We start from the raw sequence: 57,024 nt of genomic DNA, 5'->3' as shown, positions 1-57,024 counted from the left end.
GGCCCAGAGCTCCACCAGCCCCGTCGAACGCCAGCCCGAGGCCGCCCGTCGCCTCGCGGACCTGGTCCTGCCAGCCGGGAAGCGAGTAGTCGACGGCGAGTTCCGCGCCCAGTTCGCGGACCAGCGCGAGCTTCCGCTCGCCCCGCACCGCGCCGATGACCCGTGCGCCGGCGTTGCGCAGGAGTTGCACCAGCAGCGTTCCGGCGCCGCCCGCCGCGGCTGCCACGAGAACCCACGAGTCCTTCTCCACCTGCACGCGACGCGCCAGCAACAGCGCGGTCACGCCGTCGTGCACCATCGCGGCGGCCTCGGCCGAGCCCAGGTCGTCCGGCACCGCGACGAGCCCCTCGACCGGGAAGACGGCCTGCTCGGCGTAGGCGCCCGTGGCGGCACTGCGGGACGCGACGCGCCTGCCCAGCCACGACGGGTCGACGCCGGTGCCGATGGAGATCACCCGGCCCGCGCCGCCCTGGCCGGGCACGTAGGGCAGCGTCAGCGGGAAGTACTCGCCGCCCCAGCCGCCGCGCAGCAGTGCGTGCAGGAGGATCACGTCCACGACCTCCAGGCCCACCACGACCTCGCCTGGGCCCGCCGCCGGAGCGGGAACCTCCTGCACGCGGAGCACCGAAGGTCCGCCGAACTCGTGCACGCGGACAGCACGCATCGCAGTCACATCCCCACCTCGATCAACCTGGTGGTCCGGACCGTAGGAGCTCCAGCAAAGTGGAGGTCAAGCTCAGCAGGCGGCGAAGTCGTCCAGCAGGCCCGAGGCCACCTCCACGTCCGGGCTCAGCTGCCGGTCGGACATCTCCGGGTTGAGCTTCGCCTCGGCGGCCTCGAAGGCCGCCCGCAGCGACGGGGTCACGGGCGTGATGCCGCGCAGTCGCAGTGCGCGGACGGCGGCCACCACCTCGCACGCGAGCACCAGGCGGAACGCGCCGAGCGAGCGGAGGGCCTGGGACGCGGACTGGAACGCGAAGCTCGAGTTCTCCTCCTGGCCGCGCGACACCACGGCGTTGCCGATGCTCGCGGGCTCGGCGAGGGTGCGGACCTCCGCCAGTGCCGAGTTGGCGCTGTACTCGAGGATCATCACGCCCGAGCTGCCGGGCACGCCCTCCGCGAGGAACGGGCGCAGGCCGGTGAAGTTCGGTTCGACCAGTGTCGCGAGGCGGGCGGTCGAGATGTGGCCGGTGTGCAGCATCGCGAGCCGCAGCCGGTCCAGGGCCTGGCCGAGGTACGCGCTGTGGAAGGCGCCGTGGTGGTACGCGGCGTCGTCCTCCGGTCCGAAGTGGTCGGCGACGATCAGCGGGTTCTCGGCGGCCGCGTTGAACTCGACGTCGAGCACGCGGGCGAGGTCCGTGGCCGCGTCGACGGCCGGGCCGTGGATCTGGGGGAAGCAGCGGTAGCCGAACGGGTCCTGGATGCGGGCGGCCGCCCTCGGCGGGTCGCCGATCAGGCGGCGCATCTCGGCGGCGACCGCCAGCTGGCCGGGGTGCGGGCGGCCGAGGTGGACGCGTTCGTCGTAGGCCTCGACGGCCCCGTCCACGGCGAGGAACGACAGCGCGGCCACGACGTGGGTGGCCTTCAGGAGCTGGTGCGCGTCCTTCCAGGCCAGGCCCGCCATGCCGATGGTCAGGGCGTTGCTGCTGATCAACGCCAGCGCGTCGCCCGAGTCGAGCTCGATCGGGTCCGGTGTCTGCGTGGAGCCGAGCCAGTAGCGCTCGCCGAGCAGGGTCAGGCCCGTCTCGGCCAGCGCGGTGAGGTCGCCCGTGCCGATGGCGCCGTACTCGTGCACGCCGGGGTAGCAGCTGCTGTTCAGGGCGGCGAGCAGCGCGTCGGCCACGGCTCTGCGCACGCCGGCTCCGCCCGCGAGGAGCTGGTTGAGGCGCACGGCCATCATGGCCCGCACCTGTTCCTCGGGGAGCATGCCGCCCAGTCCGCCCGCGTGGCTGCGCAGCAGGCGCAGGCCGTGCTGGGCCCACCCCTCGGTGCTGATGATCTGGTCGCGGTTCGCGCCGACGCCGGTCGTGCGGCCGTACACCTGTCGTCGCACCACAAGTCGCTGACTGGCGCCCCACGACGCTTCGAGCCGTGCGAGGCCGTCAGCGTGAAGGGCCACCGGCGCGTGATACCGCGCGACGCGCACCACGTCGTCGGCGCTGAGGGACTGACCGTCCAGCACGACAGGGGAGTCTTCGACCATGGCACCAATGTGAGCACATAGGGTTCAAAGGTGCTCGTACTGCATGGCCTCTGCACGACCGACGGCGTTCTCGCGCTGTGGGCCGAGGACTCCGTGCTGCCCGCACGCAGCGAGAGCGCCCGTCGGGACGCACCGCATCCGTTCGCGGCGTCGGCCGAGTCGCTGGCCGCCGCACTCGGGCAGGAACCGCTCAAAACGACCACGCGGGCGTTGCTGCTGCCGTCGTTCGCGTCGGGTCCGATGGCGTCTCCCGAACTGGTGCGCGACCCGCTGACGGCGGGGCGGGCGCCGCGCGGCAAGGTGCAGCTGCGGCAGTGGGGCGTGCCCACGATCCGGTTCACGAGCAGGCCGGAGCTCGACGCCGAGGTGCGGTTGAGCGACTCCGCGCGGTTCGTGTTCGACGTGGCGGGGTTCGCGGCCGACCTGGTCGACCGCGGCCGCGTGCTGCCCTCGGTCGCGCCGGAGCGGGCCGTCGCGCGGTGGGCGCCGGTGCTGTCGGGCACGGACTCGGCGCGGTTCGCGGCGCTGCAGACCGCGATGCCGCCCGCCTGCCGGTGCGAGGAGATCGTCAGCGACCCGGCGGAACTGGTGCGCGCGGCACTCACGAACGCCGTCGACGAGCAGGTGCGCGGCCGGTTGAGCGGCACGGCTCTCGCCCCGAGGCGACGCGGCCGCGAGACGACGGCCGAGGCGTGGCTCGCCGCGCTCACCGGCGAGCCCGCGTTCGACGCGGACCCGGTCGAGCTCTACGAACTGCGCGAGCGACTGGACCGCTGGCGTGACAGCGCGGGCGACGAGAGCCCGGTGCGCACGTGCTTCCGGCTGCGTTCGCCCGAGCAGCGCGACGCGGAGGAGTGGGCCGTCGAGTTCCTGCTGCAGGCCGTCGACGAGCCGAGCGTCCTCGTGCCCGCGCACCAGGTCTGGTTCGCCGACGACGGTGTGCTGAGGCGCTGGATCCCCGCGCCGCAGGAACACCTGCTGGCCGACCTCGGCCGTGCCAGCAAGCTGCACCCCGACCTCGACGAGGCGTTGCGCGGCTCGCACCCGGCCGAGATGGAGGTCGGCGCGGAGGGCGCGTACCGGTTCCTGCAGGCGGCTCCCGTGCTGGCGCAGGCGGGATTCGGTGTGCTGCTCCCGTCGTGGTGGCAGCAGACGACGAAGCTGGGTCTGAAGCTCACCACGAAGAGCCGTGGCACGGCCGGAACCGTCGCCAAGGAGAGCGAGATCGGCCTGAAGTCCATTGTGGACTACAAGTGGGAGCTCGCCCTCGGCGAGGACTCGCTCACCGACGCCGAGCTCGCCGAACTGGCCAAGGCGAAGGTGCCGCTGGTCAAGGTGCGTGGCCAGTGGGTCCAGGTGGACCAGAAGCGACTCGCGGCCGGCCTCGCGTTCCTCAAGCGCGGTGGCGGGCAGATGACTGCCGCCGAGGTGATGCTCCACAGTGGACTCACGGAGGAGGACGAGAGCCTGCCGCTCCCGCTGATGGCGGTCGAGGCCGACGGCTGGCTCGGCGACCTGCTGTCCGGCAGGGCCGACGAACAGCTCGAACCCGTTGAGCCACCGCCGAACTTCGGCGCGCAGCTGCGTCCGTACCAGCAGGGTGGCCTGGCCTGGCTCGCGTTTCTCGACAAGATCGGCCTGGGCGCCTGCCTCGCCGACGACATGGGCCTCGGCAAGACCGTTCAGCTGCTGGCACTGGAGGCGCTGAACCGCGCTCACGGCAAGCGCCCGCCCACGTTGCTGATCTGCCCGATGTCGGTCGTCGGCAACTGGCAGCGCGAAGCGGCGCGGTTCACCCCGGAGCTGAAGGTGCACGTGCACCACGGTGCCGACCGCCTGGACGGCGACGCGTTGCGCGAAGCCGTGGAGAGCAACGACCTGATCCTCACCACCTACGCGCTGGCCTCCCGCGACGCCGACGCGTTGAGCGACCTCACCTTCGACCGCGTGGTGCTCGACGAGGCGCAGAACATCAAGAACAGCGCCACCCGCCAGTCCCAGGCCGTGCGCCAGCTCAAGGCGCGTCACCGAGTCGCGCTGACCGGCACGCCCGTCGAGAACCGCCTCGCCGAACTCTGGTCGATCATGGACTTCGCCAACCCCGGCGTGCTCGGCACGGTCAACACGTTCCGCGCGCGCTTCGCCGTCCCGGTGGAGCGCCACAACGACCAGGACGCGGCCGCCCGCCTGCGCAAGATCACGAACCCGTTCGTGCTGCGCCGCGTGAAGACCGATCCGCGCATCATCAGCGACCTGCCGGACAAGGTCGAGATGCGTCAGCTGTGCAACCTGACGACCGAGCAGGCCTCGCTCTACCAGGCCGTCGTCAACGACATGCTGGAGAAGATCGAGGACGCGGAAGGCATCGGCCGCAAGGGACTCGTGCTCGCGACCATGTCGAAGCTCAAGCAGGTCTGCAACCACCCGGCCCACTTCCTCGGTGACGGCTCCCGCGTGGCGGGCCGCTCCGGCAAGCTCGCGCGCCTGGAGGAGGTGCTGGAGGAAGTGCTCGCCGAGGGCGACAAGGCGTTGTGCTTCACGCAGTTCACCGAGTTCGGCAGCATGCTCGTGCCCTACCTGGCCGCGCGCTTCGACACCGAGGTGATGTTCCTGCACGGCGGCACGAACAAGGCCACTCGCGACCGCATGGTCGAGCGGTTCCAGGACAGGAAGGGCCCGTCGCTCTTCCTGTTGTCGCTCAAGGCAGGCGGCACCGGGCTCAACCTCACCGCCGCGAACCACGTGATCCACCTGGACCGGTGGTGGAACCCCGCCGTCGAGGACCAGGCGACCGACCGCGCGTTCCGCATCGGCCAGCAGCGCAACGTGCAGGTGCGCAAGTTCGTCTGCATCGGCACGCTGGAGGAGCGCATCGACGCCATGATCGAGGAGAAGCGCGCCCTGGCCCAGCTCGTGGTCGGCGCCGGCGAGAACTGGCTCACCGACCTGTCCACCGAGCAGCTGCGGGACCTGCTGACGCTGTCCGGGGAGGCCGTCGGTGAGTGAGCACTGGTCCGGCGAACGCCCTCGCTACGGCAAGACCATCAAGGTGGACAACGGGATCAAGGCGGTGAGCAAGCGCGGCGACATCGGCGCCACCTGGTGGTCGCGGCGGTTCATCGAGGTGCTGGAGTCGTTCGGCATGGGCGGCCGGCTGACCCGCGGCCGCAACTACGCGCGGCAGGGCCAGGTTCTGTCGTTGTCGCTGTCGACGAGCATGGTCATCGCCCTGGTGCAGGGCTCGCGGCCCACGCCGTACAAGACGCGGATCGCGATCAAGTCGTTCACCGGCCAGGAGTGGCAGCGCATCGAGCACGCACTGGCCGGCAAGGCCCTGTACGCGGCGAAACTGCTGGCCGGCGAGATGCCGTCCGACATCGAGAGCCTGTTCGCGTCGCTCGGTCTGCAGCTCTTCCCCGCGACGCAGCGCGAACTGACGATGGACTGCACGTGCCCGGACTGGGAGGTGCCGTGCAAGCACCTCGCCGCCACCTGCTACCTGCTGGCCGAGTCGTTCGACAACGACCCGTTCGAGATCCTCGCCTGGCGCGGACGCGGACGGGAGGACCTGCTCGAACGCCTCCGCGCCCTGCGTGGCACGGCGCGCAACGCCGTGGCCCGCGAGGAGGCGCCGCCGCTGACGAGGTGCCTGGACACGTTCTGGCAGAAGCAGAGCGCGACGAGCCTGAGCCTCGGCGACCCGACCGCGGTGGTGCGCGCGGACGCGGTGCTGGACCAGCTCGACGCCGTGCCGATCACGGTGGGCCGGGCGTCGCTGGTGGAGCTGCTGCGCCCGGCCTACCTCTCCCTGCCGCCGGGTGACCGGCCCGTGTGATCAGATCCGGCCGAGGCGCAGGAACACCGACTCGCCGGGAGCGTCCTCCAGCCCGTCGTTGTCCACCACGCCGACCAGCCGCCGGAACGGGCCGCTGCCGACCACGGCGAGGCCTTCCGGCTTGTCGTGCGTGGTGGCGCCGTCCGCCTTCAGCGCGGGAACGAGGTCCTGCGCCAGTTTCTTGGTGACCACCGGCTTCTCGGCGCCCGCCGCGACCGGCCTGAGGTCGCTGATGTCGACGCGGTAGACCTTCTTGGTCTTGGCGAGGTCACCGCGCTGGTTGTCGCGTTCGAGGACCAGCAGCGTGCGGTCGTTCAGCGCCGTGATCTCGGACAGCCCGATCCACGCACCGGCCTGCGGGGCGTCGAGCGGGTACGCCGCGAACGCCCATTCGCCCGTCGCCGGGGTGAAGCGGGCGAGCGTGGCCTGGCCGGGCTTGTCGGCCTTCCACTCGCGTTGGACGGCGAGCCACACCTGCTCCGACTTGCCACTGCCGGTCACGGTGACGCCCTCGAACCCGTTGCTGGTGGCGGTCTTCGCGACCGCCTCGGGCAGTGGGACCTCCCTGACGACGGCGCCGTTCGCGGCGACCTCCACGAGCAGGTTCGGCTTCTGCTTGCCGTCGCCCTCCACCGCGATCCAGTAACCGCTCCTGCGCGCGGCGATGCCCTCGCCGTCGTACCCGACGGGCTTGCCGTCCTTGGTCAGCGTCAGCTCCTTGCGGATGCGCGCAGGTGCCGCCGCGGTGTCGATCGTCAGGATCCGCGTCGGGTCGTAGGCGGCGTCCGTGACGGCGACGACGTTGCGGTGGTCACCCGGAACGCCGGATAGCCCTGACAGCGCACCGAACCCGATGCCGTCCGACACGATCGACGGCGTGCCCTGGTTGTGCGCCAGCGACAACGCCAGCGGCGTGCGGGTCAGCCGGTACCCGCTCAGCGACGAGCGGATGCCGTCCTCGGCCGAGTCCTCCTCCGCCGCGACGACGAGCGTGCCGGTCGCGGGGATCGGCAGCAGACCCTCCGGCGCGACACCGGTGGGCAAGGCCTGCAGGAAACGCGGCCTGCGCGGGTTGTTCACGTCGTACACCGCGACGAGGTTGGCGCGCTCCAGCCCGACGAACGCGTACCTGTCCCGCCCGAACGTCGCGACCGCCAGACCCTCCGGCTCGACACCCTTGTTGTCCGACCGGCCGTCCGGGTACTGACCCTGCTCGACCGCGATCCGCTGGAGCTCGTCGCCCGAGGAGAACACGACCCTGCCGGAGTCGGCGTCGAAGACGGTCCACGTGCGCGAGCCACCGAGGTAGTCGCCCTCGTCGGCGGTGCCGAGCGTGTGGTCGTCCAGCCACGCGACGGCGTCGGGTTCACGTGCCGCGGTGATGGTCTCGGTGGGCTCGTACCTCCCGTCGTCCTTCGTGTCGGTGTTCTTGACCGTGGCCGTGCCCGCGGAGAAGTGCTTGACCACGGTGCCGGACCTGAGGTCCACGATCGCGATGTGGTTGTTCTCCTGCAGCGTCACGGCCACCTGGTTGCGGCCGTTGATGCTGACGTACTCCGGTTCGGGATCGGTCGGCGCGACCTCCGCGATCCCGGTCAGCTCGACCTTGCGCAGCTTCCACTGCGCCGGCTTCTGCCCGGCCAGGTCGACGATGGTCAGGAACCCCGCCGGCGCCTGCGGGATCGCGCCCTCGTTGACGTCCTCGTCGCGCTCGTTCTCGATCGCGATGGCCGCGTACCGGCCGTCCTTCGAGATGTCGATCGAGTCGGGCTGCCCGCCCAGCTCGTGGCTCGCGACGATCGCGCGCCTGCCGAGGTCGACCACCACCAGCACACCCGACGGCTCGGTGTACGACTTCGAGGTGTTGACCGCGACCAGCGCCAACCCGCCGACGATGTCGACCGACGTCGGCTCACCGGGCATGGCCAGCACACCGTCCGGCGTGAGCGTCCGCCCCGGCTTGGCGAACCCGATCCGGCGCGCGGGTGAGTCGGTGTAGACGACGAGCCTGCCGTCCGCGGTGGCGGCCGCGATCTCCGCGGCCGTGTGCTGGCCGGCGTCGCTGTTGCGGAACACCGGCATCGTGTCGAACCGCTGGAACCGCGACGGGCTCGACGCCTGGGCCGGGGCGGCCGACACGAGCAACACCAAGGCCACCAGGCCTGTGCACAACCGGACCACTGGTCCTCCTCAACAGCATCGGAGGCGCGCATTGTGGCCGACGGAGTGGGCCGCCGGATGAACGGTTGCTGATCATCTGGGGTGGGGCGGGTGGAGGGTGGGCCGGATTTGGTTGTGGGGGAGGGGGATCGGGCTCGGGTGGGCCTCCTTTCAGGCAGGGCCGCGTAGGGGGAGGGGAACGGTGGTCGGGGTGGGCGTCCTTTCCGTGGTGCCGTAGGTGAGGCGAGGTTGGGGTGAGACGTGCGGGTTGTGCCCGGCGCGGGTACGCGGGAGGAGTTGGACGGCACCTCGTCGGCGGCGTGGTGGGGTCACCGGTAGGGGCGGCCGGGCTTCAGACGCCGACCTCATCGCTGGTGTGCCGGCACCGTGGGACCTGTGGGTGTTGGGCTTGTGTGTTCGGGCGGTGCGGCAGCACGACTGCGCGGCCGGAGGCGTCGGCGGTTCGTCGGATGCGGTGGCGACCACAGGGCTGCCCAGGGCTGGGGTTCGCGCGCGTTCGAGCGCGGAACGGCAGCGGTCTCGGGCAGACACGGGTGAGAGGGAGCAGGGCAGCGCGGCTGGCTGCTCGACGGACGCCGAGGCTGCGGCATGTGGTGGCGGCATGTGGTGGCGGCGCCGGGGTTCGCGCGTTCAGGCGCGGCACGGCAGCGCGGCTCGGGTGATGGGTGGCCGCGTGCGGGATCGCGGTGGCGGCCGGTGACTGGCCGCCGGGCCCGTTGGGTGCCGTGCGGTCCGGGCGCGGTTGCGCGCGGAGGGCGTAGCGGCTCGGGCGGTTGGCGGCGGGTGGGTGGGGTGGAGGGTGGGCGGCGCTGGGGCCGCCCCTGCCCGGAGGTCAGTGGGGGAGCTTGTGCCTGGAGCGGTTGGACAGCAGGGTCACGCCGGCGCCGGCGAGGCCTACCTGCAGGGCCAGTTCGATCCAGTCGATGCCCGGGGTGTCGGCCACGCCCAGGACCGTGGCGGCCGCGGTGCCCAGCAGGGCGGCGACGATGCCTACGAGGATGGTCGCGAGCAGCGACACGTGTTGCCTGCCCGGCATCACCAGGCGGCCCAGGCCGCCGATGATCGCTCCGAAGAGCAGCGCGGTGAACAAGCCGCCGATTTCCACTGTGTACCCCCTGAGTTCCTGGTTCTTGCCACTCCAGGATCTGCTGGGCGCTGGGGTTGGCGAATCAGGTCTTTCCCTGAGCGGTCCCTGAGTTTCCCCCTAGCAGGACGGCGGCTGTGGCGGAGAGCTCGCGGCCCGGTACGTCCGGGTCGCAGCCCACGCGCGCCAGGCGGGCGCGGATGGCGGTGGGGGAGCGCTCCATCTCGTCGGCCAGGGACCTGATCAGCTTCGGGGAGTCGGACTCGGACGGGGTGAGCCAGGTGGTGCGCAGCGCGGTGTCCAGGGCTTCGGTCCAGGGCTGGTTGGCGTTGGCGTGGCGGGTCGGGCGGCCGCGCAGGCGCGTGTGGGCGCCCAGGACGCGCGAGAGGAGCTTGCCCACCGTGGCGCCGCCCTCGACCGGCAGGCGGAGGCGGCCGTCCGCGATCACCTCGCCGGAGTCGAGCGACCCCAGCAGGTCGAGCACCATCGATTCGTCGGAGTCGGTCGTCGCGCTCAGCCGGTAGTGGACCTCGCCGAGCTTGACCTCGTTGTGGAAGGTGGATGTCATGGGGTCGACGTTAGGGATGGGGTCTGACGGTTTTTCCGGGGTTGGCCCCCGGAACGCCTTGTGATGGGGGCGGGTTCACTCGAAGGGGTGGCCTGACGTCACGGCGCTCCTGCCGGTGCCGATGTCGGCCGCGTCCGCCGCCCTGCGGCCCGCACCCCACCCGGCAGCCGAACGCACCGTCACGCGTGAGGTCCGCGTGCGCGTGAACATCTCCTCGAACAGCGTGTCCACGGCTTTCTTGCGGTCCGCCAGCACCGGCAGCAGCCGCTCGTCCGACGCGATCGGGTCGTCCGGGGAGTCCGGCACGGCCGTCATCGCCTCCAGCCGCTCGCCGATCCGCGACGCGTAGGCCACCAGGAACGACTTCCGGAACGGCCGCGAGCGCGCCTCGCTGCCCTTCCCCGCGTGCCCGCCCACGGCGACCATCGCCCGTGTCGCCTGCACGAGCAGGGACGTCGACAGCAGTTCCACGCTCTCCAGGTCCACCTCGTCACCGACCAGCGCGACGAACCCGAACCCGTCGTACGCGACCGCCCGCGACCGGAACGCCTCCGCCACCACGTGCACGAGCTGCGACTTCTCCTTGAAGTAGCTCTTGTCGAGCCACATCCGCCGCGACGTCGCCTGCGCGGGCAGGTCGGCGTCGAGCATCGCCCGCTCCAGCGCGTGCCGGTTCATCAGCTCCTGCGCCTTGGCCGACAGCGCCTCCGCCTCCTCGGGGAACGCCGTCGACTCCGCCTTCGCGAGCAGTCCGCGCACCCGGTTGAGCACCTTCGGGTCGAGTCCCGCGCGCACGGCCGACATCAGCGCGTCACCCGGCAACGGCAGGATCTGCGGCAACGACGGCAGGCGCCCGAGGAACTTCAGCAGCTCGGTGGCCGTGCGCTCGGCGTACGACCGCGTCTCGATGTGCCGCGTCGCCCACGCCTCCAGCAGCGGCCCCTCCCACCACACCGAGGCGCCGATCTCGTCCAGCTGACGCTGCCACCGCGGGTGCACCGTCGACGCGACGTGCGGCGAACAGGACAAAGCGATCACGTCCACCACGAGAGAGGCGGCCGACTCGTCGAGCGAACGCGCCACGATCTCGCGCACGTCGTACGGCAGCCAGCCGCGCTGCCAGAGCGCGTCGACCGCTTTCACCAGTTCCACGCCACGCAGTATGAGACGTCCGCCATGTGCGAAGGTCGGGGACCACCTGGTAGACACGGGATGTGATCGAGCTCCAGTTCCGCGGCCGGACCGTCGTCCGCGACCACGCGCTGGTGATGGCGATCATCAACCGCACCCCCGACTCGTTCTACGACAGGGGCGCCACCTACGCCGAGGACGTGGCCATGGAGGCCGTGCACCGCGTCGTGGCCGAGGGCGCGGACATCGTGGACATCGGCGGCGTCAAGGCGGGCCCCGGCGATCTGGTCGACGCGAGCGAGGAAGTGCGTCGCGTCGTGCCGTTCATCACGCGCGTGCGCGAGGCGTACCCGGATCTGATCATCAGCAGCGACACCTGGCGCGCGGACGTCGGCAGGCTCGTCTGCGAGGCCGGCGCCGACCTCCTCAACGACACGTGGGCGGGCGCGGATCCCCAACTGGCCGAGGTCGCCGCGGAGTACGGCGCCGGCTACGTCTGTTCCCACACCGGCGGTGCGGTGCCCCGCACGCGTCCGCATAGGGTGAGCTACCCGAACCTCGTCGCGGACGTCATCGCGGAGACGACGACGCGCGCGGAGAGGGTGGTCTCGCTCGGTGTGCCTCGCAAGAGCGTGCTGATCGACCCCACACACGACTTCGGCAAGAACACGTGGCACAGCCTCGCGCTGGTGCGGCACACGGACGCGTTGGTCGCGACCGGGTGGCCGGTGCTGATGGCTCTGTCCAACAAGGACTTCGTCGGGGAGACCCTCGGCGTGGAACTGCACGAGCGCGTCGAGGGCACCCTCGTCGCGACCGTGATCGCGGCGTTGGCGGGCGCCGCGGTCTTTCGCGCGCACGAGGTGGCGCGCACCAGACGAGTACTCGAGTCCGTCGCTCGACTGTGAGCTGGAGGTATCAGGTGGACGACGTCTTCGCCCGGTTTTCGGACGACCGGTGGGACGACTTCCTCGACGAACTCGACAAGATCCGCGTGAGCGTGGTGGATCCCGCGGAACGGCAGCAGACCAAGGCGACCGCGCGTCGCGACGCTCGCGAGGCGGCCGGCCAGCCGCTGCTCGTGCGGATGGCCCTCGCGGACCACTACCTGAACCTGCTCGCCATCGGCGTGTGGGCGGGCGACGAGAGCTGGCGCGCAGATCTGCGTGACCTGGTCATCTCTCTCGTGCCGCAGGACGACGAGTCACGCGACGACGCGCTGCTGAGCTCCGTCATCGCCGTGGCGCTCGCACAGCTGCTGCAGGACGCACGGCTGCGCGGCGGTTCCGAGGCCGATGTCATCGCACGGTCGGCGTGGGAGAAGGCCCAGGAGTGGGCCGCCTACGCGGAGGACCGGCACGTGGAACGGCTCCTGCACCACTCCACGGAGGCCGGTGCGCGCGTCGCCACGGCCTCGGAGGTCCAGGAGGTCGTCGAGCTCGCCACGGCCGCGGCGGACGACGACCACGCCGAGACGATCGCGGCGCTGGAGACCGAGGGCTTCACCGCCGAGTTCATGAACGGCGTGTGGGTCGTGGAGGGCGAGTTCCGCAACGCCGTGCGTGCCGCTGCGCGCGCCATCACGCTCACGGGCCACGGCTGTGTCCTTGCGCGCAACATCCGGTCGTCCGCCGTGATGCTGTGGCAGGAGAACACGCTCGCCATGGCGGACTCGAAGGTGCCGCGCTGGCGCGTCTACCCGATCCTCGCGCCCGTCACGCCGCAATCGAAGTTTTCGGGTGGTGAAGGCCTGCCGTTCACCCGCGAGACACACCCGTTGGCACCCGCACCGGAAGTCGTGCGCCGGTTGGCGGACGCCGTAGGTGTCAACGTGTCCCATCTGCTGGCTGCATTGCGGTGAAAGGGTGATCTTTGCCTTTCCGCTACCTCGACTCGTTATCTTGGTGTCATGCCCAGATTTGCCGAGTTCGATGTGGAAGGCCTGCGAAAATCCAGCGCAGTCGCGGACTTTCCCTGGTCAGAGACGTGGGTCACGTTGATCCGCGTTGATGCCAAGGGAGTTGTCCGGCAAGCCAGGTCGTTGACCGAGAAAGCTTCTTTGCTGACCGTCGCGTCGGACAAGGACCTCGTCATCGCGTCCTGTCCGGAGATTTACGCGGTCGACGACCTGTCGGCCGCCCGTGCCGCCGTCAAGGCTTCGGTCGCACGCGAAATGATGCCAAGCCTCGGATGAACGACTCCCGCCACTCGGGCTCAGCGGCGAGCACGAGTTCCGGGAAACGACGGAGGAGCGTCCCGAACGCGATCTCACCCTCGATGCGAGCGAGCCGCGCCCCCACGCAGTAGTGGATCCCGTGACCGAACGCGACGTGTGGGTCTCTGCCCAGCTGCAACACGTCGGGCTCGGAATACCGGGACGGATCCCGGTTCGCCGCTCCCAGTGAGACGGTGACCTGCGAAGATCTTGGAATCGTGACCCCTCCGATCACCGCGTCGGACGTAGCGACACGAGACACCCCCCACGCGAGCGGACCGTCGAGGCGCAGGAACTCCTCGACGGCCTCCGGAACCAGGATCGGATCGTCGATCAAGGCCTGCTTCACGGCGGGGTGGCGCAGCAGCGCGAGCAGGCCGTTGCCGATGAGGTGCGCGGTGGTCTCGTGCCCCGCTGTGATGAGCAACACGAGGGTGTTCACGAGGTCGGGCTCGTCGCGGAGCTCGGTGATGACGTCGTCACCGGGCTCCTTGGTCGCCAGCAGGCGCTGCACGTAGGTGGCGAACCTGCCGTAGGCCTCGGCCATGGTCGCCAGGTTCACGAGGTCCGCGCTGAGCGCGCGGACCTCGTCCCTGTCCCCTTCGGGCACACCTAGAAGTTCACAGATGACGGTGATGGGCAGCGGGTAGGCGAACGTCTCGATGACGTCCACCTCCTCCGCGCCCTGCCACGCGTCGAGCAGCTCGTTGGCGATCTCCTCGATGCGCGGCCGTAGCGCCTCCATGCGCCGTGTGCTGAACGCGCGCGCGACGGGTTTGCGCAACTGCGTGTGCTCCGGCGGGTCGGAGTGGTTCAGCATCCCGCTGGGGACGATGGTGCTGCTCAGGGCCGGGTGGCTGAGCGCCTGGACGACGTCGTCGTGGCGGCTGATCATCCACGACGTCTGGCCGTCCGGGGTCTCGACCTGTGAGGGCCCCCGCTTGCGCCACACGTCGAAGTACGGGCTCGGATCGGTGTAGAAGCTCATGCCGTCATCGTGGTGTTCGCGCTGCTCAGGGGCATGAGTAGGTGATCACCCATGTCTTCGGCGGCGATCCCCTAGCCTGGTCGGATGGGGTGGCCGTTCGTGGGGAGGGACGCCGAGCTCGCCGCGGTCCGTCGTGCGGTGCGCGGCGCCGGGCTGATCGTGGCGGGTCCTGCCGGCGTGGGCAAGACGCGGCTGCTGGACGAGGTCACGTGCGAGGTCCGGCTGCGTGCGACCGCGGCGATGTCGGAGATCCCGCTGGGCGTGATGGCGCCCTTCCTGCCGTTGGCTGACCTCTCGCCGTTGGCGATGTTGACCGCCGCACGGACCGCGCTGCGCGGTCGAGTCGTGGTGGTCGACGACGTCCATCTGCTCGACGACGCGTCGGCGGGCCTGCTGCACCAGCTCGTGCACCACCGCGAAGCCGTGGTGGTCGCGACGCTCCGCTCGGGTGAACGCGCTCCCGAACCTGTGGTGGCGCTCTGGAAGGACGAACTGCTGCCGCGCATCGAGCTCGGTCCGCTCGGCCGCACCGCGGTGGTCGAGGTGCTGGAGACCGTGCTCGGCGGAGTGCTGGACAGCGTCACGGCCGATCGGCTGTGGACGGCGTCGGCCGGGAACATGTTGCTGCTGCGAGAGATGCACTTCGCCGCGCAGTGGGTGACGCACGGCGGTGTGTGGTCGTTGGACGGCCCGCTGCCGTTGTCACCACGGCTCGTGGAGCTGATCGAGGCCCACCTGGCCGCGGTGCCCGCCGAAGAGCGCCGCGTGCTGGAACTGCTCGCGTTCGGTGAGCCGCTGGACCTGGCCGCGTCGGAGGCGTTGGACGGCCTCGTGACCGTGACGGACGACGGGCTGAGGCTCGCGCATCCGTTGTACGGCGAGGTGTTGCGCGCGCAGTGCCCTCCTCTGCGCAAGCGCAACCATCAGCGTCACCTGGCTTCGTTGCTCGACGATCCGTTGCGTGTGGCCGTGCTGCGTCTGGACAGCGGAACGGCGGACGATCCCGCGCTGCTCTTGACGGCCGCGAACATCGCCAGCGCCACAGGCGGCGTCGTCCTGGCAGAACGTCTCGCACGCGCCGCATGGTCGATCGGTGGTGGTGTGCAGGCCGCACGGCTGCTGGCGTTCGTGCTGCTGTTCACGGACCGTCCGGAGGAGGCAGAGGAAGTCTTCGCGATGGTCGCGACCGACGACGACCCGATCGAGGTGCGCACGATGCGCGCCATGAACCTGGGCTGGGGCCTCGGGCGCAGCGACGAAGCCGCGGAGATGGACGTGATGCCGGCGGCACGGGCGGTGCTGCTGTTCTTCGCAGGCAAGTACGACGAGGCTCGTGCACTGCTCTCGGAGTCCGATCCGGCCGAGGCGTCGATCCTCGCGATGATCGACGTGGTGCAGGGCCAGTACACGGGGCCGTTCCCGGTCGTCCCGCCGAAGCCCGAGGTCGGGCCGGGTGCCGAGATGAACGAGTTCTCCGAGGTGTTCGTGCACTTCTTGCACGGTGATCTGGCCCGTGCGGAACGTCTGGCCGTGCGGGCGCTTCGGGAGAAGGCCGAGTGGGACTCCATGAGGTCGGTTTGGGGCGTGTCGTGCGCGGGACTGGCGCGGGCAGGCGGACGGCTGCTCGAAGCCCGGAGGCTGCTCCGGGAGTCGCGGCCGGCTCAGCCGTTCGTGCGGCTCTGCGAGCTCGCGCAGGTGGAGGCGTTGTTGGGCAACGACGCGCGTGAGGTGCTCGCCGAGGCGGAGAAGCTCGTGCCGCAGGGGATGCGCGTGTACCGGCACGGGCTGTGGGCGGCGCGGATCTGGGCGGGCGGTGCGTCACCTTTGGACGGTGCGGCGGAGGTACGCGCGCACGGTGAGTTCGCGGCAGAAGCCCTTCTTCTGCACGATGCCGTGCGTCTCGGGCGTGCGGCTGAAGTCGTGGAACGGTTGCGCGAGCTCGCGTCCAGCACCACGGGCTTGTTGGTGCCGGTGTTCGCCGCACATGCGGAAGCCTTGGTGCGCAACGACTCCGCGGAACTGGAGGCGGTGGCCGCCCGGTTCGAGGAGGCCGGGTTCATGCTGTTCGCGGCCGAAGCCGCCGCGGAGTCGGGCAACCGCGCGCTGGCCGGCCGCCTGATCGCGTTGTGCGAGGGTGCGAGAACACCGGCGTTGGCAACGTTGACTCCACTCACGCCCCGTGAGCGCGAAGTGGCCGTGCTGGCCGCACGGGGACTGACGAACAAAGAGATCGCGTCGTCGTTGGTGATCTCGGTGCGGACCGTGGACAACCACTTGTCCAACACCTACGCCAAGCTCGGCATCACGACCCGCGGCGAGCTGGCGTTGGTCCTAACGGATGACGCGGGCGCACGGGGATAACGCGCGGCACCGGTCCGGACGACATTCCGGCATGGGCAAGGGGTACGCGGTCGTCGACGTCGCCACCACAGGACCTTCTCCCGCCGACAGGGTGATCGAGGTCGCCGTAGTGCACCTCGACGCGTCCGGCCGCCGGACCGACGAGTGGTGCACGCTGGTCGACCCGCGCCGCGACTTCGGTACCCGGCACGGCATCAGCCCCGCGGACGTGCGCCGGGCGCCGCAGTTCGCCGGTGTCGCCGGTGAGCTCGCCGCACGGCTGGCAGGCCGGGTGCTCGCGGCGCAGGACCTGACGTTCTGCCAGGGCTTCCTCACCGCGGAGTACGCGCGGCTCGGGCACGACTTCGCCGTCTCCGGTCTCAGCACCGGGACGCCGGGCGTGCGCAAGGGCATCGCGCTGCAGGACGCTCGGGCGTCCGCCCGGCTGCTGGTGGGGAGCTTGGACCGCATCGGGCCAGTGGAACCCGTACGGCTTGAGGTGCCGCGAACCGTGCGCACCTATGCCATGCAACGCAGTGGAGGTGCGCGGTGAGTGACGACGTGAGGCGCGTGGCGGAGCTCATTGGGGAGCGCAACCGCATCGACGACGCGCTGGCCGCGATCACCCGGCCGCCGGCGTTGCCCGGTCATCTCGGCGACTGAACGCGGAGCCGCGGTCTACCTCGTCCTGACCGGGCCGAAACAGCCGCGGAGCATTCAGTGGGCACGTCGCGGCCAAGCTCAAGTCCGATCTTCAACGGCGCAGGATCGGCACGGCATCCAGCGTGCGCGAAGAGCTGTGGCAGGCCGCGGAGGTCTATCCGCGGCCCAGCCAGGCGTTCCCGCTCACCGAAGCCCAACGAGAGCTGTTGGGGTTGTTCAGTCCTCATCAGCCGTGAGGCTGTGACCGTCCCATGTGAACCGCACGGTCGTCACGGCGTCATCCCCGTCCGTGCCCGTCGTGAGCTGGTGGATCGCGATGCCGGCCAGCTCCCGGTAGTCGCACCACTCGTGGTCCGACGTGAGCACCAGGTCGAGGTCGAAGTTGACCAGCAGCTCCAGCAGCTGCCCGCGGTTGGTGGCGTCGACGCCGACGAAGACCTCGTCCAGCAGGATCAGCCGGGGTGCGGTCGGGGTGGCGTGGTAGTGCGCGGCCGCTGCGGCGAAGAGCGGGAGGTGCAGCACGATGGCCTTCTCGCCGCCGGACAACGCGCCGTGCACGCGTTTGGTGACCGGGACCCAGCCCTCGCCCCTGTCCACCTTCACGACGAACTGGTGCCACGTCGTGTAGTCGAGCACCTGCGCGAGTTGTTGTTCCCAGCCCGTTGCGGAGTCGTGTGCGCGTGCTTCTTCCACGCGCTCGCGGAAGAACTGGTGCAGCAACTCGCGTTCGGCGTTGTCGAGGTCCGATCGCAGCAGGAGGTCGCGGGCTTCTCGCGTGCCCGGCGGCAGTTGGGGGTCGACCTGCCAGTCGAGTTGCACGCGGATGCCGGACGCGGTCTGGACGCGCTCCAGGCGGTGGTTCATGGTGCCGACGAGCTCGGCGGCGCCCTGGATGCGCTGGGCGATGTGCCTGCGGGTGTCGCCGGTGAGGGTCTGGTCGAAGAGGTCGCGTTCGACGTCGGTGATGTGCGTGCGGATGCGGTCGCGTTCGGCCTGCAACCTCTGCAGGAGGGCGTGCGCGCCCATGCGCGCGCCGTCGAGCGTCGCGGTGAGGACCGTGACCTCGTCGTCGGGGTCCAGGGACAGCTCGATGCGGCCGGCCAGCTGTTGCTGGGCCTCGTGCACGGCCATGCCCAGGCGTGACTCGGAGTCGCGGATCAGGCGCGGGTCCACGGGTCCGTCGGGCACCTGACCGGCGTCGGCGGGCAGGTGGCCGCTGGTCAGGTGGCGGTAGCGCGTGTCGGCGGCCTCGTGCACGACGGTGGCTTCCGCGGCGCGTGAGGTGTCGGTCCTGCGCTTCTCCTCCAACGTGCCGAGTGTGCGCGCCAGGCCCGTTTGCTTGTCCAGCAGGAGTTCGCGCCGCTCGGCCAAGTCGAGGGCCTTGGCGCGCAACGCGATGAGCCGCTGGTCGAGGGCGTGGAACTCGGCGCCCGCGGCACGTTCGACGGTCTCCAGCGTGACGGTGAGGTCGGCGGCCTCCTGCTGACGTGCCGACGCCGTCTCCTCGGCCTCGTCGGCCAGCGTGCTGCTCACCGACGCGCGGCTGACGGCCTCGACGGACAGCGCCTCCGCGGACAGGGCGTCACGGCGGTCGTCCAGCCAGCGGTGCGCCGCCGTGCCGAACGCCGTCAGCTCGTCCGGGTCGGGCGCCTCGGGGCTCTGGCCGAACTGGGCCACCACGACCTCGGTCTCGGACACCTGGCGCAGGGCGGCGGCGACGGCGTCCTTGCGCGCCGCACAGCGCAACTGGGCCTTCGTGCGCTGCTCCTCGGCGACGTCCATCGGGTCGGTCGAGGGCTTGCGGGCCATCTCACCGGCGAGGGTCGCGCGGCGGACGGCGATCTGGTTGCGCGCCGCGTCCACACCGGACAGGTCCGTCGCGAGCTGCTCGATCAGCCCGGTGAGCTCGGCGATCCTGCCCGCGCGGGCACGCCGGCGGGCGTCGGAGCCGATGTAGGTGTGCGCGGGCTTGGCCCAGCGGCCGTGGGCGTTGCCCAGACGCCACGACCCGTCCGCGCCGATCGCGGTCGTGTGGCCGGACGCGGTCTCCCCGAACGCGATGCTGCCGAGGAACTGGTGGCAGCGCTCGTCCTCGGTGACGAGCACCTCCAGCAGCGTCGTGCCGGGAGCCGGGCCGGACAGCAGCGGTTCGGCGAAGCGGTCCCGTTCGGACAGGTCGAACGAGGCGTTCGGGGTGAGCCACGCGTCGAGCAGGCCCGACGCCTCCAGCGCCGCCTCGACCGCGCTGCAGACCGACGGCGGCGTGCCGGGGCGGAACTCGACCAGGCGCCACAGCGGCGCCCCGACCGCGGAGAAGCGGTACTCGCCGTCGCGCGTGTACGGCGCGGGCGGCGGCACGTCGACCTGGTTGGCGAGCTTCTCGCGAATGGACCTGTACTGCGAGAGCTGGCCGTTCAACGCCGTGCGCGTCTCGTCCAGGCGTGCCTCGATGCGGCTGAACTCCTCGCGCGCGAGAGCGGCTGCCTCGACGACCTCGTGGTGCTCGGACACGTTCAGCTCGGAACAGCCGCGCGCCCACGTGTCGACGTCCGTGCAGAACTTCGCAAACGCTTGCTCGAACGCCTGCTGCGCCGCGGTCTCCGCCTCCGTGGCGAGTTCGAGCTCGTCGCGCGTTTCCTCAAGCCGTTGGCGGGCCGCGGTCCGTGCGTCGACCGCTCTCTCGTGGGCGGCGACAGTGCGCAGGAGAGAGGTGATCTCGGCGGAACGGGACTCGACGGCGGTCGTGAGCAGCTGACGCCCCGCCTTCACGTCGGCGCCGGACTCGATCTCCCCGAGCACCGACGGCATGCCCGCCTGCTCGGCGGCCTCCCGTGCGAGTACGACGGACCGTCGCAGTTCATCGGCCCGTGCGGCCGCGTCGGACTTGGCCTGCCCGGCCAGTTCCTCGTCGGCGACGGCCCGTGCGCGGAGCTTCGCGGCGTGCGCGGCCGCCTCCGATGCGCGCAGGGACGCGGCGGAGAGCTGCTGCCGCAACAGGTCGAGCTGCTTGCCCTCCTGGTACGCGGGCAGGTCGGAGATGCCGGCGATCTCCGCGTCGACCGCGCCTGCCTCGCGTCCCAGCGCCGCGAGCTGGTCGAACGCCTCGTCGGTGAGCGTGATCTGACGCTCGTAGCGACGGTCGCTCATCCGCGCGGCCCTGGTCAGCTCCTCGAGCTGTTCGGTCGAGGTCTCCAACGCCCACGAGGCCACGCCGAGCACGCGCTGGGCGTAGACGCGCTGCACGTCCGCGAGCCGTCCGGCGGTGGTGATCTCCTCGTCGAGCCGCCGCAGCCCCTCGCGCTGGCGGTCGAGCCGTTCGAAGCCCTCGGCGATCTCGGTGAGATCCGACTGGTCCAGCGGCGGGAGTGCCTTGGACAGCAACGAGGACAGCACGCTCGGGTCGAGCCGTTCGGACAGCTTCGGCGTGCGCAGCTGCAGCAGAGCGGTGATCAGCGAGTCGTACCGTTGCTCGGTCACGCCGGGGAACAACGTCGTCCGCACCGTGTGCCGGTATTCGGCCGGTGAGGTGTGCACGACACCGTGTTCGCCGATGGCCGCTGTGAGGTCGGTGGTGGTCAACGGGCGCCCGGACTCGTTCACCAGCGTCAGGTCGCCGACCCGCTGGGACGTCGTGAAGTACGTGGCGCCGACGTTGGCCGTGTTCGTGGTGGCCTGAAGGCGCGCACCGCACGTGAACCACTCTTCGCCGTGCTGGAACTCCAGCCACACGTACCCGACGCGCGTGCTGCCCTGGTTGCCCTCGCCCATGAGGTTCCAGTGCATCGTGCGGTCCGCGCTGCCGAACGTCGACAGGCGGTGCGGACGCAGGTTCGCGTCGAACAGGTACGGCAGCAGCAGTTCGAGCGCCTTCGACTTGCCCGTGCCGTTGGGGCCTCTGAGCAGCAGTCTGCCCTGGTAGAACGAGAAGATCTCGTCGTAGTAGCGCCAGACGTTGATGATGCCGGCGCGGCTCGGTTGCCACCGGTCAGTCATGCAGCTCCTCGACCGCGTACCTGGCTGCGGCGGGCAGCCTGTGAACGGTGCCGTTCTCCGTGCGCGCGAGCCCGAACGCTTCGAGCAGTTCGAGCCCGTCCGCCGCGAGTCTGACCGCACCGCCGTCCGACTGGTAGGCCTTCGCCCAGTTCCGGAACCTGGTGAGCACCTCGCGTGCCTCCTCGGCCAGATCCTCCGTCGTGGCAGGGCCCGATGCCAACCGGTCGAGCAACAACAACGCGGCGACCTTCGCGTTGTTGTCGTCGTCCGGGAACCTCGTGTCCGTGGCGATCGCGTCGGCGTCGACCACGACGTAGCCCTCCTTGCGCTCCTCCAGCGTGCAGCCTGCGAGCGTGATGCCGGTCTGGACGACCTTGCGGCCGGCGGGGGAGCCGAGGAACGCGAGCTGGGTCGCCGTCAGATCCTCCTTGTAGACCACGGGATCGTCGATGAGCCTGCGCATCACCGAGTGCCGTTGCCACAGGCTGCGGTGCGCATTCTCGTACCGGGTCTCGTGGGTGAGGTCCTCGATCGTGTCCACCGTGGACGGCGGAACCGGCGCGGACAGCAGGCGCGTGATGAGCGTCGGGTCCGCGCGGATCTGCTCGTCGGTCGCTATCGCACCGTGGTCCTCAAGGAACGTCAGCACGTCGTGGAACACGTTGCGGTCACTGCGTCGGCTGGGGTCGAACTCGATGTCCTCGGCCTGTTTGAGGTTCGACGTCAGCTCGTCGAGCGTCATCACCGGCGTGGTCAGCAGCTCGGCGGCGACCAGGCACAGCAGGACGTACCGGCGCCGGTCGAACGCCGGACGCGAGCGGTCGGGCCGTTGCGTGGTCTTGAACAGCCGCGCGTACCCGGCACGCGGCTCGACAACTACCCGCCAGCCGCAGTAGTAGTCGAACCACTTGGTGATCGGTTCGCGGCGCCTTCTGACGAGGTCGAACCCGTCGGGATCCTGACCACCGGTCAGCAACGGACGCGCGAGCAGCAGGCGGACGCCCCGCGCCACCTCTTCGCTCTCCAGCCGTGCGAGCTGGTTCCCCGTGCGGCTCATCGGCTCTGCACGTCGATCACGTAGTCGGGCCCGCTCAGCGTGCCCTTCTGGGTGGTCATGGTCGCCCAGCCGCGGGCGTTGCGCAGGTTGATCTGCATCCGCCCGTCACTCGTGCCGGCCGAGCGCGTGCCGGTGCTGTCCGGATCGCTGCCCAGCGCCCTGCCGACGAGGTCGATCAGCCGGTGGAAGGTGTCGTGGTCGAGGTTCGTGAGCGTGGAGATCCGGATCGCGCCGTCAGTCTGGATCTGCGACCACGCGTACTCGAGCTCCTCGCGTTCCCGCTGCGCCTGCTCACGACGGTTGCGGCGCACCTCGTCGACGTTGCGGACCTTGCCCGTGGCCCCGATGTGCTCCTGCTTGCCGGTGGCGCGCAGCTGCGGCGACACGGGCACGGGAGGCGTGTTCTCCCACGCCTCACCACTCGGCAACAGCTCGCCGTCGGCGTGCGCGAGGTGGGCGTGCCGCGCGGAGTAGAGCCCGAAGGCGGCGTTGAACAACTCGTGCGCCTCGTCCTCGGTCTCGGTCCTGGCGAACCACTTGGCCAACGCCCTGAAGTCGGCCGCGGTGTTCGTGGGCTTCTTGCGCTGCTCGCTGATCCGGTCCAGCACCCTGAGCAGCTGCACGATCGCCTTGCGCGACACGTCCTGCAACTCCTCGACGCGCGGCGGGTTGTCGTGGAACCAGCTCTTGAGGCTGCTCCAGTTCGCCTTCCGCTGCTGCGACCACTGCTCGGCGACGAGCCCGGCACCGTTGCGCGCGCGTTCGTGCAGCTGTTGCGGATCGATCCGGTCGATCGCCTCGCGGATGCCGTGCTTGCGCGCGTCCAGGTCCGCGATGAAGTCGCGCAGGTAGGTGACCGTGGTGCGCTTGACGTCCTGGAACGTGGCCAGGTCGGCCTGCTCGTCCCTGAGGATCCGCTGCAGGTCGGCGTTGAACCGGGTCGTGTTCGTCGCGAAGACTTCGAGGTGACCTTCGAGCTCGATCAGCGTGGTGAACGTCCTGTGGTCGTCCAGCGGCTGGGCGAGTGCGTCGAGGTGCGCGGCGATCGCGTCGAGCACAGCGGTCTGCAACGCGCCGTGCGCGGCGAGTGTGTGTGTCGCGTGCTGAACGCCGGCGTACGCGGCCTCGCCCAGTTTCGTGAGCCCGTACTGGTGCTGCTGCGCGTCCACCAGGCCCCAACCCCTCAGCGCGTTGAGCGACGTTTGGAGCTCGTCGTCGGTCAGCTGTTCCGACCAGCCGACGCCGCGCAGTCGTTGCTGCACGTCATCGGTGGTGAGGACGGTCTGCAGGCGCTCGTTCGCCACCCCGAACACGCGCAGCACCGCTGTGTGCAGCTCCGCCTGGTCGGTCGCGGTGAAGCGGAACAGGTCCGCGGGCACCGGTGGAAACGTCGTCACCTGTGCCACCGTAGCTTGTCGCCGCAGGGCTTTCGGGGGACAGGGCGGGCGGTGGATCCGCGTGACGAATGCCGCTACCGGCCGCTCCGGTCAGAGCAACGACGCGTCACCTGGTCTGGGCGGTTTGCGGTAGGCGGGCGGTGCGGGAAGAACTCCCTCGCCTTCGAGATCCGCGACGGTCACCAGCGGTCCGTCGACCACGTCGTTCAGCAGCGCCTCCTGGTCGGGTTCGAGGCGCACGCACATGTCGAGGACGGCCAGCAACTCCAAGAGTTCTTCGTCGAACTGCACGGTCCAGCGTTCGGGATTGATGTTGTCGAGTTCGGACGTTCGCCTCCTGTGCCTGGGGTCGCTCCGCCGGTAGCTGAGCCACTTGCGGACGACTGCCATACCGCCCGCCGAGTAGTTCCACACCGCACGGCTGACCGGGTGGATCTGCCCGGCCGTGCCGAACAGCGTGTCCTCGCCGAGGATCAACGTCTCGTTCGCCTCGTCGAACCGGGCCGAGCTCGGGATCTCGCCGTCACCGGCCGGTACCGGCGAGATCGGGCGAGGTTTGGTCTCGTCGGGAATCCCGTGAGGCCTTCCCGCCTTCGGATCGGCCATTCGTTCGCCGAACGTGTGCAGCCAGACGACCCGGCGGCCGAGCTCGACCCCACGTCGCCACAGTGCCGTGTCCAGCGTGATCGGTATGCGGATGCCCGGCGTCTTCAACTGCTCGCGGAAGCGCCGGGTGTAACCGGGATGAGCCGTGATGGCGGCGACGTAGGCCACCAGGTCTCGGACGTCGACTTTCGTTCCCGTGAACCTGCGCAGAACCCTCAACAGCTGAGGGGCCACGTTCGGTGCGATGCCTTGTTCGTCCCGGTACAGGGGCAGCACCCGCCCGCCCCGGCCGTTGAAGCAGTGGTTGTCGGGAACGTGCGCCGTGAAGTGCAACGCGATGCCTTCGCTGAGCACGTCCGCGTGTTGTTCGGTCATGTAGACCTGGTGCACCCCGCTCACCTGCCACAGCTCAGGCCGTGGAAAGTCGATCATCCGGCGGTCGTGGATCACCACCTGTCTGTCGAAGCTGCGGAACGCGAGGCGCGCGACCCGGGGTGTGGGGGCCGCCTCGTTCTCCACGGACGCCGTCCCCGCCGGGACACCTGGCTGGGGGCGAACGTGATCGGTCGTGGTGCGGTCACGTGTCTCCTTGAACAGCGCGGCCTTCTCGCGTTTGTCGGCGTGGACCAGACGTTCCCATCGACGCACGAGCGTTTCGGTGTCAGGCGCGCAGACCCAGTTCCGGTTCGGCTTCACGCCGGGCTGGTGCCAGGGGAAGAGGTCGCCGAGCAGCGGGTAGGTCTCCCAGGTGTCGTCGTTCGGCCGGAACGCCGCCTGCCAGTCGGGAGAGCAGTCCGACCAGCCGGTGTCGAGGTCGAGGTTCTCCAGCTCGGCGAACTTCTCCGCCTGGGTTCCGGACAGTGCCCGGTAGTGCACGGTCGCCGGGGTCTCCGGTCGCGGGTCTCCGGTCCGCAGGAAGACGCCGATGCAGATCCTGTGCTGGGTGATGGGGAAGATCCTGGTGTTGGTGCCCGCGCGGTGCTGCTCCGGCGACAGGTCGATGATCCAGCCTTCATCGGCGGTCCGGCGCAGATAGCTGCGCATACCCGCGTACGACTTGGACGTGAGGTACGCGCTCGGGGTGATCAGGGCGACGACGCCGGCCGGGTCGTTCGCTTCGAAGGCCTTCCACGTGGACCACCGCCAGAAGTAGGTCCACATGTTGCTGAGGTTGAACTCGTGCCGGCCCGCTCCCGGAACGCGGAACTCGTCGAGCGACGGCCGGTTCGACGTGTCGACCAGCTTCTTCGGATCGCGCCGTCGCTCCAGCCAGGGAGCGGCACCACGGGCGTTCTCGCGCCACGGCGGATTGCCGATCACCACCATCACCGGCTTGTTCCGCTTGTGGTGGTTCGCGTTCTCCCGGGACTCCATGAGCACCTCGTACAGCTGCCCGAACCCGAAAGGCTGCGAATACGGGTCGTCCAGGGCGTTGGTGAGGAATCGCGGCTCTTCCTTCGGGAGTTCCACCCGGTAACGGCCCTTGAGCGCGGCGTGCAACCGGAGTTCGGCGACGGCGAACGGCGCCGCTTGCAGTTCGAAGCCGACCAGGCGGTTGGCGAACAGCGAGCGCAGGTGCACCGCCGGTACGGCGTCACTGCCCCGAACTCGGCGGAGGGTGTCCGCCGCACTCTCCAGCACCTCGGCCAGGAACGTGCCCGCACCCATCGCCGGGTCCAGGACCGTCACGTCGTCCGCGGCGAATCCGTGCTTCTTCTTGAGGCGCTTCTTCAGCATCTGGTCGACGAAGGCGACCATCGACCTCGCCACGGGCGCAGGTGTGTAGTAGGTGCCGCTCTGCCGGCGCAACGCAGGGTCGTAGTCCTCCAGGAAGGTCTCGTAGAGCCGGGCGTAGGTGTCCGCGTCGCCGAGTTGGATGTGCGCCCAGTCGACGTTGCCGATGACTCGCACCAGGGAGTCCACCACGTTGAGGTGGCCGACCCACTTGGGGTTCGCGAGCATGGCCAGTGCCGCACCGAGCAAGGAGTGCTTCTTGGCGAGCTGCTCCGCGATCGCCCACGGCGTCCGGCCCTCGAAGGTGATTCCGTCGACTCGCGCCAGGAGCAGCGCGAACGTGACGGCCTGGGCGTAGGAGTCGGCGAAGTTGGTCTCGTCGTCCCGTCCGTCCGGGTTCGGGAAGAGGATGTCCTTCCACTCGTTCGCCAGACCGGTGAACGGCTTGCGCCCTGGCGTGGTGCGCTCCTTCTGCAGCGTTTCCAGCACCTGGTCCCGGAGCAGCCTGCACAGAGGTGCGACCTCGGCGACGATCGCGCGAAGACTTCTCGGCTCCGGCGGCGGCCAGAAGAGGAAATCTCTCATCAGACGTTCGAACGCGTCAGGAGCGGAGAGGCGGCTTCCGGCCCGGGAAATGTCTCCGTCGAGCACGGCGACGCTGCCGACCAGCTTTCCTTTCTCGTAGCGAGCGAACGAGCTGCCATCGGTGTAGATCAGGTTGGGCAGGGCCTTCAGCTTTTCCCACTGCTGGCGGTCGTGTTTGTCGGGGCGCCACGCGGCTGTCTCCGGTGTTCCTTTGCCCGGCGCCTTGAGCTCGATGTAGCCGACGCGGCCGCTCGGTACGTCGACGGCGATGTCCGGGCGCGATCGCAGGGAGGTGATCGTGACCTCGTCGTGCACGTGAACCTGCAGTCCCACCACCGAACCGAGGCGTTCCAGCAGCTTGTTCACCGGCAAGCGGAGGCGATCCTCGTTCCGGCCGTCTCCCCGCATCCGGTGCAGGAGTGCTGACCCGTACTCGGACACCGCCGCGGCGAACTCGTCGACGTCCTGGGGAGATCTGCGTCGCGCCGGTCTCCCCACCGTGCCTCCCCGAGTGAAGTCGATGACCTTTTGAGATTCCTTCCGCTAAAGCGCGCAGTCAAGCAATAAACGATGTAGATTGCATGGTCACTCCAATGTTGCAAATTGCCTGGATGTAATTAACTCAAGCGGGCGAATGTGGCTGTTTTGATCAAAGGCTGCCATGGGCTGAACGGGTTGCCGGGCAACTCGTTCAGCGGCATTCAATTCTTGAATGCATTCCAGGTCGGTTGGGTCTATCGGCAGTTCTTTGGCTGAAGCCGGTGCGTGTGCTGTCCGAGCGGTGATCACGATGGGGTGATCCGCGTGGTGGCGTTGATCGCCGAACAGGTCACGTTGGTCCGATCGGCCTAGTCTCCGGCCCATGCGGACGAGGCTGACCCCCATGCAGCAGGCGGTGGTGGACGCCGGACGCCCCTTGCCGCAGCTCACCGATCCGCTGGAGGTCGAGCTCCAGGTCAGCGCTGTCGCCGGGCCGTTCGCCGACAACGAGGAGCTGTGGGAGGTCGTCCTGCGGCACCTGGACGAGGTGCCGAGCCGGCGTAGTGCGGCGCTGCTGACGGCGCTGGCGCACCTGCTTCCCGGACGGCCCGGGGTGTGGGCGAAGGAAGCCGCGCGGCATCAGGCGCGGCCTCGGTGGGATCTCGGGGCGCTGACGTTCGGCGAGTGCTGGATCGGGGACCGGTCCATCGACGCCGGGTACTTGGCGCTGCTGTGCAGCTATTCGTACGGGGAGGTGCCGCACGCCATGGTTTTCATGATCGACGAGATCAGCGGGAGTCTGACGCGGCACGCGTTTCTCACGCGGGCGGTCGGGGAGGCGTTGGACGGGTTGCGGGACGAGATGCGGCTGGAGTCGATCACGCCTGTGGCCGCTCATTGGCTGTTGAGCCGCAGTTATGACCGGTTCGAGCGGCGGCCTGGACTTGGGGTGAGCATGGACGTGCACCAGACGAGGCTCGTTGCGCGGCGGCGGATTGCGCTGGCGATGAGTTAGTTCCGGGTTCTTCACACAGGCGTGCGGTGTGTCTGTAGCTCGATCGTGGGGTTGCCATTACTGTCCGGGTGTGGTCGGAGGGATGGTCGCCGGGGGTGATGATCAGGCCCTCAGTCGTGTGCCCGCTGTGGAGCGGCACTCGTGGTGGTCTGTCGCGGCGCAGCGGTTCGGGCAGACGACGGCGCTGAGCCAGTTGTTGCTGGGCGCGACGCTGGGGTTCGGCATGCGGTTCTGGGACGCGTTCCTCGCGCTCACGATCGGGGCCGTGCTGCTGAGTGCCGTGGCGATCGCCGTGGGTGTCATCGGGCAGCGGGAAGGGCTTTCCACGGCCATCCTGAGCCGGTGGACCGGGTTCGGGCACGCGGGGTCCGCAGTGCTCGGGCTGGTCATCGCGTTGTCGTGCACCGGGTGGTTCGGGGTGCAGACGGGGCTGGCCGGGGCGACGCTCGCCGCCACCGCCGGGGTGTTGCCGGTGCCGGTGTGGTCGTTGCTGTTCGGGGTCGTCGTCACGGTCGTCGCGGCCTGCGGTGTGCGGTGGATGGCGTGGACGTCCTACGTGACGGTGCCTGCGTTTCTGGCGTTGCTGGTGTGGCTCGTCATCAAGAATGTCAACGATGTCGGCGTCTTCGGCAGTCCGGCGCCGGGGCCCGCGATAGGGATGGTCACGGCGATCACGCTGGTCATCGGCAGTTTCGTGGTGGGGGCGGCGGTCGCGCCGGACATGACGCGCTTCCACCGCAACGGGTGGGACGTCGTCAAGCAGACGGTTCTGGGGATCACGGCAGGGGAGTGGGTCATCGGGCTGGCCGGGGTGGTCCTCGCGCACGGGCTCGGGACGACGGACGTCATGGGCGTCATCAGCTCCTCCGGTGGCTGGATCGGCGCGCTGATCGTGGTCACGGCGGTGCTGAAGATCAACGACTGGAACCTCTACTCGGCCTCGCTCGGGCTCGTGAACTTCTTCGACGCCGTGTTCGCGCTCAGGATCAGCCGGGCGCAGATGACCGTGGTGATCGGGTGCGCGGGCAGCGTTCTCGCGGCCGCCGGGATCGTGCACCAGTTCAGCCACTTCCTGGTGTTGCTGGGCGTGGTCTTCCCGCCGGTGGCCGGGATCATGCTCGCCGAGTACTACGTGGTGCGGCGGTGGCGCAACGAGATCATCTCGACGCGTCCGCACGTGCCGCGGTCGGCGCCGTCGTGGGTGCCGGCCACGGTGGTGATCTGGCCCGCCTCGGCGGTGATAGGCGAGTTCGTGCCGTTCGGACAGTCGGGTGTGAACTCTCTTGTGGTCGCGTTCGCGCTGTATGTGTGCGCTGGGCGGCTGGACCTGTTGAGGATGCGCACGCGCCGTGCCACCAACCGCGAGATGAAGGCGGCCTGACGTCAGCGCAGGCCCGCCTCGTGGGCCAGCAAGCCGGCACGGGTGCGGTTGTCGCAGTCCAGTTTGGTGAGCACGTTCGACACGTAGCCCTTCACAGTGGCCTCGGTGAGGTGCAGGCGGGCGCTGATCTCGGCGTTGCTCAGGCCGCCGCCGAGGCAGGCGAGGACCTCGGTCTCGCGCGGGGTGAGGCCGGAGATGCGTTCGCGTGCGGAGTGGCCGTCGCTCGACGCCGCGACCAGGCGGCGCGTCGCCTCGGGGGACAGGACGGTGTGGCCTCCCGCCGCGACCCGCACGAGCTTCACCAGGTCCTCCGGGGCGGTGGACTTCAGCAGGAACCCGGCGGCGCCCGCCCTCATGGCGCGCAGCACGTAGGCGTCGACGTCGAACGTCGTGAGCGCCACGACCTTCGGCGGCGCGTCGAGGCGGGCGATGCGGTCCAGTGCGGCCAGGCCGTCGACCTCGGGCATGCGCAGGTCCAGCAGCACGACGTCAGGTCGTAGGCGCAGCACGGCTTCCACGGCTTCGGCGCCGTCGTAGGCCTCGCCGACCACGGTGAGGTCGGGTGCCGCGCTCAGGATCGTGCGGAGGTACGCGCACACCATGCGTTCGTCGTCGACGAGCAGCACCGACGTCATGTCGGCACGAACGCGGGCAGGACGGCGTCCACCTCGAAGCCGCCGTCGTCGGTCGGGCCGGCGGTGAGGGTGCCGCCGACCATCTCCACCCGGCCGCGCAGGCCGAGCAGGCCGCTGCCGGAACCGGGCAGCGCGAGGTCCGGTGCCGCGGACGGCCTGGTGTTGCGGATGACGGCGCGGACGCTGCTCGGTCCACAGTGGATGGTGATCTCCGTGTGGGCACCGGGGGCGTGCTTGTGCACGTTCGTGAGCGACTCCTGGACGACCCTGTACATCGTGCGGCGGACGGCGGGGGAGATCGTGTCGGCGTCGCCGTGCTCGGTCAGCGTGACCTCAAGGCCCGTGGCGGCCGAGTCCGCGACCAGCCGGGAGAGCCGGTCGGGCAGCACGTCCGGGATGCGCGCGGCACGGCCCGAGCGCAGCACACCGACGAGATCGCGCAGTTCGGCCAGCGCCTGGCAGCCCGCGGTGCGCAGTTCCTCCGCGGCCCTGCGCACGCCGTCGTCCTTCGCGGCCACCCGCAACGCGCCGGCGTGCAGCACCATCAGGTTCAGCCGGTGCGTCACGACGTCGTGCATCTCCCCGGCGAGCCTGGTGCGTTCGTCGGCACGGGCCTGTTCGGCCAGCAGCTCACGCTCCCGCTCGGCACGTTCGGCGCGCTCGACCAGGGCCTGCACGAGCCTGCGCCGCGCGCCGAGGTAGAGGCCCGCGAGCCCGGCGATCACGATGATCCCGGGGCCGGTGAAGCCGTCGTCGGCGTTCGGCATCGCCCACACGCCGGCTCCGATCGCCCACGTCACGGGGTGGACGACCACGAGCCAGCGGTGCCGCGGGGCGTGCGCGGCGACGGAGTACGCGGACACCATCGAGGCGTACGTCGGGGTGAGCAGCGCCAGGAACGCGATCGCCAGGCTGGAGGCGACGGGATGCGTGCGCCGCCACCACAGTGCGACGGCCGAGACCAGGTGAACCGCCACGTAGAACGCCAGTGACGCGACGACGAGCCGTGACGGAGCGGGCAGCGCGAACTCGCGCCACAGCCCCAGCGCTGCCACGAGCAGCACCAGCGCCAGATCGACGGCCCGTGTCACGCGGGTGACGATACTGCCGGTTTTGTGCCTTGGATCACCTACTGGAGCAGGGGATCAACCCTACTTTCGCAGGTGGCGACACCCGACTTTTCCGCCTGCCGGACACGTGTGTTCGTTCGCTGCACTTGTGGGGTGAAACGAATCCACGAACTCGACGCGGTGCGCGGTTTCGCGCTGGCCGGGATCACGTTCATGAACGTCCTGCAGATGACCGGAATGCCGCAGCCGGAGGGGCGCAACGCCGACCACCTCGACTCGTTCCTGTTCCAGCTCGCGTTCGACCAGCGGTTCGCGCCGACGTTCGCGGTGCTGTTCGGCATGAGCTTCGCGCTGTTCCTGAACGGGTCGGCGGCCTCGCACCCGCGGCCGCGCGTGCTGCTCGTGCGACGGCTGGTGACGTTGACGGTGCTCGGCCTCGCTCACGCCCTGCTGCAACCGGGGGAGGTGCTGCGGTTCTACGGCGTGTTCGGGCTGTTGTTCCTGGTGCCGGCGTCGTTCCTGGCACGGCGGTGGGTGCTGTCGCTGGGCGTGGTCGCGCTGGTGGTGCCGGTGGTGCTCGCGTCCCTCAACGTCTTCCTGCTCGGCCCGTTCCCCATTCCCGGGTTGCTGCTGCTGGGCATGGCCGCGGTGCGGTACGACCTGCTGGGACGGATGAACCGGCCCGCCGTCGTGCTGGCGTTGCTCGTGCTCGCGGTGCCCGCCGGGATCTGGCAGTTCCACGGCGGCGCGGGGCTCGCCGGGGTGAGCAGGGCCCAGCTCACGGGACTGGTGTTCGCGCCGTTGTTCGCGATGCTGTTCCTGTTGCGCCCGTGGCGGTTCTTCGAGCCGATGGGGCGGATGGCGCTGACCAACTACCTGCTCGCCACCCTGCTGATCCTGGCGGTGGGCGGGCTGGTGACCGGGTACGCGTCGCTGGTCCTCTGCGGACTGGGGATCGTCGTGGTGCAGGCGGTGCTGAGCCACCTCTGGACGCGGCGGTTCCGGTACGGGCCGGCGGAGTGGGCCTGGCGGTGCGTGACGTGGTGGCGGGTCATCCCCTTCGGAACAGCGCCGTCCACAGGAAGTCCTTCCCGAACGCCGGGGAGTCCTGAGGCTCCTCCGTCATCCGGCGCAGCTCGACCTCGGTGAGGTCCTGGAAGATCCAGCGCAGGTCGTCCGGGGTGTAGCCGACGCCGCCGGACAACCCGCCCTGCCGGTACAGGTCGACGTCCGCCGCGGCCGTGCCCTCCTCGGCGGTGAAGCAGGTGAGCGCGAAGTGGCCGCCGGGGACCAGCGCCCGGTCGAGCAGCGCGAGATAGCCGACGCGGCGGTGCGGTGGCAGGTGGTGGAAGCAGCCGGAGTCGTAGATCAGGTCGTACGGGCCTTCCGCCGCGAGCGCGTCGCCGTGCCTCCAGCGCACGTCCAGGCCTTCCGAGCGTTCCTCCGCCCACCTGATGGCGGTGGCGGAGATGTCCACGGCGTCGACCGCGAACCCGTTGCGGGCCAGGAAGATCGCGTTGCGGCCCGGCCCGCAGCCGACGTCGAGGGCGCGGCCGGGCTTGATCAGGCCGCGTCGTACGTAGGCGGCCAGGTTCTCGTCCGGCTTGGCCACGAAGAACGGCACCTCGCGTGAGCGGTCCGCGTAGAAGCGGTCCCACCAGTCGGCCTTCTGAGCGACCAGGCCGTCCAGCAACCGCATGACGTCGTCGATCGTTCGAACGTTCCGCTGCACTCGAACCCCCAGGTAGATGCCTTGTAAGCATATCGCGATTGCAGTCCCGTACGGTGTATGGCAACATCAGTTAGGTGATCTACTGACCCCGCCTTCAGCGCACTGCGCGTCCGTGTCCGATTTCCTCGGCGGTGGGGGTCCACTCATGTCAGCTCAGTTGACGATCAAGAAGATCAGCAGGAGTTACGCGTACGAGCGCGTACTGGACGACGTGTCCCTGACGGTCCGGCCGGGCGAGAGGCTCGGCGTGGTCGGGGAGAACGGGTCCGGCAAGTCCACGTTGTTGCGGCTCGTGGCCGGGCAGGACGTGCCGGACGACGGCGAGATCACCGTTGTGGCACAAGGCGTCGGCTATCTCGGGCAGGTGCTCGACCTGCCGGACGACGCCACGGTCGGCGACGCGGTCGATGCCGCCCTCGTCGAGATCCGCACGCTGGAACGGCGGATCCGGCAGGCGGCGGAGCAGGAGAGGCTCGACGAGCTCGGTGACCTCCTCACGGCGTTCGAACTGCGGGACGGCTACTCGGCCGACGCGCGGGTCGAGGCCGCCATGTCCGCTCTGGGCGTCGGTGACGTCGGCCGTGAGCGGACGCTCGGGACGTTGTCCGGCGGCGAACGGGCCCGGCTGGCACTGGCGGGGGTGTTGTCGGCCGAGCCCGAGTTGCTGCTGCTCGACGAACCCACCAACCACCTCGACGACCAGGCGCTGTCCTACCTGGAGGACAGGCTCCGCGGGCATCGCGGCACGGTGGTCGTGGTGACGCACGACCGGCTGCTGCTGGAGCGGGTGACGACGGCGATCGTGGAGGTCGAGAACCGGACGATCACCCGCTACGGCAACGGTTACGCGGGTTACGTCGCCGAGAAGCGGGCGGCGCGGCAGCGGTGGGAGCAGGCCCACGCGGAGTGGGCCGGCGAGATCGCGCACTGGACCGGGTGGCGCGGCACGACGGCACACCGGGTCGCGCCGGGGCGGCCGATCCCGGACCACAACAAGTGCAAGTACAACGGCGACGGGCGGCGTGTGCAGGCGTCCATCAAGACGCGGGTCCGCAGCGCGTCCGAACGGCTGGAGCGGCTGCGTGCCGATCCGGTGCCGAAGCCGCCGGAACCGTTGCGCCTCAACGCTCCGCTCGACGCGGCGGTGCGCGAGGGCACGGTCCTGGAGTTCGGTGGGCTGAAAATCGAGGCGGGACAACGGTTGCTGGTGACGGGACCGAACGGCGCCGGCAAGTCGACGTTGCTCACCGCGCTGGCCGGTGGCAGCGCGGTGAGCAACGGGAGAATCGGGCACCTGCCGCAGGAAACCGTTGTGCGCGAACCGGAGAAGACGGTCCTGCAGGCGTTCGCGGGAGACGAGCGCAAGCTCGAAGCTCTGGGGTTGTTCCGCACGAAGGACTTCCGGACGCCGGTGGGCGCGTTGTCGGTCGGGCAACGGCGCCGGCTCGCGCTGGCCCGGTTGCTGAACCAGGAGTCCGACGTGCTGCTGCTGGACGAACCGACGAACCACCTTTCGCTCGCGCTGGTGGAAGAGCTGGAAGCCGCGCTCGCGGGCTATCCGGGCGCGGTGGTCGTGGCGTCGCACGACCGGCTCTTCCGCCAGCGGTGGCGGGGAGCGGAGCTCAGAATGGTTCGAGGCAGGCGAACGGGCGTCTACGGCCTGAAGATCGGCTCGATCCAGTAGTTGCTCGCGTTCCAGGTGTCGGTCGGGAACCCGCCGCCGTAGCTGTACACGCCGGCGTTCACCGGCACCTTGAACGGCGTCTGCGCGAGGTTGCCGATGAAGTAGTCCTGCGTGGCCTTGTAGCCGCCGGCGGGCGTGTAGTACGAGATGACGTACTCGGTTCCCGGAGCCACGGGAACCGGTGTGCCGAACGTGATCCGCTGGCTGTACGCGGCGCCGGGAGCGGCCTGCTCGGCCAGCAGGGTGCCGCCGGCCCAGACCCGTGCCGTGACGGGGCCGGTGTAGTCGCCGCGCTTGATGATCACGGCCGGGATCGAGCCCGCGCGGTCGACCTGGAAGCGCAGGCCGAGCTCGACGGCCTCGGTGTCGGGATCGTTGATCGTCGGGCTGTGCGTGTCGTTCAGGATGAGCAGGGTGTCGTCGGAGAACGGCGGGGTCGTCGTGCCGCCGACGTGGACGGTGCGCGAGACGGTGACGGGACCGGTCGTGGACGCGGTGCGGGCGCGGGCCTTGATCGTCAGCGGGCCGGGGACGGACGGCCAGAGCACCACCGACCACCGTTCGCCGGTCGCGTCCACAGTGGTCCAGTTGGTGCCGTCGTCGGTGGAGAAGTCGACCTCGGTGATGCCGCCGGACTCGCCGTTGACGGCGCCGCCGATCACGAGCAGCGGCTCGTTCAGCGGGACGGAGGCCTGCTCGGTGGGCGAGAAGATCATCGCCATCGGGGAGTCCGCGGCGAGCGCGGGAGTGGGAGAGACCAGGACAAGTGTCAGCAGCAGTACTGCTAATCGTCTCATGTACGGCGGATCGTTCCCCGTAGATCCGCAGTTACGGTGATGCGCTGTTCGGTCGTGCACCCATTCGGCTGACGGTCGTACCCGTGTCCGCCAGATGTCGTTGACGAGTACATGACCTGTGACAACGAAGTCCCGGTCCCCGAGGTCCGGGCTCCGGTGCGTCGTCGGCAGTTCCTCGCGTTCCTGGTCGCCGCGCCGGTGCTCACCGTCGCGGTTCCCGGTACCGCCGAGGCCGTCATCCCGACACTGCCGCAACCGGCCGACATCCTCGATCTCGGCGACGTTCTCATCCTGGCCGGCACGCCCACCGCCGGAGCGCTCGCCGTGCTCAGCGTCGGCGAGGACGGCGTCGTCACCCTCGAACTGCCTCGCGCCGAGGTCGGTCAGGGCATCACGACGGCGTGCGCGATGCTCGTCGCGGAGGAGCTCGACCTGCCTCTGGGCAAGGTGCGCGTCACGCTCGCCGACGCGCGGCCCGAGCTGCTGATGAACCAGCTCACGGGCGGTTCGAACACGATGCGGTCGGTGTACGGGCCGGTCCGTCAGGCGGCGGCGGCCGCACGGGCCAGACTGCTCGCGGCGGCGGCGAAGCAGGAGAACGTCCCGGTCGCGCGACTGTCCACACGGGACGGCGCGGTCATCCTGCCCGACGGCCGTCCGATCGTGTACGGGCTGCTGACCTCGGCGGCGGCACAGCTCACCGGAGCCTTTGCCGCGCAACCGAAACCGGCGAGCGAACACCGGCTCGTCGGCACCCCGCAGTCGCGCATCGACGCCCGCGCGATGGTCACCGGTCAGTTCCGGTACACGCTCGACCAGGACGTGCCGGGCGCGATGCCGACGGTCGTGCGCAGGCCGCCGACGATCAACGGCTCGGTGAAGTCGGTCGACTCCGCGGCCGCGAAGGCCATGCCGGGCGTGCTGGCGATCGGGGTCGTGCCGACCGGTGTCGCGGTGGTCGCCGAGACGTTCGGCCAGGCGCTGGCGGCACGGGACGCGCTGAAGGTCACCTGGAACGCCGGCACGATCGACGCGTTGTCGGACAAGGAGATCCGCGCGAAGCTGCAGGCGGCCACGTTGCCGTTCGTGGTGCCGCCGCTGCTGACCCAGCACCTCGACCTGGACTTCGACTTCGCGTTCGTCAGCCACGCGCCGATGGAGACGAACTCGGCGATCGCGGACGTCCGCGACGACCGCGCCGAGATCTGGGCGGGCCTGAAGTCGCCGATCGTGGCGCAGCAGACCATCGCTGCCGCCATCGGACTGCCCGAGTCCGCCGTCAAGGTGCACGTGATGCAGGGCGGCGGCTCGTTCGGCCGCAGGCTCTTCTTCGACGCCGCGCTGGAGGCCGCGCAGATCTCGAAGACGTTGCGGCGCCCGGTGAAGCTCATGTGGGACCGCAAGGACGACATGCGGCACGGCCGGGCGCGTGCCGCCAGCCACCACAAGCTGCGGGCGACGTTCGGGCTCGGCAACGTGCTGACGTTCGAGCACCGCGTCGCGTCGGTCGAGACCGACTTCCGGCACGGCCTCGGCGAGATCCTCACCGCCACCGCCGCGAAGCTGCCGGTGGCGGGCAACCTGTCGTTCGCGCAGACGGTGTTCCTCACGACGTGCAAGGTGCCGTACAACTTCGGCGTCGTGACCTCGCTGCTCAACGAGGTGCCGCTGCGCATGCACACCGGCTCGTGGCGGTCGGTCTACTCCGCGAACACCCGTGGCGCGGAGGAGATCCTCGTCGACCAGCTCGCGAAGAAGATGGGCAAGGACCCCGTCGCGTTCCGCCGCGAGTTCCTCAAGACCGCCCGTCAGCGCGCCGTGCTGGACAAGGTCGTCGCCGAGGGGCAGTGGGGCAAGGCGATGCCGCAGGGCTTCGCGCAGGGCATCGCCTTCCACGACGAGTACAAGTCGTGCACGGCCTGCCTGGTCGAGATCGACGCCCGCGACCCGAAGAACCCGCGCGTGGTCAGGGCGACGATCGCGGTCGACGTCGGCCGCCCGATCAACCCCCGAGGTCTTGAGGCGCAGATGCTCGGCGGCCTGACCGACGCCATCTCCACCACGCTGCGCGCCGGGCTGCACATCGACAGGGGCCTGCCGCTGGAGGGCTCGTACTCGCAGTTCCACTACGCACGGCAGAAGGACGCGCCGCTCGACGTGAAGATCCACGTCATGCCGGCGACCGGCGAACCGGGCGGCGCGGGCGAACTGGGTGTGCCGGCCGCGGTCGGTGCCATCGCCAACGCCTACGCGCGCGCCACCGGAGTCGTGCCGCGCAGCTTCCCGATCATCTTCCCGGTCGACTTCGAGCCGTTCCCGCGCTGAAGGAGCGTTCCCCTGTGCCTGCCTACACCATGATCGTCAACGGGAAGCCCGTCACCGTCGAGGCTCCCGCCGACATGGCACTGCTCTGGGTGCTGCGCGACAAGCTCGGCGTGCGCGGCCCGAAGTTCGGCTGCGGCATCGGCGTCTGCCGCGCCTGCACGTCCCACCTCAACGGCGCCGAGATCCAGCCGTGCGTCACGCCCGTCGCGGAGTGCTCGGGGCAGGAGGTGACCACGATCGAGGGACTGGCGTCCGGTGACGACCTGCACCCGGTCCAGGAGGCCTGGCTGGAGCAGGACGTCGCGCAGTGCGGCTACTGCCAGCCCGGCCAGATCATGGCCGCGGCGGCGTTGCTCCGGACGAAGAAGGAGATAACGGACGAGGACATCGACCGGATCGCGAACGTGTGCCGGTGCGGTACGTACTTCCGCATCCGGCAGGCCATAAAGTCGGCGGCGGCCAAGATGTGAGGTAGCCGGGGCCCGCCGGCGCAGGAGGAACCCGTGCTGGCGCTGTCCGTGTTGCTGCTGGTCGCCGTGCTCGTCTGCGCGGTCGTCAGACCGTGGGGCCTGCCCGAGGCGACGGTCGCGGTGCCGGCCGCCGTCCTGGTCGTGCTCGTCGGAGCGTTGCCCCTGGACCACGTCGTGGACGAGGCGGTGCGGCTGGGACCCGTGATCGGGTTCCTGGCCGCCATCCTCGTGCTCGCGCAGCTCTGCGACGACGAGGGGCTCTTCCACGCCTGCGGCACGTGGATGGCGCGCGCGTCCGGCGGCCGGCCGAGAACGTTGCTGGGCGGTGTGTTCGTCACGGCCTCGGTCACCACGGCGGTGCTGAGCCTGGACGCGACGGTCGTGCTCCTCACGCCGGTGGTGTTCGCAACGGCCGCACAGCTCGGCGTCAGGCCGAAGCCGCACGTCTACGCGTGCACGCACCTGTCCAACAGCGCGTCACTGCTGCTGCCGGTGTCGAACCTGACGAACCTGCTCGCGTTCGCGTCGAGCGGGCTGAGCTTCACGCGGTTCGCGGCGCTGATGGCGTTGCCATGGGGCGTGGCGATCGTCATCGAGTACGTGGTGTTCCGGCGGTTCTTCCGCACCGACCTCGACGCGCCCGTGCACGCCCCCGCCGAACGACCCGCGGCCGAACTGCCGGTGTTCGCGCTGACCGTGGTCGGGCTGACGCTGGTCGGGTTCGTGGTCGCGTCGGCCACCGGTGTCGACCCGGCGTGGGCGGCCTGCGCGGGTGCGCTCGTCATGGCGGCGCGGGCGCTTGCGAAGAAGCGCACGACCGTCGTCAAAGTGGTGCGGGCCGCGTCGCTGCCGTTCCTCGCGTTCGTGCTCGGCCTCGGGATCGTGGTGCGCGCGGTGGTCGACAACGGCCTGGACGACGTGCTGAAGCTCGCGATCCCCGGCGGCAACGGCCTGCTGGCGCTGCTCGGGGTGGCCGCGGTCGCCGCCGTGCTCGCCAATGTGATCAACAACCTGCCCGCGGTGCTCGTGCTCCTGCCGCTGGTGGCGCCGATGGGGCCGGGCGTGGTGCTGGCGGTGCTGCTGGGCGTGAACCTCGGCCCGAACCTCACCTACGCCGGGTCGCTCGCCACGTTGCTGTGGCGGCGGATCGTGCACGACCACGACACCGAGGTGCACCTGCCGGAGTTCACGAAGCTCGGCCTGCTCGCCGTGCCTGCCACCCTGATCGGCGCCGTCGTGGCACTGTGGGCGTCCCTGCAGCTGATCGGAGGATGACCATGACGGTGGTCGTGTGGATCGCCGACGACACCTGGCAGGACTGCGTCGACGCGGCCAGTGCCTACGACGGGGACTTCCTGCTGCTGCACGTCAGCGACGTGGCAGGGGCGGCGCACGGCGCGTTCGCCGGGCTGTTCGGCAGGCACTCCTCGCTCGATCCCGGCACCCGCCTCGACGACCTCGCCGCCGACCACGCCACGCACCTGCTGGACGCGGCCGCCGAACGCCTCGGGCGTCCGTGCGCGAAGGAGGCGCGCGTTGGCAGGGTCGAGCACGAAGTCGTTGCTGCGGCACAGGAAGCGTCACTGCTGGTCCTCTGCCGTGACGGCGACGTCAGTCACGCCGGTCCGCGCAGCCTCGGCCCGGCGACCCGGTTCGTCGTCGACCACGCCACCTGCCCGGTGCTCCTGGCCTGGCCGACATAACTGCCTGAGCGCAAACTTGCGCGCACGCACTTTTCTCGCATAGCCTGGGGCCATGCGAGCCAAAGGCATCGCGTACGACACCGGTTTCGTGCGCCACGGGGACATTTCGCTGGAGAAGTTCGACCTGGACGACGTCAGGCGCGACCTGACCGCGATCAGGGACGACCTGCGCTGCAACGCCGTCCACCTCGTCGGAGGTGATCCGGAACGGCTCGAACGGGCCGCGGAGATCGCCGCCGGACTGGGGCTGGAGATCTGGTTCTCGCCCTACCCGCTGGACCTCACGCCGTCGGAGATCCTGGAGTTGTTCGCCGACTGCGCGCGCAGGGCCGAGCGGATCCGGGCGCACGCGGAGGTCGTGTTCGTGACGGGCGTCGAGCTCAGCATCATGAACTCGGGCTTCATGCCCGGCGACGACGTCCTGCAGCGCGTCGGTCAGTTGCTGGGGCGGCCCGAACGGATGCGCGAGGCGGGGGAGAAGCTCAACGCGTTCCTCGCCGAGGCCGTCGGCGTTGTGCGGGAACACTTCCACGGCAAGCTCACCTACGCCTGCATCCCGTTCGAGAACCCCGACTGGGACCTGTTCGACTTCAAGTCGTTCGAGCTGATCCGGTCCGCCGAGGTGGCCGGTGTCTACGCCGAGAGCATCAGGAACGTGGTGGCGCAGGGGAAACCGGTCGCCATCACGGGCTTCGGCACGGCGGCGTGGCACGGGTCGGGAGCCGTCGCGCCGCGCAGCATGGAGATCGTCGAGCACGATGAGGCGGGGCTGCCGGTCCGGGTGAAGGAGGGCTACGTCCGCGACGAGGAGGAGCAGGCCACGTACCTGCGCGAGGTGCTGGAGACCTTCGAGGCCGAGGGCGTCGACAGCGCGTTCGTGTACATGTTCGCGCTCGCCAACTACACCCACCGGCCGGACGACCCGGGCCGTGACCTCGACATGGCCGGTCCCGGCATCGTGAAGGTCCACGAGGACGGCCACTGGGAGCCCAAGGCCGCGTTCGGTGCCGTCGCCGAGGTCTACGCGCGGATTTAACCGGTTGGCGGGCACGGGAACGCCAGCCAGACTCGTGGGCACCATGAGCGCAAGGTTGCGAGCGATCGCCCACGACACCGTCGCCATCTCGGAGCGCGGTTCCTACTCCACCCCGGCGGGTGAGGTGACCATCGCCGTCACCCCCGCCGTCGAGGGGACCCGGCTGCACCTGCCGGACGAGGTGCTGTCACTGCCCCCGGAGACCGGCGCCGCGCGGATCGACGTCACCAACGAGTCCACTTTGGACGCGACCCGCCGCCTCGGCGGTGACGTCGCGGCACTGAACTTCGCCTCCGCGCGCAATGCCGGAGGCGGGTTCCTCAACGGCGCGCAGGCCCAGGAGGAGAGCATCGCCCGCGGTTCGGCGATCTACCCCTGCCTGCGCGCCGCCGGCGACTTCTACGCCTACCACCGCGCGCACGAGGACCTCACCTACACCGACCGCGTGATCTACTCGCCGCGCGTGCCGGTGTTCAAGGACGACAAGGGTGCCGTGCTACCGGAGCCGTACGAGGTCTCGTTCCTCACGGCCGCCGCGCCGAACCGGTCGGCCATCCTGCGCAACCAGCCGGAGCGCGCCGACGGCATCCCGCTCGCGCTGCTGCGGCGGACCATCCGCGTCCTGCACGTCGCCGCGTCGCACGGTCACCGCCGGCTCGTGCTGGGTGCCTGGGGTTGTGGCGTCTTCGGCAACGACCCCGCCACCGTCGCCCGGATCTTCGCGCTCGCCCTGCGCGACAACCGGTACTTCGAGCACGTCGTCTTCGCGGTGCTCGACCGGCAGAAGGGCACGCCGATCTTCCGGGCGTTCGCTGACGCCCTCGCCTGAGCCACGATGGCACCACCCCTGACCTGCATTGAGCCAGATTGATGCCAATCTGAGCCAGAATCGCTTGTGGGTGGTGCCACCGTGTGCCATAGTGGTGCCATGGATCTGACCCCGTATGTGGCTTCCCTCGGTCGCGAGCTGCTGACCGCCGTCGAAACCGGCGGTGACGAAGCGAACGCGCTGGTCGAGCGGTTGACCGTGACGATGGAGTCGGCGATCCGGCTGGCACTGCTCGAAGCGCTGTCCGCCGCCGCCGACGAGATCACCGCGGACCTGGCACCGGACTCGGTGCAGGTGCTGCTGCGGGGCCGTGACCCGAAGTTCGTCGTGACGCGCCGGGCGCCTGAGCCGGCCGCGGCCACGCCGGAGCCCGCCCCCGCGCCGCCCGCCGAGGACGTGGCGGCCGGGTACGAGGACGGCACCACCGTGCGCATCAACGTCCGCCTGCCCGAACCGCTCAAGGCCGCGATCGACGAGGCGGCGGCCAAGGAGGGCCGCTCGGCCAACGCGTGGCTCGTGCGCGCCGCGTCCGCCCAGCTGAACCCGAAGCGCGAGCAGACCATCGCCGAGGCGGTGCTGGGCGACATCACCGGCTCGCAGCGTTTCGTCGGCTGGGTGCGCTAGCTCCAGCTCGTCAGCACATCGCCCCGACCTGCGGGGATGCACCACCCACACCTTCTGAGGGGACAGCCATGCCTTCTTACGACACGCCGGAACCGATTTCCGTACTGCTCGACGTCTACGCCGGCCACGTCCAGGTCGTCGCGTCCGACCGCGCCACCACGGCGGTCGACGTCCGGCCCTCCGACACGCACGACTCCTCGGACGTCGAGGCGGCCAGGAAGATCACGGTCGACTTCGCCAACGGCACGCTGATGGTGCGCGGGCCGAAGCGGACGTTCGACTTCTCCCGCAAGACCCGCTCGGTCGACGTCGTGATCGAGCTCCCGACTGGGTCCAAAGTGGACATCGACCTGACCGCCGGCAGCGCCCGCACCACCGGTGTGCTGGGCACGACCGAGGTCGACCTGTCCGCGGGCAACATCCACCTCGACCGCACCGGCCCGCTGAAGGCCGACACGGGCGCAGGGCAGGTCAAGATCGGTGCCGTCACGGGCGACGCCGAGGTCAAGACCGGCAGCGGCCACATCCGCGTCGGCAGGGTGGACGGCTCGCTGGTCGTCAAGAACTCCAACGGCCACATCGACGTCGGCACGGTCGAGGGCGAGCTGCGGGCCCGTTCGGCCAACGGCGACATCAACGTCGAACGCGCGGGGGCGCTGGTCGAGGCCAGGACCGCGATGGGGTCCATCGAGGTCGCCGAGGTCGTCCGCGACACCGTCACGCTGAACACCGCGATGGGCGGCATCGAGCTCGGGATCGCCCGGGGCACCGCCGCGTGGATCGACGCCAAGACCTCGTTCGGCCGCGTCTCCAACTCGCTCGACGGCAGTGACGGACCCGGCAATGCCGCGCAGACCGTCAAGGTCACCGCCCACACGTCCTTCGGCGACATCTCCGTCCGCCGCGCCTGAGGGGAACCCCATGAACGCGATCGAGGCAAGAGGCCTGCGCCGTTCCTACGGCGACAACGAGGTGCTCAAGGGCGTCGACCTGAACGTCCGGCGCGGCACCGTCTTCTCGTTGCTCGGTGCGAACGGCGCCGGCAAGACCACCACCGTCAAGATCCTCTCCACGCTGATCGCGGCGCACGGCGGCAGCGCGTCCGTCGCCGGTCACGACGTCGCGGGCGACCCCGACGGCGTTCGCGCCGCGATCGGGGTGACCGGCCAGTTCTCCGCCGTCGACAACCTGATGACGGGCAGGGAGAACCTGAAGCTGATGGCCGACCTGCACCACCTGGGCAAGGTCGACGGCCGCCGCAGGGCCGAGCAGCTGCTGGAGCAGTTCGACCTGGTCGACGCGGCCGACAAGTCCGCGTCCACGTACTCCGGCGGCATGCGGCGACGGCTCGACCTCGCGATGACGCTGGTCGGGTCGCCGCAGGTGATCTTCCTGGACGAACCGACCACCGGGCTCGACCCGCGCAGCCGCCGCACCATGTGGCAGATCGTGCGGGACCTGGTCGCCGGCGGCATCACGATCTTCCTCACCACCCAGTACCTGGAGGAGGCCGACGAGCTCGCGGACCGGATCGCGGTGCTGGACCACGGGACGATCGTCGCCGAGGGCACCGCGGACGAGCTCAAGCGCCGCATCCCCGGTGGCCACGTCCTGCTGCAGTTCAGCGCACTGCGGGAGCTGGAGTCCGCCGCGCGGGTCATCGGCCAGGCCTCGCGCGACGGTGACGCGCTCGCGCTGCGGGTGCCGAGCGACGGCAGCGTCCGTTCGCTCAAGGCGTTGCTCGACCGGCTCGACGAGAACGCGGTCGCCGTCGACTCGCTGAGCACGCACACGCCCGACCTCGACGACGTCTTCCTCGCCCTCACCGGCACTCCGGACAAGGTGGCCCGGCCATGACCTACGTGCTCCAGGACTCGGCGACGATGGTGCGCCGCAACCTCAAGCGGATGATCCGCTACCCGTCGCTGACGTTCCAGCTCCTGATCATGCCGGTCGTCTTCCTGCTGCTGTTCGTCTACGTCTTCGGCGGCACGCTCGGCGCCGGGCTCGGCGGGCCGTCCGGCGGCAGGGCCGAGTACCTCAACTACGTGACCCCGACGATCATCCTGATGTCGATCACCGCCGCGGTGCAGGGCACGTCCATCTCGATCGCGATGGACATGACCGAGGGCATCGTGGACCGGTTCCGCACCATGAAGATCGCACGGGTGTCCGTCCTCACCGGACACGTCGTCGGCAGCCTGGTGCAGACCGTCCTCGCGATGTCGGTCGTCTTCGGGGTCGCCGTCGCGATCGGCTTCCGGCCCCAGGCCGGCCCGCTCGACTGGCTCGCGCTGACCGGCCTGCTCGTCGCCATGTCGTTCGCGATGATCTGGTTCTCCGCGGCGCTCGGCCTCGTGAGCAAGTCCGTCGAGTCGTCGAGCAACGTCGGCCTGCCGCTGATCCTGCTCCCGTTCTTCGGCAACGGTTTCGTGCCCACCGACTCGATGCCGACCGTGCTGCGCTGGTTCGCCGAGTACCAGCCGTTCACCCCGTTCATCGACGCGTTGCGCGGCCTGCTGATGGGCACGCCGATCGGCAACAGCGGCTACATCGCCTTCGCCTGGTGCGCCGTCATCGGGATCGGCGGCTACCTCTGGTCCAAGAAGCTCTTCAACCGCGAATCCACCCGCTGAAGGAGAAGACGCATCATGTTGCACGGCTTACCCATGGAGCGCGACGTCACGCCGTTCGACCCGCCGAGCGCCATCACGAAGGTGCGCGGGACCCGTCCGGTCAGCCCGATGCTCTTCCCCGACGGCCACGAGGGCTGGTTGATCAGCGGCTACGAAGCCGTCCGGCAGGCCTTGGCGGACACCAGGTTCAGCAGCCGGCAGGACCTGGGCATCATCCACGTTCCGTTCCCGACGCCCGGCATGCCGGAGATGACCGAACCGGTGCCGCAGACGCCCGGCCTGTTCATCAGCATGGACCCGCCGGACCACACCCGGTTGCGGCGCAAGCTGACCGGGGCGTTCACCGTCCGGCGGATGAAGGCGCTGGAAGAGGGCATCGTCGAGATCACCGAACGGCAGCTGGACGCGCTGGCGGCGCTCACCCCTCCGGTCGACCTCGTCGCGGAGTTCGCGCTTCCCGTGCCCTCACTGGTGATCTGCGAGATCCTCGGCGTGCCGTACGCCGACAGGGACTCGTTCCAGCACAACTCCTCGAAGTTCATGGAGAGGCAGGTGAACCTGGAGGACAAGATGGCCGCGTACATGGCGATGAACACCTACCTGTACGAGCTGTGCGCGGCGAAGCGCGCCGAACCGGGCGACGACCTGTTGTCGGACCTGGCGCAGGACGAGGACCTGAGCCTCGAAGAGCTGACGGGGATGGCGTTCCTGCTGCTGCTCGCGGGTCACGAGACGACCGCGAACATGCTGGCGCTGGGCACCTTCGCGTTGCTGGAGCACCCGGACCAGCTGGACGCGTTGCGCGCGAACCCGGAGCTGATCCCCGACGCCGTCGAAGAACTGCTGCGGTACCTCGCCGTCGGCGACATCTTCTTCCGCTACGCGGCCGAGGACGTCGAGTTCTTCGGGGAGACCATCCGCGAGGGCTCGATGGTCGTGCTGTCGTTGCTCGCGGGCAACCACGACCCCGAGCGCTACGAGCACGCCGACACGCTCGACGTGCACCGCAACGCCCGCGGCCACCTGGCGTTCGGGCACGGCGTGCACCAGTGCCTCGGCCAGCAGCTGGCCCGCATCGAGATGCGCGCCGGGTTCGAGGGACTGCTGCGCCGCTTCCCCTCGCTGGAACTCGCCGTGCCGACACGGGAAGTGAAGCTCAGGACCGACATGAACATCTACGGCGTGCACGCCCTGCCGGTCACCTGGGCGTAGCCGTCAGACGGTGAACCCACCGTCGGCGTTGATGCTGGAGCCGGTGACGTACGCACCGGCCTCACCCGCCAGCGCCGCCACCACCTCCGCGATCTCCGCGGGTGTTCCGTAGCGTCCCAGCGCGGTCAGTCCGCGAATCGTGTCCGACATCGGCCCGTCCGCCGGGTTCATGTCCGTGTCGGTGGGACCGGGGTTGACGACGTTCGCCGTGATGCCCAGCGGGCCCAGTTCGCGGGCGAGTCCCTTCGTCATCCCGATCAGCGCGGTCTTGCTGGCCGAGTAGAGGGCGAAGCCGGGGAACGGCGCGTGCACCGCGACGTTGCTGCCGATGCTGATGATCCGGCCACCTTCACGCATGTGCCTGGCCGCCGCCCGCGCCGCGAGGAACGGCGCGCGCACGTTCACGGCCATGGTGTGGTCGAACTCCTCCCGGCCCAGCTCCTCCAGCGGGCCGACCCGGAAGACACCGGCGTTGTTCACGAGCACGTCGAGCCGTCCGAAGTGGACCGCGGTCTCCTCGACCGCGGCCACGACGGCGTCCGGGTCGGCGCTGTCCGCACGGATCGCGAAACCGTTGTCCGGCTTGGTGTTCTGGTAGGTGACGGCGACGCGGGCGCCGAGAGCCGTGAGCTTCTCGGCGACCGCGGCACCGATTCCCCTGCTCCCGCCGGTGACGAGAGCTGCTTTCCCCGCAAGTGATCCCATGCCGTTCAGCCTGCTGCAACCGCGGCGGCGGGTCTGGCGGGAATCGGACCGTCAGTTCGCGCCGGAGACGAGGGGCTTGGCCCGCAACGGCGCCGCGACCTCGTGCAGGTGCTCCAGCACGTAGCCGTACGAGCGGAACAGGCCGCACTGCGCGTAGGAGATCCCGCGCTGCTCGCAGAAGTTGTGCACGATCACCTGGGCCTTGCGCAGCGCCGGCCGGGGCATGCTCGGGAACAGGTGGTGCTCGATCTGGTAGTTCAGGCCGCCGAGCAGGATGTCGGTGAACCAGCCGCCGCGGATGTTGCGCGAGGTCAGCACCTGCTTGCGGAGGAAGTCGAGCGAGTGCCCCGCCGACAGCACCGGCATGCCCTTGTGGTTGGGGGCGAACGAACACCCCATGTAGAAGCCCCACAACGCCTGGTGCACCAGGACGAACGCGACGGCGTACACGGGGGAGAGCACCCAGAACACGACGGCGAGGTACACCACGACGTTCGCGATCATCACGGCCCGCTCGCGCCCGGAGTGCCGGATCGAGTGCCAGTGCAGCGCGAAGCCTTCGAGGAGCAGCAACGGGAAGAACAGCACGGCCTGGTGCGAGGCGATCCACCTCAGCGGGCCGCGCTTGGCGAGGCCCTGCCGCTGCGTGAACGCCAGCACCGAGATGTCGACGTCCGGGTCCTCGTCCTCGTGGTTCGGGTTGGCGTGGTGCCGGCTGTGCTTGCCGACCCACCAGTCGTAGCTGACGCCGACCAGTCCGCTGTGGACGTAGCCGACGACCTCGTTCCACTTCCGCGAGGTGAAGATCTGCTTGTGCCCGGCGTCGTGCCCGATGAACGCGAGCTGCGTGCTCATCGCCGCCAGCACGACCGCCACCGCGAGCTGCCACCACGAGTCGCCGATCAGCGCGAACGCCACCCAGGTCGCCGCGTAGACCGCGAGGTTCACGGCGATCCGGGCGTAGTAGTACCCGCGCCGTCGTTCGAGCAGCCCGGCCTGCTTGACCAGGGCGGACAACTGGGCGAAGTCACTCGCCTGCCGAAGCACCATTCGCGCAGAATGCCGGATCGCGGCGACGAAGTCATATACGGCCGGTGAAGTCGTTACAAACCGCCGCGGTCGGCCCTTCTGCGGTACTGCCCGGTCTCGCATCGACACGATGGAGTGATCATGATCTTCATCTCCGGCGAGCCGCGCGCATCCGCCCGTGCCGTTGAGGTCCAGTGCTGCCGAAAATCGGATCGGCAGAGAGGATCGGCAGGCGTGGTCGACCACACCACCGTGCTCATCGCGGGCGCGGGGCCGGCGGGGCTCGTGTTAGGCAACTTGTTGCAGGCGCAAGGGATCCGCACCCTCGTCGTCGAGCGGTCCGGCAGGGAGCAGGTGCAGACCCGTGCCAGGGCGGGATTCTTGGGTCCGAACAGCGCCAGGATCCTCACCGAGCACGGCCTCGCGTCCGGGATGATCCACAAAGGACGGACGCACGGCGTGTGCGCCTTCCGGTTTGAGGACGGGGAGTTCGAGCTCGACTACTCCCGGCTGGGCCAGGGTGAGGTGCACACCGTCTACCCCCAGCAGGACCTCGTCACCGACCTGCTCGCCGAGTACCTGGACCGCGGCGGCGAGATCCGGTTCGGTGCCACCGTCACGGACGTCGACGCGGGCACCGCCACGCTCCGCTACCGCGACGAACGCGGTGAAGGCGTTGCGACAGGGCGGTTCCTGGCGGGCTGCGACGGCAGCAACGGGGCGACGAGACGGGCCGTGCCGGGCAGGCGTCTCACCCAGGACCACGGCGTCAGCTGGCTCGCGCTGCTGGCCGAGGCGCCGCAGAGCATGGCGGCGGTCACCTACGCGATCCACGACGACGGCTTCGCGGGTCACATGGCGCGCAGCCCCGAGGTGACGCGGTACTACCTCCAGGTCCCTTCCGGTGACGACCCCGAGGCCTGGACCGACGAACGGATCTGGGCCGCACTGGACACCCGGATGCGCACCGCCGAGTTCGGGCAGCTCAAGCAGGGCCCGGTCGTCGAACGGCGGATCGTGCGGCTGCGGTCCGACGTCGCCGATCCGATCCAGCACGACAGGCTGTTCCTCGCCGGTGACGCGGCGAGCCTGATCAGCCCTTCCGCCGCCAAGGGCGCCAACCTGGCGATCATGGAGGCCGAGGTGCTGGCCACCGCCATCGTCTCCGCTCTCCTGCACGACGACGAACGGCCGCTGGCCGCGTACTCGCGCACCTGCCTGCCCCGCGTCTGGCGGGCGCAGGAGTTCTCCCGCTGGATGATCGACCTCCTCCACACCCGGGACGACGACTTCCACCGCGCGCTGCGCCGCGCCCGGCTGCACGGCCTGCGCGACTCCCGCGCCCACCAGAACTTCTTCGCCGAGCACTACGTCGGCATCTGAGCCTCAGGAACGCCACCATGATCTCGACCAGCACACCCGTCATCGCCGCGGCCGACCTCGACCGCCTGACCGCCGCGGTCGCCCTCATCGGCGCGCACGACACGCATTCGGCCCTCGCCGCCGCCGTGCCGTCGCTGCCCGCTGACCAGCGCGCTGCCGTGACGCGGCACGCCACCCTCGACCACGCCGCGTTGCTCATCTTCCCGGAAACCCTTGCGGGACTTGCGGACGAGCTCGCGCACCACGGCATCGAGGTCGGCACGATGACCCCGAGCGTCGTCGTCCGCGAACGGCTGAGCGCCCGGTACTCGGTGCCGGTCGCGGACCTCAGGGTCGGCATCCTGCGCGCCCCCGTCTCCGACCGCAACGGCTGGCCGTGCGAGCTGGAGATCTTCGTGATGGTGACCCCGCCGGAACTGGCGCACATCGCCGAGGACGAACGCCGCCACGAACGCGAGAACCACGTCGCGCTCGCCGTCCGCAGGCCGGATCCGGTGCTGCTGCGCGGGTTGCGCACGATGATCACCGGCGTCATGCGCCCGGACGGCGGCGGCTACAACGGCTACGAGAACACCTCGGTCCTCTACTTCCGCGACGCGCGCTGCGCCGACCCCGCGTTCCGCCGCCTGGAGCTGATCGCCACGGGCAGGTTCCCGCAGCTGCAGGCCACGCACCAGCGCGAGTCGTGCGCCGGTACGGAACTGCTGCGGCTGCTGACCGGGGCGTGGGCGACGCAGGCCATCGCGACCGCGGCCGAACTCCGGCTGCTCGACCACCTCGTGACGATCCCTGACCTGCTCTCACTGGCCGCGGCGACCCGCACCGAACCGCAGAGCCTCGCCAGGCTGTTGCGCTACCTCACGTCGCTCGGCGTCGTCCACCTGGCGGGGGAGGAGCACAGCCTCACCGACCTCGGCGAGCTGCTGCGGTCGGACCTGGCGGGGTCGATGCGCCCGCTCGCGCTGATGTACGGCGGCCCGTTCTACCGGTCGTTCGCCGAGCTGACCGAGGCCGTCCGCAGCGGTGAGGAGTCGTACGCGAAGGCGTTCGGCGCGCACCACTTCGCCCACATGGCAACGGATCCGGCGCTGGCGGAGCTCTTCCACGGGTCCATGGCCGCGAGCAACGCGATGTTCACCGGTGTCACCAAGGTCGTCGACTTCTCCGCCGCCCGCACGGTCGTGGACGTGGCCGGCGGCAACGGCGAGCTGCTTTCGCGGGTGCTGCACGCCAACCCGGCGCTGCAGGGCGTTCTGCTCGACCTCCCGAACGCCCTGGCCGCCGCCGGACCACGTCTCGCCGACCTCGCGGACCGCGTCACCCTCGTACCCGGTGACTTCACCCGCGCGATCCCCGAGACCGGCGACGTCTACCTGCTGTCCCGCGTGCTGCACGACTGGGACGACGAGCAGTGCCGCACGATCCTGGCCACGTGCGCGCGGAACATGCCCGCGCACGCCGAACTGCTGGTGATCGAACGGCTGCTGCCCGAGGCGGGTGAGACGGACTCGCTCGCGATCCCGTGGGACATCCACATGCTGTGCAACACGGGCGGCCGCGAACGCACCGAGTCGCACTACCGCGCGTTGCTCGGCGAAGCGGGCTTCGAGCTGGTCGAGACGCACACGCTGCCATTGGACGCGCACGTCATGCGCGCCCGGCTGATCACCAGCTGACCAGGCAGAAGGGGTGGCCGGCGGGATCCGCGTAGACGTGGAACCGCTCGCCACCCCCTTCGAGCCTGCGCGCGCCGAGGGCGAGCACCTGCTCGCCCGCCGACGAAAGATCGTCCACGCGCACGTCGAAATGCATCTGCGCGGTTTGCTCGGGCCATTGCGGTGGTAGCCACCCCTCGACCCGTGCGAACGCCACGCCGGGACGATCCGGGGCGTCACCGATGACGACGAACCCGTCGTCGTCCTGCACCCGGACCATCCCGAGCAGCGTCTCGTAGAACTCCGCCAGCGCCCGCGGTTGCGGGCAGTCGATCACCAGGCCGTGCCAACGTCCGATCATGCGCGGCATCGTGACACCCGTTGAGGACAACGGCCGCCCTGGTTCCTACGCGACCTCCATCGCCATCACGGTCTCACCGGTCGGCTTCTCCGAGCCTCCCTGCGGCTCGACCGTGAGAGCGACCTTCTGCACGCCGGACAGGCCGCTGATCACGACGGGCGCTGCCCGCGAGTCGAGCATCCCTGCCGAATGCGGATCGTTGTCGGCACCGATCCGCCACACCTGGTAGGCCTTGCCGTCACCCGGATCGGGCAGGCCCTTGGCCAGGAACAACGCCTCGTCGCGGCTCGCCGACACGACCGCCGTGCCGCTCGCCCCGTTCGGCGCGGTGCCGTTGACGAGCTTCGCGTCCGGTGTGGACAGGAAGTCAGAGAACCGGCTGTACTCGCTGGAGAGCTGCGCCAGCTGCCGTTCCTGGCTGGACTCCGTGTACTGCACCGTCACGAAGACCGCGGCGACGAGGCACGCGGCCGCGAGCAGCCCTCCCGCCCAGCGCACCCGGCGTGGGTTCGGCACGCGGGCCGTGCGCGGAGGAACCTGCCGCGTCTCGGCCGCGGCGGCGAGCACGCGGGCCCGCAGCTGCGGTGGCGGCGCGAACTCCACCGCCACACCCAGCCGCGACGCCGTCGCCGTGAGCTCGGCGACTTCGAGGCCGCAGCTCTCGCAGCGGGGCAGGTGCGCCTCGAAGGCCGTTCTCTCGAAGTCGGACAACGCGTTCACGGCGTAGGCGCCGGTGAGCGTGTGCAGATCGGCGGATGTGGTCCTCATCCGGTCACCCCCATGCAGTCCCGCAGTCGGATCAGGCCGTCCCGCATCCTGGTCTTGACCGTGCCGAGCGGAATGCCCAGCAGGCTCGCGACCTCCGGATAGGAGTAGCCCTGGTAGTAGGCGAGCAGCACGGACTCGCGCTGCAGTTCGGTCAGGAAGCTCAGGCAGCGCCGCACCTGGCGTTGTTCCAGCTTGCCGTTGACCTGTTCGCTGACCTCGTCGAACGGCCTGGCGGGGTCGAGGCGGGCCGCGCGGTCCTCGCGATGGGTCGCCGCCTGCGCGGACCGGACGCGGTCGACGGCGCGGCGGTGCGTCAGCGTGAGGATCCACGTGGTGGCACTGCCTCGCTCGGGATCGAACCTGGTCGCCGTCCGCCACACCTCGAGCATCACCTCCTGGAACACCTCCTCCGACTGCGCCTGGTCGCGCACGACACGTCTGATCAGCCCGAAGACCGAACCCGACACGACGTCGTAGAGCCGTTCGAACGCGGCCTCGTCACCCCGTGCGACCAGCGCGAGCAGGTCGTCGGCGGTCGGGCCGACGTCACGAGGGGTGCTCTGCAGGCTTTGCAGCGCCCGCTCACGCTCAGGCATCCCGGGTCCTCTCCTAGAGCGTTGTCCGTCTGGTATTCGCACCAGGAGCGTTTGTGGATCGGTGGTGAATGCGTCGTCACATCCATTGGGGTGGAATCAGGTCGCTGTACTGGGAAAACCGGCTGAACCGTCGACTGTGGACGGTGGCGTTGGGTAACGGATCGGTAACCGAACCCATCCGTTCTCCAGGGGGTGCCGAATCACGAGCAGCAACCGCTCGATCACCCTTGGAGATGTCCCGTCATGAACAAGACCGTCCGCAACACCGTCCTGGCCCTCGGCGCCGCCTCGCTCGCCCTGTTCGGCGCGGCGTGCGGTTCGGGCGACATGGCGAGCAGCGGCAGCTCGTCCAGCGCTGCCCCGACCTCGACGGCCGCGTCGTCGTCGGCCGCGATGGCGGACCCGGCCAAGGACCTCGTCGGCCCCGGTTGTGCCGACTACGCCAAGCAGGTCCCGTCCGGCGCCGGTTCGGTCAGCGGCATGGCCGCCGACCCGGTCGCCGTGGCCGCGTCCAACAACCCGCTGCTCACGACGCTGGTCAGCGCGGTGTCCGGCAAGCTGAACCCGAAGGTGAACCTGGTCTCGACGCTCAACGGCGCCGAGTTCACGGTGTTCGCGCCGGTCGACTCGGCGTTCGCGAAGATCGACGCCGCGACGATCGAGACGCTCAAGACCGACGACGCGCTGCTGACCAAGATCCTGACCTACCACGTCGTCCCCGGCCAGATCACGCCCGACAAGATCGTCGGTGACCAGAAGACCGTGCAGACCGGCACGGTGAAGGTGTCCGGCACCAAGGACGCGCTGAAGGTCAACGACGCCAACGTGATCTGCGGCGGCGTGCACACCGCCAACGCGACCGTCTACCTCATCGACTCGGTCCTGATGCCCTCCTGATCGGACTGATGTCGAGGCCGGGCCCCGGTGAATCCGGGGCCCGGCCTCAGTTTCGCGTCCTCCGCCGCCACACGACGACGAGGACCACCGCGCTCACCAGCGCCACGGCGAGGACGATCCGCCACACCGGTGCCGCACTGGCCGTCTCCGGTCCCGACCCGTCCTCGTTCGCCGCCGCGATCTCGAACGACGTCGGGTCGTCCGGCCGCTCGTCGTAGATGCTCGGATGGGCCTGGCAGGTCATCGCCTGAGCGGCGAACGCGCGCTGGACCTCCACGTGCACGACCAGTTCCGACGGCTTGTCCCGCGCGACGCGTCCCTTCGACCGCGCGGTGACCTTCTGGCCGTCCACCACCACTTCGTCCTCGACGCCGGCCCGGTGGTCGCGTTCGCCGAAGGCCTTCGTGACCTTCAGCCCTTCCGGCAGCGTGAGGGTGGCCGCCTGCGTGTCAGCCACGTTGCCGCCGCTCGTGTACGCGCACCGCACGATCAGCGTGTCGCCGACCCGGACGCCGTCGTAGTCGATCCTGTCGATCGTGATCGGGCCCGCGCTGGTGCTCATGCCGCGCGGCTCGGCGAATCCCGAGTCGTAGCCGGTGACCGCGGAGCCGGGGCGGTCGATGTCGAGGAACCGCGTCTGACCGGTCAACCGGTCGAACTCCGAGGAGAACTCGGCGTCGGGCCTGGAGAAGTCGGTGTAGGACCACGCCGTCCCGTCGAGGGCGGCCCGGTCCTCAGACTGCAGCCGGATCCTGCCGGCCGGCAGGTCGTGCAGGCAGTAGGTGCCGTCCGCCGCCGTCGTCGTGCTGTGCTCCGGCGTGCCGACCACCGAGATCCGGTGCCCCTCGACGCGAGCCTCGGACTCGTCGAACCTGCCGTTGAAGTCGGCGTCGAGCCACACCGTGCCGCACACCTCGGCTCCGCGCACGCCGAACGCGATGTCACCGTCCGACTCGACCGAGGTCGGTGTGGTCGTGACGAACTTCTCCTCCTCGTGGCTGACCTTCCACCGTCCGGCGCGAGGCAGCCGGTACGTCCCGTCCTCCTGTGCCTTCACGACGGCGGAGTAGCCCGACTCGTCCCGGATCGCGATCTCCGCCCCGCGGTAGCCGGGCTCGCCCTCGTCGCGGACCCCGTTCGTGTCGCGGTCCCAGAACACCGTGACGAGCGCGCCGTGGTCCGCGTGCGCGAACGGCGTGCAGGTCAACACGAACAACACGGCCAGCAGCAGTGCCCTCATTTCGCGACCTTCCCGCGCCACGACACGAAAGACGCCTGACCCTCGTCCGGCTTCTCCGACAGCCAGTCCGCCACACCCCACGTCGTCCCCAACGGGACGGCGTTGACGAGAACTCCGGTCATCTGTCCGTGCACGGTTCGGGCCCCCAAGTCAGCTGTTGCCGGGAAGTGGCCGGACACCGGGAGAACGTTGCATCTCGAAACGCAGAAAGTGGTGATCTCGCCCTGACCTGCGCTGTCGCCGGCCACGCCAACGGCGGCCGACCGCGACGAGTCCACTGTGGAGGAAATCGGCGGTGGGCGGAAAAACGGAGAAGCGGGTAGAGACGAATCTCTACCCGCTTCTCCGGTGTACGCCGCCAGGGACTCGAACCCCGGACCCGCTGATTAAGAGTCAGCTGCTCTAACCAACTGAGCTAGCGGCGCTTGATCATGTGCCGGAGCCTTGCTCGTTCCGACGTGAAGAACGTTAGCACAGGGCATCCAACGGGTTTTCGCGCGGGGTCACCCACGTTGCGAGCAGCCGGTGTGCAGGAGCCACTGAGCTGCTGTGTAGGTCGGCATGACCCCGGCCGACGCCACTCGCGCCGCGCGTCCCTTCAGGACGAACCGGCTCGCGCCGAGCAGGGCGTCCGAGGTCGCGAACAGGACGGCGCCGCCGAGAACCCGTCGTGCGCCACTGCCTCGGGCCGTGGAGGCGGCGGCGACCATCGTGCCGAGGGTGAGGACGTAGAGCGCGACCGGTTTGCCCAGTGGGCCTGCCGCTCGGGCGAAGACTGCCGCGCCCGCCGCCGACGCGCCGAGGATGGGGACCACGGCCTTGCGCGAGCCCGGTGCCGAGCGGCGGGCCAGTGCTGTCGTGTAACCGATGTGCGCCAGCAGGAAGCTGAAGAGTCCTGTTCGGAACGCCTTGTCCGAGTCGCCCAGCAGTGCCACGTCGCCCGCCCACGAGCCGGCGAGACCGACGGCCATCGCGGGGTCGTTCGGTGGTGAGGCGATGGCCAGGGCCGGCATGAGGGAGGTCTTCGTGACTTTGCGCACGGTTTCGGTGCCGCGCACGGCCGCCGCGATCGAGTCCACGGCCGCGGCGATCGCGTACGCCTGCTTCTTCACGGAGCACCCCTCGTCATTGAGGTGTTCAGGCTAGTGGCGCGAAGTCGTAGTGCGACACCGGGAAGCTGCGGGCCGCGCGGTGTGCGCTCGTGGTCGAGGTCGGCCGGAGCAGCGTGGCTTCGCCGTGCTGGTTGAAGTAGTAGCTGTGCGCGGTGGCGCACTGGCCGAGTGAGAACACCGTGTTCTGCGTGACCTTCGTGCGCATGCGGTCTAGGAACTCGTCGTTGGCGCGCCGGGTGATCTCGAAGACCGACGAACCGCGGGAGCGCATCGCCGTGAACAGCCGCCGCATGTGCGCCATCTGGCACTCGATCGTCGTGAAGTACGACAATCCGCTGTAGGAGTACGGGCTGTTGAGCGACAGGTAGTTCGGGAACCCCGGCACGGTCACGCCCTCGTAGGCCTGGAAGCGGTTCTGCCGCCACCACGTGCCGAGGTCCACGCCGTCGCGGCCGGTCACCTCGAACGCGGGGAAGTTGGTGTCCCAGAGGTCGAATCCCGTTGCCAGCACCAGAACGTCGATCTCGGTGCGCCCGTCCGCCGTGACGATCCCGCTCTCGTCGACCCGGTCGATCGTGGACGTCTCCAGCCGGACGTGCGGCCGGGTGAACGTGCGGAAGTAGTCGTTGGAGAACGTGGGGCGCTTGCAGCCGAACGAGTAGTCCGGCGTGAGCTTGCGGCGCAGCGCGGGATCGCGGACCTGGCGGTGCAGGTGAGCGCGGCACCAGCGCTCTGCCAGGCGGTTCGCCACGCGGAGCTGTTTGTAGCGCACCACTCCCGAGATCATCATCAGTTCGAGGATCGAGCTGCCGAGCCACCGCACGGCCCGTTGGACGAACGGCAGCCGTGCGAACAACTTCCGCACCGGTGGTGAGACGGCGTAGTCGGGCTTGGGGCTCACCCAGATCGGTGTGCGCTGGAACACGGTCAGGTTGGCCGCTTCCCGTGCGAGTTCGGGGATCAGTTGCACAGCCGTGGCGCCGGTACCGATGATCGCGACCCGCTTGCCGGCGAGGTCGCACGGTTCCCACGCGGCGGTGTGGACCACCTTGCCCCGGAACGACTCGAT

General features: G+C 69.9%; 49 protein-coding genes and 1 tRNA gene (2 of these 50 running past the window's edge). 25 read left to right on the top strand and 25 right to left on the bottom strand.

The features are described 5' to 3' along the window. Together ACFWN2_RS19630 and ACFWN2_RS19625 are read right to left on the bottom strand one after the other, a co-directional pair. Positions 1–664 carry the 5' portion of a zinc-binding dehydrogenase gene (locus ACFWN2_RS19630; protein WP_382429108.1) on the bottom strand. 302 nt of this gene lie to the left of the window's left edge, so the window shows 664 of its 966 coding nt (coding positions 1–664); its start codon is at positions 662–664; the stop codon falls past the left edge of the window. A gap of 72 nt (positions 665–736) precedes the next feature. Beyond that, the gene (locus ACFWN2_RS19625; RefSeq protein WP_382429106.1) at positions 737–2,203 is read right to left on the bottom strand and encodes an aromatic amino acid ammonia-lyase; all 1,467 of its coding nucleotides are present in this window, start codon (positions 2,201–2,203) and stop codon (positions 737–739) included. A gap of 30 nt (positions 2,204–2,233) precedes the next feature. Here ACFWN2_RS19625 and ACFWN2_RS19620 point away from each other — a divergent pair, with 30 nt between their 5' ends. Together ACFWN2_RS19620 and ACFWN2_RS19615 are read left to right on the top strand one after the other, a co-directional pair. Next, positions 2,234–5,209 carry a DEAD/DEAH box helicase gene (locus ACFWN2_RS19620; RefSeq protein ID WP_382429104.1) on the top strand — a complete coding sequence of 992 codons (2,976 nt, stop codon included), beginning with the start codon at positions 2,234–2,236 and terminating at the stop codon, positions 5,207–5,209. Continuing rightward, complete coding sequence (locus ACFWN2_RS19615; RefSeq protein WP_382429102.1) at positions 5,202–6,038, top strand: SWIM zinc finger family protein; 837 nt, start codon at positions 5,202–5,204, stop codon at positions 6,036–6,038. The genes ACFWN2_RS19620 and ACFWN2_RS19615 overlap by 8 nt, the downstream gene beginning before the upstream one ends. Here the strand turns inward: ACFWN2_RS19615 and ACFWN2_RS19610 are convergent, their stop codons facing one another. The 4 genes from ACFWN2_RS19610 to ACFWN2_RS19595 all read right to left on the bottom strand — a co-directional run bounded on the left by ACFWN2_RS19610 (position 6,039) and on the right by ACFWN2_RS19595 (position 11,023). Then, positions 6,039–8,219: an esterase-like activity of phytase family protein gene (locus ACFWN2_RS19610; RefSeq protein WP_382429100.1), complete on the bottom strand. Its 2,181-nt coding sequence runs from the start codon at positions 8,217–8,219 to the stop codon at positions 6,039–6,041. It abuts the gene before it with no gap. A gap of 832 nt (positions 8,220–9,051) precedes the next feature. Next, a complete protein-coding gene (locus ACFWN2_RS19605) occupies positions 9,052–9,324 on the bottom strand; it encodes a GlsB/YeaQ/YmgE family stress response membrane protein (protein WP_382429098.1) in 273 nt (90 codons plus the stop codon). 64 nt (positions 9,325–9,388) lie between these two features. After that, on the bottom strand, positions 9,389–9,871 hold the full coding sequence (locus tag ACFWN2_RS19600) for a hypothetical protein (protein ID WP_382429096.1): 483 nt from the start codon (positions 9,869–9,871) through the stop codon (positions 9,389–9,391). 75 nt (positions 9,872–9,946) lie between these two features. Beyond that, positions 9,947–11,023 (bottom strand): DUF2786 domain-containing protein, encoded by a 1,077-nt coding sequence (locus ACFWN2_RS19595; protein WP_382429094.1) that lies wholly within the window; start codon positions 11,021–11,023, stop codon positions 9,947–9,949. 62 nt (positions 11,024–11,085) lie between these two features. Here ACFWN2_RS19595 and folP point away from each other — a divergent pair, with 62 nt between their 5' ends. Genes folP through ACFWN2_RS19580 form a run of 3 tightly spaced genes read left to right on the top strand, consistent with a single transcriptional unit; the run spans position 11,086 to position 13,196 of the window. Beyond that, a complete protein-coding gene (gene folP / locus ACFWN2_RS19590; protein ID WP_382429092.1) occupies positions 11,086–11,910 on the top strand; it encodes a dihydropteroate synthase in 825 nt (274 codons plus the stop codon). 14 nt (positions 11,911–11,924) lie between these two features. Then, positions 11,925–12,863, top strand: a complete 939-nt coding sequence (locus ACFWN2_RS19585) for a hypothetical protein (RefSeq protein ID WP_382429090.1) — start codon at positions 11,925–11,927, stop codon at positions 12,861–12,863. A gap of 48 nt (positions 12,864–12,911) precedes the next feature. Then, positions 12,912–13,196 carry a hypothetical protein gene (locus ACFWN2_RS19580; RefSeq protein WP_382429088.1) on the top strand — a complete coding sequence of 95 codons (285 nt, stop codon included), beginning with the start codon at positions 12,912–12,914 and terminating at the stop codon, positions 13,194–13,196. Here ACFWN2_RS19580 and ACFWN2_RS19575 read toward each other — a convergent pair. Next, positions 13,153–14,205: a cytochrome P450 gene (locus tag ACFWN2_RS19575; protein WP_382429086.1), complete on the bottom strand. Its 1,053-nt coding sequence runs from the start codon at positions 14,203–14,205 to the stop codon at positions 13,153–13,155. The genes ACFWN2_RS19580 and ACFWN2_RS19575 overlap by 44 nt on opposite strands. Positions 14,206–14,289: 84 nt before the next feature. On the opposite strand from ACFWN2_RS19575, the gene ACFWN2_RS19570 reads away from it, so the two are divergent. Together ACFWN2_RS19570 and ACFWN2_RS19565 are read left to right on the top strand one after the other, a co-directional pair. Continuing rightward, the gene (locus ACFWN2_RS19570; protein WP_382429084.1) at positions 14,290–16,566 is read left to right on the top strand and encodes a LuxR C-terminal-related transcriptional regulator; all 2,277 of its coding nucleotides are present in this window, start codon (positions 14,290–14,292) and stop codon (positions 16,564–16,566) included. Positions 16,567–16,597: 31 nt separating this feature from the next. Continuing rightward, positions 16,598–17,098 carry an exonuclease domain-containing protein gene (locus ACFWN2_RS19565; protein ID WP_382429082.1) on the top strand — a complete coding sequence of 167 codons (501 nt, stop codon included), beginning with the start codon at positions 16,598–16,600 and terminating at the stop codon, positions 17,096–17,098. A 326-nt stretch (positions 17,099–17,424) separates the two neighbouring features. Here the strand turns inward: ACFWN2_RS19565 and ACFWN2_RS19560 are convergent, their stop codons facing one another. From ACFWN2_RS19560 to ACFWN2_RS19545, 4 genes are all read right to left on the bottom strand, one after another. Next, positions 17,425–21,201: a TIGR02680 family protein gene (locus ACFWN2_RS19560; protein ID WP_382429080.1), complete on the bottom strand. Its 3,777-nt coding sequence runs from the start codon at positions 21,199–21,201 to the stop codon at positions 17,425–17,427. Next, complete coding sequence (locus ACFWN2_RS19555) at positions 21,194–22,258, bottom strand: TIGR02678 family protein (protein WP_382429078.1); 1,065 nt, start codon at positions 22,256–22,258, stop codon at positions 21,194–21,196. The genes ACFWN2_RS19560 and ACFWN2_RS19555 overlap by 8 nt, the downstream gene beginning before the upstream one ends. Beyond that, positions 22,255–23,655: a TIGR02677 family protein gene (locus ACFWN2_RS19550; protein WP_382429076.1), complete on the bottom strand. Its 1,401-nt coding sequence runs from the start codon at positions 23,653–23,655 to the stop codon at positions 22,255–22,257. The genes ACFWN2_RS19555 and ACFWN2_RS19550 overlap by 4 nt, the downstream gene beginning before the upstream one ends. Before the next feature lie 90 nt (positions 23,656–23,745). Continuing rightward, positions 23,746–27,078 carry a type ISP restriction/modification enzyme gene (locus tag ACFWN2_RS19545; RefSeq protein WP_382429074.1) on the bottom strand — a complete coding sequence of 1,111 codons (3,333 nt, stop codon included), beginning with the start codon at positions 27,076–27,078 and terminating at the stop codon, positions 23,746–23,748. Between the two features lie 364 nt (positions 27,079–27,442). On the opposite strand from ACFWN2_RS19545, the gene ACFWN2_RS19540 reads away from it, so the two are divergent. Together ACFWN2_RS19540 and ACFWN2_RS19535 are read left to right on the top strand one after the other, a co-directional pair. After that, positions 27,443–28,075: a hypothetical protein gene (locus tag ACFWN2_RS19540; RefSeq protein WP_382429072.1), complete on the top strand. Its 633-nt coding sequence runs from the start codon at positions 27,443–27,445 to the stop codon at positions 28,073–28,075. Positions 28,076–28,145: 70 nt separating this feature from the next. Next, a complete protein-coding gene (locus ACFWN2_RS19535) occupies positions 28,146–29,456 on the top strand; it encodes a purine-cytosine permease family protein (protein ID WP_382429070.1) in 1,311 nt (436 codons plus the stop codon). Between the two features lie 2 nt (positions 29,457–29,458). On the opposite strand, the gene ACFWN2_RS19530 is transcribed toward ACFWN2_RS19535, so the two are convergent. Both ACFWN2_RS19530 and ACFWN2_RS19525 read right to left on the bottom strand, forming a co-directional pair. Further along, positions 29,459–30,091 carry a response regulator gene (locus ACFWN2_RS19530; protein WP_382429068.1) on the bottom strand — a complete coding sequence of 211 codons (633 nt, stop codon included), beginning with the start codon at positions 30,089–30,091 and terminating at the stop codon, positions 29,459–29,461. Beyond that, on the bottom strand, positions 30,088–31,182 hold the full coding sequence (locus tag ACFWN2_RS19525; protein ID WP_382429066.1) for a sensor histidine kinase: 1,095 nt from the start codon (positions 31,180–31,182) through the stop codon (positions 30,088–30,090). The genes ACFWN2_RS19530 and ACFWN2_RS19525 overlap by 4 nt, the downstream gene beginning before the upstream one ends. Before the next feature lie 132 nt (positions 31,183–31,314). Between ACFWN2_RS19525 and ACFWN2_RS19520 the strand changes: the two genes are divergently transcribed. Next, positions 31,315–32,310 (top strand): DUF418 domain-containing protein, encoded by a 996-nt coding sequence (locus ACFWN2_RS19520; RefSeq protein ID WP_382429064.1) that lies wholly within the window; start codon positions 31,315–31,317, stop codon positions 32,308–32,310. Here ACFWN2_RS19520 and ACFWN2_RS19515 read toward each other — a convergent pair. After that, positions 32,213–32,893, bottom strand: coding sequence for a class I SAM-dependent methyltransferase (locus ACFWN2_RS19515; protein ID WP_382429062.1), 681 nt, complete (start codon positions 32,891–32,893; stop codon positions 32,213–32,215). The genes ACFWN2_RS19520 and ACFWN2_RS19515 overlap by 98 nt on opposite strands. 145 nt (positions 32,894–33,038) lie before the next feature. Between ACFWN2_RS19515 and ACFWN2_RS19510 the strand changes: the two genes are divergently transcribed. Beyond that, positions 33,039–34,577, top strand: a complete 1,539-nt coding sequence (locus ACFWN2_RS19510; protein ID WP_382429060.1) for an ABC-F family ATP-binding cassette domain-containing protein — start codon at positions 33,039–33,041, stop codon at positions 34,575–34,577. Here the strand turns inward: ACFWN2_RS19510 and ACFWN2_RS19505 are convergent. Next, on the bottom strand, positions 34,547–35,374 hold the full coding sequence (locus ACFWN2_RS19505) for a DUF4082 domain-containing protein (protein ID WP_382429058.1): 828 nt from the start codon (positions 35,372–35,374) through the stop codon (positions 34,547–34,549). The genes ACFWN2_RS19510 and ACFWN2_RS19505 overlap by 31 nt on opposite strands. A 111-nt stretch (positions 35,375–35,485) precedes the next feature. Here ACFWN2_RS19505 and ACFWN2_RS19500 point away from each other — a divergent pair, with 111 nt between their 5' ends. From ACFWN2_RS19500 to ACFWN2_RS19450, 11 genes are all read left to right on the top strand, one after another. Beyond that, positions 35,486–37,699: a molybdopterin cofactor-binding domain-containing protein gene (locus ACFWN2_RS19500; protein ID WP_382429056.1), complete on the top strand. Its 2,214-nt coding sequence runs from the start codon at positions 35,486–35,488 to the stop codon at positions 37,697–37,699. Between the two features lie 14 nt (positions 37,700–37,713). Continuing rightward, positions 37,714–38,169, top strand: coding sequence for a (2Fe-2S)-binding protein (locus ACFWN2_RS19495; protein WP_382429054.1), 456 nt, complete (start codon positions 37,714–37,716; stop codon positions 38,167–38,169). Between the two features lie 33 nt (positions 38,170–38,202). Then, positions 38,203–39,444, top strand: coding sequence for an SLC13 family permease (locus ACFWN2_RS19490; protein ID WP_382429052.1), 1,242 nt, complete (start codon positions 38,203–38,205; stop codon positions 39,442–39,444). 2 nt (positions 39,445–39,446) lie between these two features. Then, the gene (locus ACFWN2_RS19485) at positions 39,447–39,872 is read left to right on the top strand and encodes a universal stress protein (protein WP_382429050.1); all 426 of its coding nucleotides are present in this window, start codon (positions 39,447–39,449) and stop codon (positions 39,870–39,872) included. A gap of 52 nt (positions 39,873–39,924) precedes the next feature. Next, positions 39,925–40,908: a hypothetical protein gene (locus ACFWN2_RS19480; RefSeq protein WP_382429048.1), complete on the top strand. Its 984-nt coding sequence runs from the start codon at positions 39,925–39,927 to the stop codon at positions 40,906–40,908. Positions 40,909–40,951: 43 nt separating this feature from the next. Next, positions 40,952–41,737, top strand: a complete 786-nt coding sequence (locus ACFWN2_RS19475) for a TIGR02452 family protein (protein WP_382429046.1) — start codon at positions 40,952–40,954, stop codon at positions 41,735–41,737. Positions 41,738–41,836: 99 nt separating this feature from the next. After that, entirely contained in the window at positions 41,837–42,361 is a 525-nt protein-coding gene (locus tag ACFWN2_RS19470; protein WP_382429044.1) for a ribbon-helix-helix protein, CopG family, read from the top strand. Positions 42,362–42,429: 68 nt separating this feature from the next. Then, entirely contained in the window at positions 42,430–43,272 is an 843-nt protein-coding gene (locus tag ACFWN2_RS19465; protein ID WP_382429042.1) for a DUF4097 domain-containing protein, read from the top strand. 10 nt (positions 43,273–43,282) lie between these two features. Then, complete coding sequence (locus ACFWN2_RS19460) at positions 43,283–44,218, top strand: ATP-binding cassette domain-containing protein (RefSeq protein ID WP_382429040.1); 936 nt, start codon at positions 43,283–43,285, stop codon at positions 44,216–44,218. Continuing rightward, positions 44,215–44,997, top strand: coding sequence for an ABC transporter permease (locus ACFWN2_RS19455; protein WP_382429038.1), 783 nt, complete (start codon positions 44,215–44,217; stop codon positions 44,995–44,997). Before ACFWN2_RS19460 ends, ACFWN2_RS19455 begins: the two co-directional genes overlap by 4 nt. A gap of 15 nt (positions 44,998–45,012) precedes the next feature. Then, a complete protein-coding gene (locus ACFWN2_RS19450; RefSeq protein WP_382429036.1) occupies positions 45,013–46,209 on the top strand; it encodes a cytochrome P450 in 1,197 nt (398 codons plus the stop codon). A 3-nt stretch (positions 46,210–46,212) separates the two neighbouring features. Here ACFWN2_RS19450 and ACFWN2_RS19445 read toward each other — a convergent pair whose 3' ends face one another. Both ACFWN2_RS19445 and ACFWN2_RS19440 read right to left on the bottom strand, forming a co-directional pair. After that, entirely contained in the window at positions 46,213–46,914 is a 702-nt protein-coding gene (locus ACFWN2_RS19445) for an SDR family NAD(P)-dependent oxidoreductase (protein WP_382429034.1), read from the bottom strand. Positions 46,915–46,965: 51 nt separating this feature from the next. Next, positions 46,966–47,964, bottom strand: coding sequence for a fatty acid desaturase family protein (locus tag ACFWN2_RS19440; protein WP_382429032.1), 999 nt, complete (start codon positions 47,962–47,964; stop codon positions 46,966–46,968). 213 nt (positions 47,965–48,177) lie between these two features. Between ACFWN2_RS19440 and ACFWN2_RS19435 the strand changes: the two genes are divergently transcribed. Then, positions 48,178–49,326, top strand: coding sequence for a 4-hydroxybenzoate 3-monooxygenase (locus ACFWN2_RS19435; protein ID WP_382429030.1), 1,149 nt, complete (start codon positions 48,178–48,180; stop codon positions 49,324–49,326). Between the two features lie 17 nt (positions 49,327–49,343). Next, positions 49,344–51,002, top strand: a complete 1,659-nt coding sequence (locus ACFWN2_RS19430; protein WP_382429028.1) for a methyltransferase — start codon at positions 49,344–49,346, stop codon at positions 51,000–51,002. Here ACFWN2_RS19430 and ACFWN2_RS19425 read toward each other — a convergent pair. Genes ACFWN2_RS19425 through ACFWN2_RS19415 form a run of 3 tightly spaced genes read right to left on the bottom strand, consistent with a single transcriptional unit; the run spans position 50,992 to position 52,706 of the window. Further along, positions 50,992–51,342 carry a VOC family protein gene (locus ACFWN2_RS19425; protein WP_382429026.1) on the bottom strand — a complete coding sequence of 117 codons (351 nt, stop codon included), beginning with the start codon at positions 51,340–51,342 and terminating at the stop codon, positions 50,992–50,994. The two genes, ACFWN2_RS19430 and ACFWN2_RS19425, sit on opposite strands and share 11 nt — an antisense overlap. A gap of 45 nt (positions 51,343–51,387) precedes the next feature. Then, positions 51,388–52,110 carry an anti-sigma factor domain-containing protein gene (locus tag ACFWN2_RS19420; protein WP_382429024.1) on the bottom strand — a complete coding sequence of 241 codons (723 nt, stop codon included), beginning with the start codon at positions 52,108–52,110 and terminating at the stop codon, positions 51,388–51,390. After that, positions 52,107–52,706: a sigma-70 family RNA polymerase sigma factor gene (locus ACFWN2_RS19415; RefSeq protein WP_382429022.1), complete on the bottom strand. Its 600-nt coding sequence runs from the start codon at positions 52,704–52,706 to the stop codon at positions 52,107–52,109. Before ACFWN2_RS19415 ends, ACFWN2_RS19420 begins: the two co-directional genes overlap by 4 nt. Positions 52,707–52,949: 243 nt before the next feature. On the opposite strand from ACFWN2_RS19415, the gene ACFWN2_RS19410 reads away from it, so the two are divergent. Beyond that, positions 52,950–53,603, top strand: coding sequence for a fasciclin domain-containing protein (locus ACFWN2_RS19410; protein WP_382429020.1), 654 nt, complete (start codon positions 52,950–52,952; stop codon positions 53,601–53,603). Between the two features lie 46 nt (positions 53,604–53,649). Here the strand turns inward: ACFWN2_RS19410 and ACFWN2_RS19405 are convergent, their stop codons facing one another. From ACFWN2_RS19405 to ACFWN2_RS19385, 5 genes are all read right to left on the bottom strand, one after another. Then, positions 53,650–54,843 carry a hypothetical protein gene (locus tag ACFWN2_RS19405; RefSeq protein WP_382429018.1) on the bottom strand — a complete coding sequence of 398 codons (1,194 nt, stop codon included), beginning with the start codon at positions 54,841–54,843 and terminating at the stop codon, positions 53,650–53,652. After that, the gene (locus ACFWN2_RS19400) at positions 54,840–54,965 is read right to left on the bottom strand and encodes a hypothetical protein (RefSeq protein WP_382429016.1); all 126 of its coding nucleotides are present in this window, start codon (positions 54,963–54,965) and stop codon (positions 54,840–54,842) included. The genes ACFWN2_RS19405 and ACFWN2_RS19400 overlap by 4 nt, the downstream gene beginning before the upstream one ends. Positions 54,966–55,194: 229 nt before the next feature. Next, positions 55,195–55,268, bottom strand: a tRNA-Lys gene (locus ACFWN2_RS19395). A 78-nt stretch (positions 55,269–55,346) separates the two neighbouring features. Further along, a complete protein-coding gene (locus ACFWN2_RS19390; protein ID WP_382429014.1) occupies positions 55,347–55,955 on the bottom strand; it encodes a lysoplasmalogenase in 609 nt (202 codons plus the stop codon). Positions 55,956–55,980: 25 nt separating this feature from the next. Beyond that, positions 55,981–57,024, bottom strand: partial view of a flavin-containing monooxygenase gene (locus ACFWN2_RS19385; protein WP_382429012.1) — the 3' portion only. It continues 435 nt past the right edge of the window; only the last 1,044 of its 1,479 coding nucleotides appear in the window; the start codon falls outside the window, past its right edge; its stop codon occupies positions 55,981–55,983.

Source organism: Lentzea sp. NPDC058436, from assembly GCF_042721515.1.
Taxonomy (GTDB): domain Bacteria; phylum Actinomycetota; class Actinomycetes; order Mycobacteriales; family Pseudonocardiaceae; genus Lentzea.
Note: the sequence above shows the minus strand (reverse complement) of the source record. Positions and strands in the feature narration are given on the sequence as shown.

What these genes read in the sequence shown, in the direction of transcription:
- ACFWN2_RS19625 (WP_382429106.1), bottom strand. Translation starts at nt 2,203, where the DNA reads ATGGTCGAAGACTCCCCTGTCGTGCTGGACGGTCAGTCCCTCAGCGCC.
- ACFWN2_RS19600 (WP_382429096.1), bottom strand. Translation starts at nt 9,871, where the DNA reads ATGACATCCACCTTCCACAACGAGGTCAAGCTCGGCGAGGTCCACTAC.
- ACFWN2_RS19580 (WP_382429088.1), top strand. Translation starts at nt 12,912, where the DNA reads ATGCCCAGATTTGCCGAGTTCGATGTGGAAGGCCTGCGAAAATCCAGC.
- ACFWN2_RS19575 (WP_382429086.1), bottom strand. Translation starts at nt 14,205, where the DNA reads ATGAGCTTCTACACCGATCCGAGCCCGTACTTCGACGTGTGGCGCAAG.
- ACFWN2_RS19570 (WP_382429084.1), top strand. Translation starts at nt 14,290, where the DNA reads ATGGGGTGGCCGTTCGTGGGGAGGGACGCCGAGCTCGCCGCGGTCCGT.
- ACFWN2_RS19565 (WP_382429082.1), top strand. Translation starts at nt 16,598, where the DNA reads ATGGGCAAGGGGTACGCGGTCGTCGACGTCGCCACCACAGGACCTTCT.
- ACFWN2_RS19560 (WP_382429080.1), bottom strand. Translation starts at nt 21,201, where the DNA reads ATGACTGACCGGTGGCAACCGAGCCGCGCCGGCATCATCAACGTCTGG.
- ACFWN2_RS19555 (WP_382429078.1), bottom strand. Translation starts at nt 22,258, where the DNA reads ATGAGCCGCACGGGGAACCAGCTCGCACGGCTGGAGAGCGAAGAGGTG.
- ACFWN2_RS19540 (WP_382429072.1), top strand. Translation starts at nt 27,443, where the DNA reads ATGCGGACGAGGCTGACCCCCATGCAGCAGGCGGTGGTGGACGCCGGA.
- ACFWN2_RS19530 (WP_382429068.1), bottom strand. Translation starts at nt 30,091, where the DNA reads ATGACGTCGGTGCTGCTCGTCGACGACGAACGCATGGTGTGCGCGTAC.
- ACFWN2_RS19510 (WP_382429060.1), top strand. Translation starts at nt 33,039, where the DNA reads ATGTCAGCTCAGTTGACGATCAAGAAGATCAGCAGGAGTTACGCGTAC.
- ACFWN2_RS19505 (WP_382429058.1), bottom strand. Translation starts at nt 35,374, where the DNA reads ATGAGACGATTAGCAGTACTGCTGCTGACACTTGTCCTGGTCTCTCCC.
- ACFWN2_RS19500 (WP_382429056.1), top strand. Translation starts at nt 35,486, where the DNA reads ATGACCTGTGACAACGAAGTCCCGGTCCCCGAGGTCCGGGCTCCGGTG.
- ACFWN2_RS19485 (WP_382429050.1), top strand. Translation starts at nt 39,447, where the DNA reads ATGACGGTGGTCGTGTGGATCGCCGACGACACCTGGCAGGACTGCGTC.
- ACFWN2_RS19480 (WP_382429048.1), top strand. Translation starts at nt 39,925, where the DNA reads ATGCGAGCCAAAGGCATCGCGTACGACACCGGTTTCGTGCGCCACGGG.
- ACFWN2_RS19475 (WP_382429046.1), top strand. Translation starts at nt 40,952, where the DNA reads ATGAGCGCAAGGTTGCGAGCGATCGCCCACGACACCGTCGCCATCTCG.
- ACFWN2_RS19470 (WP_382429044.1), top strand. Translation starts at nt 41,837, where the DNA reads ATGGATCTGACCCCGTATGTGGCTTCCCTCGGTCGCGAGCTGCTGACC.
- ACFWN2_RS19465 (WP_382429042.1), top strand. Translation starts at nt 42,430, where the DNA reads ATGCCTTCTTACGACACGCCGGAACCGATTTCCGTACTGCTCGACGTC.
- ACFWN2_RS19460 (WP_382429040.1), top strand. Translation starts at nt 43,283, where the DNA reads ATGAACGCGATCGAGGCAAGAGGCCTGCGCCGTTCCTACGGCGACAAC.
- ACFWN2_RS19455 (WP_382429038.1), top strand. Translation starts at nt 44,215, where the DNA reads ATGACCTACGTGCTCCAGGACTCGGCGACGATGGTGCGCCGCAACCTC.
- ACFWN2_RS19450 (WP_382429036.1), top strand. Translation starts at nt 45,013, where the DNA reads ATGTTGCACGGCTTACCCATGGAGCGCGACGTCACGCCGTTCGACCCG.
- ACFWN2_RS19445 (WP_382429034.1), bottom strand. Translation starts at nt 46,914, where the DNA reads ATGGGATCACTTGCGGGGAAAGCAGCTCTCGTCACCGGCGGGAGCAGG.
- ACFWN2_RS19440 (WP_382429032.1), bottom strand. Translation starts at nt 47,964, where the DNA reads ATGGTGCTTCGGCAGGCGAGTGACTTCGCCCAGTTGTCCGCCCTGGTC.
- ACFWN2_RS19430 (WP_382429028.1), top strand. Translation starts at nt 49,344, where the DNA reads ATGATCTCGACCAGCACACCCGTCATCGCCGCGGCCGACCTCGACCGC.
- ACFWN2_RS19425 (WP_382429026.1), bottom strand. Translation starts at nt 51,342, where the DNA reads ATGATCGGACGTTGGCACGGCCTGGTGATCGACTGCCCGCAACCGCGG.
- ACFWN2_RS19420 (WP_382429024.1), bottom strand. Translation starts at nt 52,110, where the DNA reads ATGAGGACCACATCCGCCGATCTGCACACGCTCACCGGCGCCTACGCC.
- ACFWN2_RS19415 (WP_382429022.1), bottom strand. Translation starts at nt 52,706, where the DNA reads ATGCCTGAGCGTGAGCGGGCGCTGCAAAGCCTGCAGAGCACCCCTCGT.
- ACFWN2_RS19410 (WP_382429020.1), top strand. Translation starts at nt 52,950, where the DNA reads ATGAACAAGACCGTCCGCAACACCGTCCTGGCCCTCGGCGCCGCCTCG.
- ACFWN2_RS19405 (WP_382429018.1), bottom strand. Translation starts at nt 54,843, where the DNA reads ATGAGGGCACTGCTGCTGGCCGTGTTGTTCGTGTTGACCTGCACGCCG.
- ACFWN2_RS19400 (WP_382429016.1), bottom strand. Translation starts at nt 54,965, where the DNA reads ATGACCGGAGTTCTCGTCAACGCCGTCCCGTTGGGGACGACGTGGGGT.